The following is a 55,834-nucleotide window of genomic DNA, read 5'->3' as shown; positions in this document are numbered from 1 at the left end:
GATCCTTCGCGAAGATCGAGCACCACCTGCACTTCGCTTTTATTGTCGAAGGGCAGCAGCTTCACAGTAACGGTCTTGGTGGCGAACAGCAGGCAAACGGCCAGCGTCGCCAGCGCCGTGTACAGAAGAAAGCGTTTCGACTTGCCGCGATCATTGACCAGCGGGGTCGCCCAGCGCCGATAGAAGGCCCCCAGCTTTCCCTCGTGATCATGCTGACCCGCCGCGGCTTCGGGCTTGTCCTTGCGGCTTAGGCGCACCAGCAGCCAGGGGGTGACGGTGACGGCGATGAAGAACGAGAACAGCATGGCCGCCGAAGCGTTGGCGGGAATGGGACTCATATAGGGTCCCATCAGGCCGGAAACGAACATCATGGGCAACAGGGCGGCCACGATGGTCAGCGTCGCCACGATGGTCGGGTTGCCTACTTCCGCCACGGCGCGAATGGCGCTGGCGACGGGATTCTTGCCCGGTTCCAGATGGCGGTGGCGCACGATGTTCTCCACCACCACGATGGCGTCGTCGACCAGAATGCCGATGGAAAAAATCAGCGCGAACAAGCTGACCCGGTTGATGGTGTAGCCCATGATCCAGGCGGCGAACAAGGTCAGCAGAATGGTGGTGGGCACCACCATCATCACCACCAGACCGGCCCGCATGCCCAGCGTGAAGGCGATCAGCACCACGATGGACACCGTGGCGATGCCCAGATGCAGCAGAAGTTCATCGGCCTTTTCCGAAGCGGTGTGGCCGTAATTGCGGGTGACGTGCACCTCGATGTCGGGCGGCAGCAACGGGCCTTTCAGCGTTTCAAGGCGCAGCAGAAGATTCTCGGCCACCTTCACGGCGTTAGCGCCTTTGCGCTTGGCCAAGGCCAGGCTGACGGCGGGCCTGGGCTTGTCGTCGCCTTTGCCCAGATGCCAAGTGCGATGTTTGGACGGTTCGGGTCCCACCACGACCTTGGCCACGTCTTTCACATAGACCGGGCGGCCATCCCTGGCCGTGATCAGCAACTGGCCGACATCCGGCACACCCATCAATGTCTGGCCGGTGGCGACGGGATAGCTTTTGTTGGCGGCTTGAACCTGGCCCACCAGAAACGAGCGGTTGGCGTGCGCCACCTTATCGACCAGCTGATTGAGCGTAACGCCCAGGCGCGACAGCGCCTCGGGATCGGGTTCGACGCGGATCTGATCCTTCCTGCCGCCCACCACATAGGTCAGCCCGACGTCCTCTTCCTTGATCATCTCGTGGCGCAATTCCTCGGCCACGCTAAGAAGCTCGTTGTCGTTCCAGCGCTCCTCGGCCCCGCTTTTGGGGGCCAGCGTCAGCACCAGCACGGCGACGTCGTTGATGCCGCGCCCGATGATCAATGGCTCGGGAATGCCGATGGGAATTTCGGCCATATGGGCGCGGATCTGTTCATGGATGCGCAAGGTGGCCACATCCTCGTCGGTGCCCACCTTGAATCTGGCCGTCACCAGCACGCGGTCGTCTTGGGTTTGCGAATAGACATGCTCGACCTCGTCGGTGCCCTTGACGATGTCTTCCAGCGGCTTGGTCACCAGTTCGGCGGCGTCCCCCGCCTTGTAGCCGTCCACCGTCACCAGGATATCGACCATCGGCACGCTGATCTGCGGCTCTTCCTCGCGGGCCAGCGAGGTCAGCGCCACCAGACCGGCGGCCAAGGCGGCCATCAGCAGCAGAGGTGTGAGCTTCGATTCGATGAAGACGCGGGCCAGATGGCCCGACAGGCCCAGGCCGGTCTCTTTTTGCGTCATGGCGTCACCAGAATGTCGCCGGATTTAAGGCCCGACAAAATCTCGACCGTGCCGTCTTGCATCGTTTGGCCGGGCTGAACCACCAATTCGGGTCCGTCCTTCAGCTTGGCATAGGTCAGGCCAAAGCGGCGGAACAGGAAATCGGCGGGCACCAGAAAGCCGTCGCGCACGCCAGTGGAAATGTAAACGCGCGCCCGCTCGCCCACGAAATAGCCGCTTAAGCCATCCACCTTGACATCGGCCACCACGCGGCCATTGTCGATTTGCGGATAGACGTGAACCACTTCGCCTTCGCGCAGGCTGTCGCCGTCCTTCTTGTCGCCGCGCTCGGCGACCCGTACCAGCGTGCCTACGCGCAGGAAGCGGGCATGGCGTTCCGGCAACAAGATGCGCAGCAGATAGTTTTCCAGCGCAATGGTAGCCACCGGCTCGCCCGGCATGACCACACTGCCGTTGGTGACGTTGACCTTCAGCACGCGCCCGTTGGCCGGAGCCAGCACCGCGCCCTCGTTCGAACGCTGCACCACCACGGCGCGCTCGGATTGCAGGGCGGACACCTGACGCTGGGCGATTTCGTATTGGGTGCGGTCGTGGTCGAGCCTGGCTTGCGACACGGCCCCGGTCGCCAGCAATTTCGTGGCGCGATCCATATCCAGCTTGGCCTTGTCGCGCTCGGCGGCGGCGCTGGCGATTCTGGCCTCGTGCGCCTGGGCTTCGATGCCCAGCTTGGCGTCGCCGATCAGGGCGATGCGCTCGCCCGCCTTGACCATGGCCCCCTCATCGACGACCAGTCCGCCGATGGTGCCGCCGATCCTGGCCCGGGCGGGGATCACGTCGGTGCTTTCCACGGTGGCGAAAACCGCCTTCATGTCGTCGATGGCGACCGTTTCCACCTTGTACTCAGCGGCCAGAGCGGGCAGGGCGAAGGCCGAAAACAAGACGATTGGCAGGATTTTGCGCATAATCTCACTCCCTCGGGCGCAGGATGCTTGACATCATATAGGGAAGATCATTATATTAGCAACAGCTAATACGCAATTCCCAGCAGGAGCTTTCCAACCATGTCCATCGACCGTGTCGTTTTCGCCTTCGCCGGAACCATGATTCTGCTCAGCTTGGCGCTGTCGCAGTTGCACAGCCCGATGTGGCTGTGGTTCACCGCCTTCGTGGGCGCCAACATGTTCCAGGCTGCCTTCACGGGTTTCTGCCCGCTGGCCACCATGCTGAAGAAGATGGGGCTGAAGCCGGGTTGTGCCTTTCAGTAAGGCGCTTGGTTTACTTGAACACCGGATGAGCCTCGGCGATACCCGCCGGGTCTTGATGGATGATCACTTCGGCGCTGGGGAAGGCGGCTTGCAGCTTGGCTTCCACGGCGTCGGCGATGGCGTGCGCCTCGAATAAAGGCAGGCGCCCGTCCATTTCCAGATGCAATTGAATGAAACTTTGCAGGCCGGATGAACGCGTGCGCAGATCATGCACATTGCGCACGCCGGGATGGGTTCTGGCGATCTGCTTGATCTTTTCGCGCTCGGCTTCGTCGAACTCGCGGTCCATCAAGTGATCCATCGAGCTTCTGGCGATGCCGTAGGCGTTCCAAAGCAGATAGGCCGCAATGGCGATGGCGAACAGCGGATCGGCAAGGGGGATATCGAACTGACTGGCCAGCAGCAGGGAAACGATCACCGACAGATTGATCAGCACGTCGCCGGTATAGTGAAGGCTGTCGGCATTGACGGCCAACGACTTGGTTTTGCGCACGACGAACTTCTGAAAACTGACCAGCCCCAGCGTCAACCCCATCGAGACCGCCATGACGATGATGCCGACCATGGGCCGTTCGACGGTCTGCGGATCGGCGAAACGTCCCGCCGCCTCGATGATCAGGAACAGGCCGGAACCGGCCACGAAGGCCGCCTGGGCTAGCCCGGCCAGCGGCTCCGCCTTGCCATGGCCGAAGCGGTGGTCGCGGTCGGCGGGTTGCAGGGCTTGGCGCACCGCCAGCAGATTGACCAGCGAGGCGCCGGCATCCAGGATGCTGTCGATCAGGGTGGAAAGCAGCGCCACCGAACCGGTGGCCAGCCAGGCCGCCATCTTGATAACGATCAGAATGCAGGCGGTAGCCATGGCCGCATAGGTGGCCAGTCGCATCAGTCTGCTTTCCGGGGGCGGGGCGGCGTTCATGGGTAAAGCGTTTCGATGTCCCAGCCATCGCCATGGCGGCGATACAAATCGCGCTCATGCAGGCGAAAGGGCTTGTCTTGCCAAAATTCGATGGTTTCAGGAACGATCCTGAAACCCGACCAGAAAGGCGGGCGGGGCACCGCCCCCAATCCGTACTGGGCGGCGAACTGCGCCACCCGCTTTTCCAGCGCGAAGCGGCTTTCCAGGGGCCGGGACTGCTGGCTGGCCCAGGCGCCGATCTGGCTGGCTCTGGCCCGAGACGAGAAATAGGCATCGGCCTCATGGTCTTCAACTGGCAGCACGGATCCTTCAACGCGCACTTGGCGCTTTAGGCTTTTCCAATGAAAACAAAGGGCTGCATGCGGGTTGGCGGCCAGTTGGCGCCCCTTTTGGCTTTCCAGATTGGTGTAGAAGACGAAACCTTGCGCATCGACGCCCTTCAAAAGCACCATGCGCACACTTGGTCTGCCCTCGGGCGAGCAGGTGGCCAGGGCGACGGCGTTGGGATCGTTGGGTTCGCTGGCTTCGGCTTCGGCCAGCCAAGCCGAGAAGCGTTCGAAAGGGGCGTTGAGGGGCTGCATATCCAGACCTGACGAAAAAACAAGATCCGGCCCTGTCTATGCCATATTTTCGCCGCCTTGTCCGTGTTTTATCATAGCCGAGGAGACAGCTTGATTTCCCCTCTTCTCCTGCCGACCTAGGGTCGGTGGGAATTCTCGAAAGGATGACAGAACCATGACCCGCATGCGTATCGCCGCGACGATCCTTCTGACCACCAGCCTGCTGGCGACGGCGGGCTGTGAATCAATGCAGAACAACCCCAAGCAGGCGGGCGGCGCCATTCTGGGCGGCGTTGCCGGCGGCGTGCTTGGCTCGCAGATCGGCGGCGGCATGGGCCGCACGGTCGCCATCATCGGCGGCACGGTGCTGGGCGGATTGTTGGGCAGCGAGATCGGCAAGTCGCTCGACAACGCCGACAAAGCATATATGAAGACCGCCGAGCAGAAGGCCTATACCGCGCCGGTGGGCCAAAGCATCGCTTGGAACAACCCCGATTCCGGCCATTACGGCAGCGTCGTGCCAACCCGTGAAGGGCGCGATACCGTGACCGGCGGCACTTGCCGCGAATTCAAATCGACGGTCAATGTCGATGGCAAGCAGGAAGCCGTGACCGGCACCGCCTGCCAGCAGTCCGACGGCACCTGGAAGGTCGTGAATTGAGTTTGCCCGGCAAGGGGAGAGATTGGAGCGCAGCGACTAGGCCCAAAGGGCCGCGCGCCCGTCCGCTTGGCGGACAGACAAAATGTCGGCCTGCATTGCAGGCGTGGCGCGAAAGCCTAGCTCACCGGAGGTGAGCGCCCGGCGCTTGAGGGCAATAAACACCCCCGGCGCCTGAGGGTCAAAACAATAACGTGCGGGAGAAGGATTAGGCCCCTCGGCTCCCGCACGTTTCCTGGGGCTTCTCGTTCGTCCCAGGCACAGAGGCCGCGATGCGCACGCTCCCCCCGCGCGTCGCGGCCAATCTGTTTATACCCCCTGAATCGAAAGGCGGAAAAGGCAGGATCGGCCTTGACAGGGCTTTCGGCCCGCCCTTATATGAGCGCCCGCCCCGCAGCACCCGCTACGGGGCATGGAAAATATGGACTTTCGGGCGCGTAGCTCAGCGGGAGAGCACTCCCTTCACACGGGAGGGGTCACAGGTTCAATCCCTGTCGCGCCCACCATTTTCCAAAGCCGAAGTAGCTCAGTGGTAGAGCAACTGATTCGTAATCAGTAGGTCGTCAGTTCAATCCTGACCTTCGGCACCATTATATCAATGGGTTAGCGTAAGAAGCCCGATATCACGTCAATTCGACATAAGCCATAAAGCTATAGTCGAATTCCGACGCATCGCTTGCCAGCATGTCCTTGATGGCCGGGGGCAGGGACTGGGGGGCGATCAAGGGCGGCTTGGTTTCATAAGCGCCTTGATACTCCTTGTCCCAGGTGGCGGAACGCGGGGCCAGCGCCACCGGGGGAAATTCGACATAGCTGCGGCAGTTTTGCCAGAACAGGTCCCGGTCTTCCTCGTTGGGCGGCACTAAAAGCTGCTGGCGCGGTCCCGCCACCTTAACAATGTCTTCGAACATGGCGCGCCGCTGGCGCTCGTCCTCGTTGCCCTGGAATTTCTCGCTCATCTGCATGCGCGGATGGCCGAATCCCGCCAGCATATGTTTCAGCGAATAGCAGTCGCCCTCGCCGCAGGGATGATTGTCGTCGAAGACGGCGCGCTTGAAGCCCGCCCAGCGCAGGTCCTTCAAGCGCTGATAAGCGTTCTGGTGGTCGTCGAAGAAGCACAGCGCGTCTTGCTTGGGCAGATCCCGCCACGAGCATTGGGCGAAGTCCTTCTGGATATAGGCGGCGCGTTCCGACTTGTAGAGCAGGCGGCTGAAATCGACGTCCAGGCAGAACAGCTGCGCCCCCGGACAAGTCTGTTCGATCAGCCAAGTGGAATGGCCCTGAAAGACGCCCGATTCGACGATCAGGCTGGGCTGCAACCGATCAAGGATGAACCACAGGGCGAAGGAATGATTATAACGCATGCCGCCCAGATTCCTGCGCAGGGGACGCTGGGCGTAAAGGCTGTGAAAGCGGCTGATCTCATGGTCGATATCGGCCTGGGCCAGCGCGCTTTCGATCATGGGGCGATCAGTGCGACATCAGCAGGGGAAGCGTCATGTGCTTCAGCAGATATTTCGTGCCCGCTCCCTTGCTGGCGAACCAGCGAGCATAGCCGCCGAAGGCGCCGATCACCATCATGTCGGCACCCCGGTCGGTGGCCCGGTTCAGCAGCATGTCCATGGTGCCGATGTCGATGGCGACCAGGATTTCCGGCTGCGCCGCGATGCCGTGACTTTCAAGATGCGTCTTCAGCATGGCGGTGGAGTGCTGAACGGCTTCATGCGAATCGGTGATCGTGACGGCGATGCTTTCCTTGGCGCCCCGAATCAGAGGCAGGGAATCGTTGAGCGCCCGGGCGGCGGCGGCCGAATCGTTCCAGGCGATCATGGGCTTTTCGAATTTGGGCGTGAAATGGCCGTAGGCGGGAATGAACAAAACCGGACGGCCCGAGGACAAGATGGTCTGCTCGGCCAAGTCGTCGGGCGTGAGGCTGTCTTTCTCTTCAGGCTGGCCCAGCACGACCAGATCGAAATGCCTGCCGACCTCGGTGAAATGGCGGATGATCTCGGCGTCGCTGCCGCGGTTGATGTCGATCCACTCGGACTTTTCCAAATCCTTGACGGCAGTTTCGAACTCCGCCTTGCTGTCGTTGGCGGCGGCGACATATTCCTCGGGCGGCCAAACCAGGACCATGCCGATGTGATGGGCGGCGGTTTTCTGGGCGAAGGCCCCGACCAAGCGCGCCTGATGCTTTTTTGCCAATTCAATGGCGAAGGCCAGCCGGTCCGCCGAGCGCGGGCCGCGATTCAAGTGAACCAGAATATTGCGGATCGACATTAAGGCTTCTCCATTCCGGGGGCGTCATCGTTGTTTGCGGCTTAATATAAATCCAAACCGCCAAGACAAGAAGGACGAATCGCGGCCCAGCAAACAAGTTTCACTTTCTTTTACAGTCCGTTAGACGTTGCTTTGGCAATGCGGCGGTCCCAAGCCCGCCCAATTGATGAAGCCCGTTTCCAATCAATTCCTTGCGGCCCATATTGATCAGGGCTTCCTTCAGCAAATGGGCGTTCTCGGGGTCGTGCCAGCGCAAAAAGGCCTTGTGAATGCGCCGCTGGCGTCCGCCCTTGGGAACGTAAACGGGCTTGAGATCGGGCGTCAGCGGGTTGAGGCCGGTATGATACATGGCGGTGGCCAGCGACATGGGCGAGGGCAGGAAGGTTTGCACCTGATCCAGCTTCAACCCATGGCGCTTCAACCACAGGGCCAGTTTCAGCATGTCCTGATCGGTGGTGCCGGGATGGGCGGCGATGAAATAGGGGATCAGGTAAAGCTGCTTGCCCGCCTTGCGGGCGGCGCTTAGGAAGCGGGCCTGGAATTTCTCGTAAACTGAAACGCCCGGTTTCATCATATGGGCCAGCGGCCCCGCTTCGGTATGTTCTGGGGCCACCTTCAGATAGCCGCCGACATGGTGCGCCGCCAACTCGTCGATATAGTCGGGACTTGCAAGCGCCAGGTCGTAGCGCAGGCCGGAAGCGATCAGCACTTTCTTGATGCCGGGACGATTGCGGGCTTGGCGGTATAGGCTTAATAACGGGCCGTGATCGGTGATCAGGTTCTTGCAGATGGTGGGATGAACGCAAGACAGGCGCTTGCAGATGGCCTGGATGCGCTCTTCCTTGCAGCCCAGGCGGTACATGTTGGCGGTGGGACCGCCCAGGTCCGAGATGACGCCGGTAAAGCCCTTCATGCGGGCTTGCATCTGTTCGATCTCGCGCAGCACCGAGCCTTCGGAACGGCTTTGCACGATGCGTCCTTCATGTTCGGTGATCGAGCAGAAGCTGCAGCCGCCAAAACAGCCGCGCAGAATGTTGATGGAAAAGCGGATCATCTCCCAGGCCGGAATGCGCGCATTCCCATAGCTGGGATGAGCCGCCCTGGCGTAGGGCAATTCGTAGATGCGGTCCAGTTCGGGCGTGGACAAGGGCCATGGCGGCGGATTGACCACCACCAGCCTGTCGCCATGCGGCTGAATCAGCGTTTTGGCATTGTGGGGGTTGCTCTCCTGATGCATCAGCCTTGAGGCCAGGGCGTAGCTTTTTGGAGCGGCGACCACCTCTTCATACGAGGGCAGGCGGACGCAGTCGTCGATCTTATCAAGATTGGAGACATAGACCGTGCCGCGGATGTCATGCATCTGCGCGGGCTGTTCGCCCGCCTGGGCGCGTCTGGCGATCTCGACGATGGCGCGCTCGGCATTGCCGTAGACCAGCAGGTCGGCCTTGGCGTCCAACAAGATCGAGCGGCGCACCTTCTCGGACCAGTAATCGAAATGAGCCAGACGCCTGAGCGATGCTTCGATGCCGCCCAGCACGATGGGAACGTCCCTGAAGGCTTCGCGGCAACGCTGGGCGTAGACATTGGCGGCGCGGTCGGGGCGCATGCCCGCCTTGCCGTCCGGCGTATAGGCGTCGTCCGAACGGATGCGCTTTTCCGACGTGTAGCGGTTGACCATGGAATCCATGTTGCCCGCCGTCACGCCGAAAAACAGGTTGGGCCTGCCCAGTTTCTTGAAATCCTCGGCACTGTTCCAATCGGGTTGCGCGATGACGCCGACCTTGAATCCCTCGGCCTCCAGCAAACGGCCGATCAGGGCGCATCCGAAACTGGGATGATCGACATAGGCGTCGCCGGTCACCAGGATGATGTCGGCGGTCTCCCAGCCGAGATGATCCATCTCGGCCTTGGTCATGGGCAGGAAAGGGGCGGTCATAGCGGGCACGCAAACAGTTTTAAGCACACCACGCCTCGCGTGCAAGGCACGCGCGCGAGCCTCCCGGCGAGCGGAAGCCTAGCGCGCACAGCGCGCGCCCGGCGCTTGAGGGCCGATTATATCCTACACATAACCCATGCGAAAGCCGCCCCAGTGCCGCCCCTTGACCATGATGGGGGCCGAGCAATCCTTCATCATCGCCATATTGCCGCCGCCCATGTCGCGCTTGTAGGTTTTCAGCAGAAAGGACTTCTGGTTTTTGGCGGCGGCCAGTCCGGCGGGATCGTTGAACAGGCGCCGGTTGCGGCAGTTGGCGGTGTTCCAAGCGCTGTCGCCCGGCTTCTGGGCCTGGGAATATTTCTTGTTGTGGGTGGGCAGATAGCCGTTGCGATCCACGGCGGCGCAAAAAATGATGCGGTCGCTGGCGGCCAGCAGGGGTTCTTGGATTTCCGGCAGCGCCTGATCGGTGAATTCGGTGAAGCGCGCCATCAGTTGCTGGGGATCGGTGCCGCCGATGGGACGATAATTCTCGTCGAACAGGGCGTCTTGGCCAATCCGTCCCTTATCGATGGCGTCTTCGAACAGGGAACCGATTTTGGCCGCGGCGTCTTGCACCATGCGGATGAAGGGCGAGTCCGGCAGATCGATGCCGACGCTCATCGACACTTCGATCAAGGTTTCCGATTCGGCCATCAGCTTGTCGAGGCGCCCGTTGGCGTCATGCAGACGTTCGCTTTCCTCGCGGATGTCGACATTGATGGCGGCGATGGTTTCGGTCATGCGCAAGCGGTCGGATTCCCCCGACTGGCCCGCATGCACGATTTCTTCGATATGTTCGTGCAGCAGACCGAACAGGGTTTGCGTGTCGTCGACGAAGCCCGACAGATCGTCGGTGGACGACATCACCTTGTCGGCGCAGGTCAGGCTGGTGGCGTTCTCCTGGGTCACTTTGCCGCTTAGATCGTTCAACTCGCGCACGGTGTTGGCGATCAACTGGGTGGCGTCGCTGGTTTGGGCGGCCAGGGCCTTGACCTCGCTGGCCACCACGGCGAAGCCCTTGCCCATCTCGCCCGCCCTGGCGGCTTCGATGGTGGCGTTCAGGGCCAGCATGCGGGTTTGGCGGGCGATGGTTTCGATGCGTTCGGACACGCCTTCGACCCTGGTGAGCGATTCGGTAAGCGCGTTCATGTGGCTTTCCGTGCGCTTCACGCCATCGACCAGGGTCTGGATCGAGCTTCTGGCCAAAGTCAGCGAGTTTTGCGATTCCTGCGTGATGTCGGAAACCGATTCCGAGACCTGTTGGGCCAAGCCTGCCGTCTCGCCCAGTTTGGCGTTGGTGTCGGCCAATCCGCCCGCGACGGAATTCAGCATGTCGACTTGCTTGGCCTGATCCGCGAAATGTTTTGCGATGCTGTCGATATCAAGGGCGACGGCGGCCAGTTGCGTCCAAATGCCGCCAATCGCCTGTCCAATGACGGCGTTCGATCCTGCGTCCCCATCAAGAGCCATGTTGCCTCTCCTTCTTTTGAAGAAAGGCTACAGGCAAAATCACGCGAATAGTACGATAATCTTATATTTCGCAGATGCGAATAACTCTCTTAAATTATTCAAGAAATTACTTTCAAAAATTTCTTTAAGTGATCAATCTCATAGGGGTCATTTCAGACAGATTAAAACCGTGGCGGGCGTAGAAACGCTGCGCCTCGACGTTCAGGCGGTCGGTCAGCAGCGTGATGCGGCCAAAACCTTGCGCGCGGGCATAGCTGACGGCATGCGCCAGCAGCCTGGATCCCAGGCCCTGCCCGCGCTGGTCGGCGCGGACCACCATATCCTCCAGCCAGCAGACCGGCTGACCCATGGCCGTGCTAACGGTAAACAGCAGACTGACCATGCCGGTTACCGCTCCCGTCTCGTCGCGAGCCACGAACAATTGTCCAACTTGCGGGTTGGACAAGATCAGAGACAGGCCGCGTTCTTGCTTCGACCGGTCGGGCGAGAAATCGGCTTCCTGGTCGAACAGCGACAACAACAGGTCGGTCATGCCCTGGAGATCATTTTCGGCGGCGTTGAAAATCATCTTATCCCTTTCCGGCAGCAAAAAGGCCGCACCCTTCGGCGCGGCCTTTGCACGTCAACGCATCTTGGTCTTACAGGGCCGAATCGACCCATTCATACAGCTTGCTCTTGGGCAGGGCGCCGATCTTGGTCGCCGCCACCTGGCCGTTCTTGAAGATCATCAGCGTGGGAATGCCGCGCACGCCGTACTTCGAGGGCGTGGCCGGGTTCTCGTCGATATTGACCTTGGCGACGCTGATCTTGGCGGCATAGTCCTTCGACAGTTCTTCCAGCGCCGGCGCGATCTGGCGGCAAGGCCCGCACCATTCGGCCCAGAAATCGACCAGAACGGGACCAGGGGCCTTCAACACCTCGGCTTCGAAATCGGCGTCAGTAACCTGCTTCATGAGGACTAATCCTTGGCTTGGGTTTGGATGAGGTGCCGTTAAGATAGGAACGGCCAGCGCAAAAATCCAGCCGAGTCTAGAAAGATGTTACCCATACGTCAAGGGACAGAACGACAACTCATTGAATTCGTTGGCTTGACTTAGGCGGCTTGACTGGGGACGCGGCCCAACTAGGATGACGCCGTCCAAATCGACTTCCCCCGGGAGAGACTGGCTGACCCCAGCGCCGAAGGAGCAACCGCCCCTGGAAACTCTCAGGCAAAAGGACCGGGAGAAGAGGACATCTGGAAAGCAGGCCGCCGTTCTTTTTCAATGCGGCGCCTCACCGAAGAAGTAAGCCGGTGCCTGCATCGGTGAATCTTTCAGGTCGCACGGACAGAGGGGGGCGCAAAGTGGACTCTGCCGCTGCCCCGAAAGGATTCCGTCCGTGAGCTTGCCAGACGATCTTAAAACGACGCCGCTCTACCATCTGCACCAGGAATTGGGCGGCAAGTTGGTGCCCTTTGCCGGGTACGCCATGCCGGTCAATTATCCGATGGGCGTGCTGAAGGAGCATCTGCATACCCGCGCCCATGCCGGTTTGTTCGACGTGTCGCATATGGGCGTGGTGTCGCTGATCGGCGATGGGGCTGACAAAGCGCTGGAAAGTTTGGTTCCCGCCGATATCTGCGGACTGGGCGAGGGCCGCCAGCGCTATAGCCAATTCACCAACGCCAGGGGCGGCATCGAAGACGATCTGATGGTGCTGCGCCTGCCTGACCGCTTGTCGCTGGTGGTCAACGCCGCTTGCAAACATCAAGACATCGCGCATCTGGCGCTGCATCTGGAACCCAAGGGCATCAAGGTGGTCGCCCATGCCGACTGGGCGCTGCTGGCCTTGCAAGGACCCGGCGCCGCCCAGGCTTTGGCGCCGCTGTCGCCCGAGGCCGTCAAATTGGTCTTCATGTCGGGCGGCGAGATGGCTGTCGGGGGTGTGCCCTGTCTGGTCACCCGTTCGGGCTATACCGGCGAGGACGGTTACGAAATCGCCATGCCCGCCGACAAGTGCGAAGAGATCGCCAGAAAGCTGCTGGCCCAGCCGGGCGTCGCCCCCATCGGTTTGGGCGCTAGGGATTCGCTGCGCCTGGAAGCCGGGCTGTGTCTGTACGGTTCCGACATCGACCAGACGACCAGCCCCGTCGAGGCGGGCTTGGTCTGGAGCATCGGCAAGCGCAGGCGCGAAGAAGGCGGCTTTGCGGGCGATGGCGTGATCCTGGCGCATTTGAAGAATGGCGCGGCAAGGAAGCGGGTCGGCATCAAGCCAGACGGCAAGGCGCCGGCCAGGGCGCATACGGAAATTCAAGACATGAGCGGCAAGCCCATCGGCGAAATCACTTCGGGCGGTTTTGGCCCTTCGGTCGACGGCCCTGTCGCCATGGGCTATGTCGATAGCGCCCATGCCGCGCCCGGAACGCCGGTTCAACTGATCGTGCGCGACAAGCCCATGTCGGCCCATGTCGTGGCGCTGCCGTTTTTCCCGCATCGTTATTTCAAAGGTTAGAAGGGGACTTCCATGACCGTTTTGCGCTTCACCAACGAACATGAATGGATCAGCTTTGACGAAGGCGTCGCCACCGTCGGCATTACCGATTTCGCCGCCCATCAGTTGGGCGACATCGTTTTCGTCGAACTGCCGGAAATCGGCAAGGCCGTCGCCAAGGCCGGGCAGGCCGCCGTGGTGGAATCGGTGAAAGCCGCCAGCGAAGTTTATTCGCCAGCCAGCGGTACGGTGACCGCCATCAATCAGGCGATCGTCGATCAGCCCGGCCATGTCAACGAATCGCCCGAAGGCGACGGTTGGTTCTACAAGATGACCCTGTCTGCTCCCGGCGAATTGTCGGGCCTGATGGATAAAGCAGCTTACGACGCCTATCTGAAGACGCTCGATCACTGAAGGGTTTCTCAAAATGCGTTTCCTGCCGCTCACCGATGCCGACCGGGCCGACATGCTGAAGGCCGTTGGCGCCAAAAGCGTCGACGACCTGTTTTGCGACGTTCCGGCAACGGCCCGCCAATCGGGCGCTTTGCCTTTGCCCAAGGGCTTAAGCGAATTGGAGGTCGAGCGCAAACTAAGCGCCATGGCGGCCAAGAACATGGCGGCTTCGGACGTGCCTTGTTTCCTGGGGGCGGGGGCTTATCGCCATCATATTCCGGCGGCCATCGATCAGTTGCTGACCAGGGGCGAGTTTCTCACCGCCTACACGCCCTATCAGCCCGAAGTCAGCCAGGGAACGCTGCAATATCTGTTCGAATTCCAGACCCAGGTGGCGCTGATCACCGGCATGGAAGTGGCCAACGCCTCGTTGTATGACGGTGCCACCGCCTGCGCCGAGGCGGCCTTGATGGCGGCCCGCGTGACCAAGCGGGCCAAGGTGCTGATCTCGGGCAATGTGCATCCGCATTACCGCGAAGTGACGGCGACCCAGGCCAAGTTCACCCATCTCGAGGTCGAGGCGCTGGCCCCCGATCCCTTTGGGCTGGAAGATCTGATGGGCCGCGTCGATTCCCAAACCGCCTGCGTGATTGTGCAATTGCCGGGCTTCTTCGGACAATTAAGCGATTTTTCGGCGCTGGCGAAAACCTGTCAGGCCGAAGGGGCGCTGCTGGTGGTGGCGGTGACCGAGCCGGTGGCGCTGGGTGCTGTCATGTCGCCCGGCGAGATGGGGGCCGACATCGTGATCGGCGACGGCGCGTCGCTTGGCGTGGGGCTTAATTTCGGCGGTCCCGGTCTGGGCCTGATGGCGGTGAAGGAAAAATACGTCCGCCAGATGCCGGGCCGATTGATCGGCGAAACGGTGGATGCCGACGGCAAGCGCGGCTGGGTGCTCACACTTTCCACCCGCGAGCAGCATATCCGGCGCGAGAAGGCGACCAGCAACATCTGCACCAATTCCGGCCTGTGCGCGCTGGCCTTCTCGATGCACATGACCTTTTTGGGCGAGGCCGGTTTCACCAAGCTGGCGCAACTGAACCATGCCAGGGCCGTGCAATTGGCCGAGCGCCTCGCCAACGTCAAGGGCGTTAAGCTGTTGAGCAAAACCTTCTTCAACGAATTCGCGGTTCAGCTTTCGAAGCCCGCCGCCCAAGTGGTGGAGGAGCTGGCGGCCAAGCGCATTCTGGCGGGCGTGCCGGTCAGCCGCTTTTATCCAACTTGGCCCGAGATGGAAAATCTGATGCTGATCGCCGTTACCGAAACCGTAGCCGACGAGGACATGGACGCCTTGATTTCAGGCCTGTCGGAGGTGTTGTCATGAGCCTGGAAAGCTATACCGGCAATCGCGGCCTTGTGATCGAAGAACCCTTGATCTTCGAACAGGGCGAGCCGCAACGCTCCGCGGTCGATCTGCCCGACCTTCCCGCCGTGACCGATCGTTTGGGCGGCTTGGCCCGCAAGGGCAATATCGGCTTGCCGGGATTGGCCGAACCCGAATGCGTGCGCCATTACACGCGCCTGTCGCAGAAGAATTTCGGCATCGACACCGGCTTTTATCCGCTGGGGTCTTGCACCATGAAGCACAATCCGCGCCTGAGCGAGAAGGCGGCGCGCTTGAACGGTTTCGCCAACATCCATCCTTTGCAGCCCGAAACCACTGTGCAAGGCGCTTTGGAAGCGGTTTCGCTGTTGGGCCAATGGCTGATGGATTTGACCGGCATGAGCGCGGTGGCGATGAGCCCTGCCGCAGGCGCACATGGTGAATTGTGCGGCTTGATGGCGATCAGGGCCGCGCTGGAAGACAAGGGCGATGCCCGCCAGATCGTGCTGGTGCCGGAATCGGCGCATGGCACCAATCCGGCCACGGCGGCTCTGTGCGGCTATCAGGTGGTGTCGATTCCCGCCAACGAAAAGGGCCGCGTGGATGTGGCGGCGCTGAAGGCCAAGCTGGACAACAAAGTGGCGGCGTTGATGCTGACCAACCCCAACACTTGCGGCCTGTTCGAAAGCGAGATTTTGGAAATCGCTGCAGCCGTGAAGGCGGCGGGCGCTTATTTCTACTGCGATGGCGCCAATTTCAACGCCATCGTTGGGCGCGTGAAGGTGGCCGATCTGGGCATCGACTGCATGCACATCAATCTGCACAAAACCTTTTCCACCCCGCATGGCGGCGGCGGGCCGGGCGCTGGCCCGGTGGTGTTGAGCGAACGTTTGGTCGCCTATGCGCCGGTGCCGTTCGTGCGCAAGGGCAAGAACGGGCTGGAACTGGTGGAACATTGCCTGGGCGAGGCCGAAAAAAGTTTCGGGCGCATGAAGGGCTTCCACGGCCAGTTCGGCGTGATGATTAGGGCACTCGCCTATATCCTGTCGATGGGCGGCAATGGGTTGTGGCAGGCCTCGTCGGATGCCGTACTCAACGCCAATTATCTGCTGGCAAGGTTGAGCGCTGAACTCACACCTTCCTTCCCCGGGCCTTGCATGCATGAAGCGCTGTTCGACGACCGCTTCTTGAAGGATACGGGTGTCACCACGCTTGATTTCGCCAAGGCGATGATCGACGAGGGCTTCCATCCCATGACCATGTATTTCCCGCTGGTCGTGCATGGCGCGTTGCTGATGGAACCCACCGAGTCCGAGAGCAAACAGACGCTGGATATCTATGTCGAAACGCTGCTGTCGCTGGCGAAGAAGGCCAAGGCGGGCAATGCGGCGGAAGATTTCAAGGCCGCTCCGCGCTTAACCCCGCGCCGTCGCTTGGATGAAACTAGGGCGGCGCGCAGTCCGGTGTTGAGGTGGAAACCAGTTTGATTTAGCGCTTTATGGAGATGATCGGGAATGCAGGCTGAAGCCAGGACCTACCTTCTCGACATCTCCAGGGAAACGCTGCTTGGTCTGTTGGACAAGGGCAAGCGCTTCGCCGAAGTCGGCGTCGCCGAGGGCGTGTTCTCCCAGGAAACCTTGAACCGCTGCCAGCCGGAAAACTTGCTGTTGGTCGACCCTTGGATTTGCCAGGAGGGCGACGACTACGCATACGACATCAACAATGTGGATGCCGCCCGGCAAGAGGCCCGCTTCGAAGCCGTCTGCAAGAAATTTGAAGGACGTAATGTCGAGATTCTCAGGATGTCCTCACTGGACGCAGCGGCATTGGTCGCCGACGTCTCGCTCGATTATATCTATATTGACGCCAACCACTCCTTCGAGGCCGTGACTGAAGATATCAATGCTTGGTGGCCCAAGCTGAAGCCTGACGGCGTGCTGATGGGCCACGACTACGCCAATCACTTTGCAGCCATGCAAGCGGGTTTTGGCGTGGTTGAGGCAGTCAACAACTTCGTTTTGGAATCAGGATGCGCCTTTATCGGCATCACCCACGAAACCTATCCCTATCCCACTTTTATTCTGGCCAAATCCTGGCATGCCAAGTCGGGCGAGATTCTTGACCGCTCGCCCATCCTGTGTTCGTTCGACACCGGGCGCATGAATTGGCAAGTGTTGCCGATGCCGGACGGCACGGCGAAGATATTTTTGAAATTCTGAGAGGGCGGCGCGGAGGATTTCAAGGCGGCACCTCGCCTGACGCCGCGCCGTCGCTTGGATGAAACCAGGGCGGCCAGAAACCCGGTGTTGAGGTGGAAGCAGTCCTAATCCTGCTCTAATCCGTCATGCGCGGACTTGATCCGCGCATCTGACCTTCGGCGGGGATTACTTCACAGGGATGATTCGGCAACGTTGATTGTATTTCCATCCCTTGCTTCCGAAACCATCCCCTTCGCTGTCAGGGAGCACGCCAGTAAACTGTTCATTCGTGAAATCTTCCCCAGTGGTTATGTCCTTGGAAACGAAATTACAGACTTCCACCCTGCTGGTTGAGGCGCTTAAGACCGCTAAAGACATCCCCCCGCAGTGCCCAAATTTTACAGTAAGATCATTTATTATAAGCTTGTCATTAATCCAAATGCTTAGGCGCTCACTGGGTTGCACACCACATTTCCCATAGGGAAGCGCCTCTTCGGCTTCCCAAAGCAATCGAAGAGTTGCGCCGTTATGAAGCTTGCAAGTCAGCATATAGCCTTGATTCTGATTCTCTTCTCGGGACACAGTTGAATAAGCCAGTTTGCGCACCCCTAGCCCATCGGCACTACAGAACGCTTCGTATGAGTCATAGAGAGAGGGCAAGGCGGTGCCATTAGGGAGAGCCAGCCACCAGTTGAGATCTGAGATGCGCTCCCTATACACCTGTTCAAGGCAACGGGCGGCGCTCGCGGCATCTAATAGAGCGACATTGCATTCCTTGTTTCGCTTGCCGATCCATTTTATCTGACTGTTTTTCAGATATTGAACCTGAGTTTCTGATCTTCTAGTAAGCGCCCCGCGATAAATCATGTTCATCTTGTTATCGAGGATGGATAACGCCTCGCTTGAACAGATCAGTTTCTCTACGCCGCTTGATGCCTTGGCGCAATCGAAACTGGGTTGAGCGCGAACAGTGGAGGAGGCGCATATGACGGCGACACAGGACAGCGTCATGATGCCTCCCAATCTTGTCCATGCTCGAAAGCCCATGTAACCCCCGTTAATTGAATAACGCGGGGATAGCCTACTTGTCTTTAGATGTAAAATCTACAACCCAACCGAGAACGCCTTGTGAAAGGCGACAGCGCCCATGGGCATGTTTTCGCCTTCGAAAGCCAGGGACAGGAAATATTGCGGCGGAACACCTTCCAGTGTCAGCCGCTCGTCGGCATTGAATCCAAAGCGATCATAAAAAGCGGGATCGCCCGCCAGCACGCAGCCTCGCTTTCCCAGCTTGCGCACGGCATCCAATCCCGCCCGCACCAAAGCCGAGCCGATGCCCTGGCGCTGGCGATCCAGCCTCGCCGCCACCGGCCCCATGCCCACCCAGCCGCAATCTTGGCCCTCGATCAGAACATCGGAAAAGGCGATGTGGCCCACCACCTCGCCGCCATCCTCGGCGACCAGCGAAACCAGCAGCGCGCCTGCCTCGCGCAGCGCATCGACCAGCTTGTGTTCGATCTGGCGGCTGAAAGGGTGCGTGCGGAAAGCCGCCTCGATCAGATCGCTGATGGCCTTTTTGTCCTCGGACCTTTCGGAACGAATATTGATGGTGTCAATCATTGTATTTCAACGGGTTAGCTCCGGGCTGTGCATTGCGAGGCACAGGGTGCCCACTCATTCCCGCCAGCGCAAGCCTTCTTCTTGTCGTTTCAGGGGCTTCAACTTGCTGAAAGCGGCTCAAAAGTGTAAACATCCGGCTTCATTTGCTGGAGATATTCCAAGTGTCCGCCGCCGAACCGCTGGTCATCGCCCTGCCCAAGGGCCGCATTCTGGACGAAGCCATGCCGCTGTTGCTGGGCGTGGGGATCGAACCCGAACCCGCCTTCAACGACCCCAATTCGCGCCTGCTGCGTTTTGCCACCAATCATGCCCATATATCGATCATCAGGGTGCGTTCCTTCGACGTGGCGACCTTCGTCGCCTTCGGGGCCGCCCATCTGGGAATCGCGGGCAATGACGTGCTGATGGAATTCGACTATCCCGAGCTTTACGCGCCGCTCGATCTGGGCATCGGCAAATGCCGCCTGTCGGTGGCCGAGCCTAAGGAAATGGGCGAGGGCGACAATCCGGCGCGCTGGAGCCATGTGACGGTGGCGACCAAATATCCGCATCTGACCAAGCGCCATTTCGCCACCCGTGGCGTGCAGGCCGAATGCATCAAGCTGAACGGGGCGATGGAACTTGCCCCCTCGTTGGGCCTGGCCGGGCGCATCGTCGATCTGGTCAGTTCTGGCGCTACCTTGAAGGCCAACGGGCTGGTCGAGGTCGAGCATATCATCGACATCACGTCGCGCCTGATCGTCAATCGCGCCGCCTTGAAGACAAGGCCCGAGGAGCTGGGCGAATGGATCGAGAAATTTAGAGGCGAGGTGGCCCGTGCCGCGTAATCTGGATGCGAGTTCGCAAGGCTTCGACGCCGAATTCATGGCCCTGATCTCGGCCAAGCGCGAAACCGACCGCGATGTGAATGACACCGTGGCCGCCATCATCGCCGATGTGCGGGCCAGGGGCGACGCGGCGCTGGTCGATTACACCGCCAAGTTCGACCGTTTGAAACTGACGGCGGATGGATTGCGCTTTACGCCTGCCGAAATCAAGGCGGCGCGTGCCGCCTGTTCTGCGGAAACGCTGGCGGCGCTGGAACTGGCGGCTTCGCGCATCCAGTCCTTTCATGCGCGTCAATTGCAGGCCGACATCGATTATGTCGATGCCCAGGGCGTGCGCCTCGCCATGAAATGGCGGGCCGTGCAGGCGGCGGGGCTGTACGTGCCGGGCGGCACGGCGGCCTATCCGTCTTCGGTGCTGATGAACGCCATTCCAGCCAAGGTGGCGGGGGTTCAGCGCCTCGTCATGGTGGTGCCGACGCCGGACGGCGCGGTCAATCCCCTGGTGCTGGCGGCGGCTGAACTGTCGGGCATCGATGAGATTTGGCGCGTCGGCGGCGCGCAGGCGGTGGCCGCATTGGCCTATGGCACCGAACGCATCAAGCCGGTTGATAAAATCGTGGGGCCGGGCAACGCCTATGTAGCGGCGGCCAAGCGCCAGGTTTTTGGCCAGGTCGGCATCGATATGATCGCTGGCCCGTCCGAGATTCTGGTGGTGGCCGACAATGCCAACGATCCCGCTTGGCTGGCCGCCGATTTGTTAAGCCAAGCAGAACATGACACAGCGGCGCAATCGATCCTGATCACCGACGACAGGGCCTTTGGCGCTCGCGTGACCGAAGCGGTGGAGCATCATCTGAAAACCCTGCCTAGGGCCGAAATTGCCAGGGCCAGTTGGGAAGCCCATGGCGCGGTGGTGGTGGTGAAACATTTGGACGACGCGATTGCGTTGATCGACCGCATAGCACCCGAGCATCTGGAACTGGCCATCGAAAATCCCGAAGCCATGGCCGAGAAGGTGACGAATGCGGGCGCCATCTTCCTGGGCCGCTATACGCCCGAAGCGGTGGGCGATTATGTGGGCGGCCCCAATCATGTGCTGCCGACGGCGCGCTCGGCCCGCTTCTCATCAGGCCTGGGCGTGCAAGACTTCATGAAGCGCACCACCTGGCTGGGTTGCGATGCCGACAGCTTGGCCGCCATCGGCCCGGCGGCGGTGACGCTGACCAAGGCCGAGGGATTGGATGCGCATGGCCTGTCCGTGCGCCTGCGTCTGAACAGATAGCGCCATGCCCAACAAGCATCGCAACCGGCTGGTTCATGTGGTGCTTGACGAAAAGACCTTGGTGCGCCGCCGTCCCGAGGTCGAGCATGAACGCCAAGTCGCCCTTTACGACCTGATCGAGGAAAACAGTTTCCAGCCGGTGGGCGATTGGCAAGGCCCCTTCACGCTGCATTTGTCGATGGATGACGGCCGCATGAGCTTCGACATCCGTTCCGAAGATGGTTTTCCGCTGACAATGGTGCGTTTCGAGGTCAGGTCCTTCTACAGCTTGGTGCGCGACTATTTCATGGTTTGCGACACCTATTTCTCCTCGATCAAGTCCGCCCCCCCGTCGAAGATCGAAGCCGCCGACATGGCCAGACGAAGCCTGCACAATGAAGGAGCCAAGCTGTTGATTGAGCGCCTGAAGGACAAGATCGAGATCGATTTCGATACGGCGCGCCGCCTGTTCACCTTGCTGTGCGTGCTGCATATCCGGGGATGATTTTCGGTGCCTGACCTTCCTTCCGCCATTCTTTTCGCCTGCACCTACAACGCCGTGCGCTCGCCGATGGCCGAGGGGCTGATGAAGCGCCTGTTCGGCACGCGGATCTTCGTCGATTCCGCGGGCGTCAAGGCAGGCGAGCCGGATGGGTTCATGATCGCCGTGATGGAAGAGGAAGGCATCGACATGAGCCGCCACAAGGCCAAGACCTTCGATCATCTGGAAGACACGTCCTACGATCTGGTGATCTCGCTCAGTCCCGAGGCGCAGCACAAGGCGGTGGAACTGACCCGCAACATGGCCTGCGAAGTGGAATACTGGCCCACCTTCGACTGCACGGCCATCGACGGCGACCGCGAAACCAGGCTTGAGGCCTATCGCAAAGTGCGCGACGATTTGAAGCAAAGACTGATCAAGAAATTCATGTCCCAACGGATGGCCGATCTATGAAACCAGAAACCGACGCGCTGTTGCAGATGGGCTTGGCGGCGCACCGGGCTGGTCAGCGCGGCCAGGCCGAGGCGCGCTACCGCCAGGCCTTGAAGGCGGAACCAAGGAACGCCAGCGCCAACAATCTGCTGGGCGCGCTTTTGATGGAGATGGACAGGAATGTCGAGGCCTTGCCCTTTTTGCGCAAGGCGGCCATGAACGCGCCCGCCTATGAAGCGGCGCAAGCCAATTATGGCTCGCTTCTATATGTCTTGTCGAAAAAGGGCGAGGCGAGGCAGGCCCTGTCCGAGGCCAAGACATGGGCCAAGAAACAGCCGCAGAACAAGGTGGCCCGCCATTGGGCGGCGGCCCTGGGGGCGGGCGGGAATGTGCAGGCGGCGATGCCGGAATCCCTGGTGCGCAACACTTTCGATGGCTTCGCCAAAGATTTCGACGCCAAGCTGGCCAAACTGGGCTACCGTGCGCCCGACGCGATTGCCGACGCGTTGGAACATGTCGTGAAACCGCCCCTGGACATTCTGGATGCCGGTTGCGGCACCGGTCTGATGGGCTTGCATTTGAAGCCCTGGGCGCGCTGGCTTGCGGGCGTCGATCTGTCGCCTGCCATGATCGAGCAGGCGCGTTCCCGGAAACTGTATGACGCGTTGGAAGCGGGCGAACTGGTGGCCTATCTGAAGGCGCATGCGGACGGCTTCGATCTGATCGCGGCTGCCGATGTGTTCTGCTATCTGGGTGATTTGGCGCCGGTGCTGGCCTCGGCCAGGGCGGCGCTGCGCAAGGGCGGGCTGCTGGCCTTTACGGTCGAGGCGGCGGATGCGGGACAATTCACGCTGGGCCAAAGCGGGCGCTATGCGCATGGCGAAGACTATGTGCGCCAAGCGCTGGCGTCGGCGGGATTTTCCATTGTGTCATTGGCCCGCGACGTGGCCAGACACGAAGACGGCCAGCCGGTGCCCTGCTTCGTCGTGGTGGCGGCCAGAGATTGACGCCCATGCGACAATGCCTTATAGTTCTGTCATGAGGGTCGTCGCCACCACGGGCTATGACCGCAGGGCGCGCAAGCTGATGACGGCGCTTGAACGCCAAGCGGCGGAATTGGAAATCGCCCTAGCGCCCGAAGCATGGCCAGTCATCCCTGGAACCGGAGGCGCGCGCAAGGCCCGAGTCTCCCGTGGCGGCAAAGGCAAAAGTGGCGGAGCGCGCATTATCTATTACGTTTGGCTGGGCGAGGATGCGCTGTACCTCCTCGACATCTACGCCAAGAACGAAAAGGAAAACCTGACTCATGCCGAGAAAAACGCCATCCGAAAGTTCCTTGAAAACCTCGGCTAAGCAAGCGAAACGCACGGCCCTGGGTCGGCGTTTGATGGCGGGCCTGAGGGAAATGGCTCAACATCGCATGGGCGAAATCGACCTGCCCAGCTATGAGGTTGCCGTGCCGGATGATATTGACGTGGCGGCGCTGCGCAGGCGTTTGGGCCTCAGCCAGTCGGCTTTTGCCCACAGCTTCGGCCTGGACGTAACGGCCATCCATGCCTGGGAGCAAGGACGGCGCAAGCCTGACCGCGCCGCTCGCGTGTTGCTGGCCGTCATCGCCAAAGAACCAGAAGCCGTTCGAAGAGCGCTCGCGGCGTGAGGTAAACAGATTGCCTACGATCTGGCGACGGTTGAAGCGGCCAATGGCACTTTGATTCAATCGCGCGTTAGGCCCTTTGCGGCGTAGGAGAGTTCATGCGATATGTAATTATGGCTTCAATCGGAGTAGTCCTTTGTGCTTGTGCTACAAAAAATGTAGTTGATCTAGGGGATAAGAGATTTAGGTTGGAGTATTCAGAACCGTTGGCTGCGCCGCATAGTGCTGCAAGCATTTTTGACTGGGAGTTGCGAGACCTTTGTCCGGCAGGATACACAAAAATTAGAGAAGATGTTGAGGTTAGGGCTGGAGATAGGTTCTTCATTTGGGAAGTGCGTTGCAAATAGCTTCATCCCCCAATTCTATTTATCCCAATATGAAAAATCTCTTTGCATCACCCTGTGGTAAAAAGCTGCGTCCAACCCCATACTTGATCGCATGACAAACGACAACCAAGCCATGAAGCGCCTATGGATCATCCTGATCTGCGGCGCCCTCATCCTCACCCTCACCACCGGCCTGCGCCAGGCGCTGGGTCTGTTCTTGAAACCCATGACCATGGATCTGGGCGTCGGGCGCGAAGTGTTCGGCTTTGGCATCGCGCTGCAAAATCTGCTTTGGGGGCTGGGGTCGCCCTTTGCGGGCGCCATCGCCGACCGTTTCGGCGTGGTCAAGGTCTCGGCCCTGGGCGGGCTGATCTATGCGCTGGGGCTGGCCGCCATGGCTTTCAGCACCGGCGGCACATCGCTGGTGCTGGGCACGCTGATCATCGGCATCGGTTTGGCGGGTGCTGGATTCTCGACCGTGCTGGGCGCGGTGGGCCGCGCAGCACCACCAGAGAAACGCAGCATGGCCTTGGGCATCGCCACGGCGGGCGGCTCGTTCGGCCAGTTCGCGGTGGTGCCTTTGGGCCATGTCGTGCTGGAGGGCTTCGGCTGGCAGATGGCGTTGATCATTCTGGCCGGGGTGGCGATGGCCATGTTGCCCTTGTCGTTGGGTCTGGCGGAAGGGCCGCGCCATGTGGCGACGCAGACGCAAAGTTTCAAACAGGCGCTGGGCGAGGCTTTCCGCCATCCAAGCTATTGGTATCTGGTGGCGGGATTTTTCGTTTGCGGCTTTCACGTCGCCTTCGTGGTGACGCATCTGCCCGCCTATCTGGCCGACCGCGCCATGCCGGAATGGCTGGGGGCTTGGTCGCTGGCGCTGGTGGGGCTGTTCAACATCATCGGCAGCTGGGGCTGCGGAGCCTTGGGCGGCAAATACAGCAAGAAGAATTTGCTGTCTTACCTGTATTTCGGGCGCGCCCTGGTCTTCATCATATTTATCTTCATGCCGCTGTCGCCCTTCTCTGTGTTGCTGTTCGCAGGCTCGCTGGGATTGTTATGGCTGGGCACGGTGCCGCTAACCAGCGGGCTGGTGGCCCAGATGTTCGGGCCTGCCTATATGTCGATGCTGTATGGCGTCGTCTTCCTGTCGCATCAGGTTGGCAGTTTCTTTGGCGCATGGCTGGGCGGCAAGGCCTTCGACCTGACCGGCTCATACGATCTGATGTGGTGGCTGTCGGTGGCGCTGGGCGTGTTTTCGGGCTTGGTCAATCTGCCGATCAAGGAAGCGCCGGTCGCCAGACTTGCCGCCAAGAGCGCCGAATGAATCCGAAATTGAAATTCGCCCTGATCATGCTGGGCGTTTTCGCGCTGGGGCTGATCACCGGCCTGTGGATTCTGCGCGGCACCGCCATCTTGATGGATTACAGTTTCGTGGGATGTATATAGGGGGGAGTTGATATTTTCTTGCCCCTCAGTCGCCGGGCGCTCACTCCGTTTGCTTGGCTCTCGCGCCATTAGGCGCGCGGCCCTTTGGGCCTAGTCGCTTCGCTCCGTTCTACAAACCTCTTTGCATCAGCACGCTGTCGTGCCAGCGGTCGAACTTGAACCCCACCTTGGGCAGCAGGCCCACGCGCACGAAGCCGTGCTTTTCATGCAGGCGGATCGACCCCGAATTGTCCGATCCGCCGATCACCGCCACCATCTGCTTGAAACCCCTGGCCCCGGCGTCAACGATCAGCGCTTCCAGCAGCGCATGGCCCAGCCCGCGTTGGTGGCAGGCCGGATCGACATAGACCGAATCCTCGCAAGTGAAGCGATAGGCCTCTCGCGTGCGATACAGGTTGGCATAGGCGTAGCCGGCGACGCGCCCATCGGATTCAGCGACCAGAAAGGGCAGGTTGCGTTCTTGCGCTTCGGCCAGTCGTCGGCGCATTTCAGCCAGGTTTGGCGGCTCGATTTCAAAAGAACCCGTGCCGTTCATCACATGATGCGCGTAGATGGCCTGAACCTGGACCATGTCTTCTGGCGTCGCGGGGCGGATGGCGTGTTTCGTCATGGTCGGGAAGATTATCGCAAGCCCATGGACAGCGCCACCCCGGCTTGCGCCAGATGCGTGGGGAAGAGATCGCCAGCCAGATAGGCCCGCTCGGCCTCGCGCGGCGCATGTACGGGATCGGGGCCGTCGATCAGGGCCGCATCGACATAGGCCGGATGGCACATGATCAGCAAATTCGGCTTCGCCCCGGCCAGGAAACGGGGGAACAGGATTTCGGGGGGCTGGTGCGGCCCCAGCAGATCGTAGGCGCCGCGAAAACCCTGGTTCGTCGCAATGCCCAGTCCCCTGGCCTGGCTGTGCAAGGAAAAGCCCAGCCCGTTCAGAGCCAGGGATTTGACGGGGTTGGGAGCGTTGCGAAACAGGCTGGGCAGCGGCTCCCACACGTCGCGCAGCCAGGCCCCTTTCAGGCGCGAAGTCATCACCTTCAAGACGGCGTCGCGGATGGTGGGCAGGACATGCACATGCTGATGTCCGTCCAGATAATCGGGCAAGCGGCCCAATCCTTGCTCGAAAGCGTCGATCTGGCGGTTGATCTCGGCCTCGATGTCGGCTTGCTTCAGGCGGCCAAGATAAGCCTGTTTGGCAAGCGCACCCAAAGTGGGATGGGGCGGCAAGGTGGTCAGGGTCAGATGCAGGCCGATCATCGCCTGGCCCGCCAGGGGCTTTAGCAAGGAAGCCGTCTCCAGCCAATAGGGCGCATGGGTCATACAGGAGGCAGCACTCAGGCGGTTTTGCGCCAGCAACTCGGCGATGGCGCGCCCGACGCCGGGGGAAAGCCCGAAATCGTCGGCGCATAGATGGATGGGAATAGTCATAAGCCGATGTTCGGCAAGGAATTACCCGAAGTCAAGGAAGCTGGTGGGTGCGCAGGGCTAGTTTGCCCCTCATGATGGCGCACATGAACGAAGAATTGGCGACGAACAAGGTATGGCAGGCCCAAGATGGCTGGCATATCGACGTGCGCGGGCTTCAGCCCCCCGAACCCATGGTTGCCATCATCGGCCTGATCGAAAGGCCCGACGTGGGTTCATGCGTCGTGGTTCATCATGATCGCGAGCCGTTCTTTCTTTATCCCGAACTGGCCGAGCGCGGCTGGCGCTGGCGATTGGCGCCCGCTCCGGCGGGCGAGGTGCGCTTGGAATTGCAGCGCGAAGGTTCGGACCAATGATGATCATCGATCCATCGCAGAACGCCGCCGGACGCTTGCTGCCGCCCGACATTCCCTTCCGCTTCTTTGGCACCGCCATCTTCTTTCATATTCTGGCCTGGGCCGTTTTGGCGCTGAATGCCGCCAGCGCCGATGGATTAAGCTGGCCGGTGCTGGCCGCCCTGCACCTGATCACGCTGGGCGTGCTGGCGATGGTGGCGGCTGGGGCCTCGTTCCAGCTTCTGCCCGTGGCCACCAAACGGGCGGTGCGCGCACCCGTTCTATGCCGCGTTACTTACTGGCTGTTGACGGGCGGCGTCGCCTTGTTCGCGGCGGGCTTGGTTTTCGGACTCTCGGTTCTGGTGGCGGTGGGCGGCGGAGTGGCGGCCCTGGGGCTGCTGGTGATGGCCATCTTGCTGGTCGACAATCTGATGGGCGTCGAGGACATGCCGATCGTGACCGGCCATGCCTGGATCGCCGCCCTGTCCCTGGTGGCCGTGGAAGTGCTGGGCGGCTTGCTGGCCATCAATCTGTCCCTGGGCTTTCTTGACAATCGCTCTTCTCTGATGCTGGCGCATGGCATTCTGGCCGCTTTCGGATTCATGGGCATGCTGGCCCAGGGTTTTTCCACCATTCTGTTGCCCATGTTCGCCTTGTCCTTTGCCCCTTCTCAACGTTTGGGCAAGGGAGCGCTGTTGTGCAACGGACTGGGGCTGTTGTTCGCCGTGACCGGCGCTTTGATCGAGGAGCCGTCGCTGCTGGCGCTGGGCGGCGTTCTGGGCATTTGCGGCATGGGGATTCTGGCTTGGTCGCTGGCGGCGACCTATAGAAAGCGCATGCGCAAGCGCACTGGATTTTTCTTCCTGCCCATCTGGATGGGTGTTGCGGCCGGGCCGTTGGCTATTTTATGCGGCCTTGCCGCCCTGTTCGACCTGTTTGCCAATGCCGGAGCCTTGTTCGTCTGGATGGCAGTGGCCGGCTGGTTACTGACTTTTCTGATGGGCGTTCTGCAAAGAATCATGCCCTTCCTGGCCAGCATGCATTCGGCGACGGCGAAGGGCCGGACACCTCTCTTGTCGCAATTGATGAGCGAAGGCTGGGCCAAGGCGCATTTCGCGCTGCATCTGACGGCGGTTCTGTGCGTTGCTGCTGGATTTCTTTTCGAATATGTCCCGCTTGTGCAGGCGGGCGCGCTTTTTGGCCTTGCCGGGGCGCTGTCCTTCGCGGGCTATGGGGTCGAGTTGTTCAAGCGTGTGCGCCGTTTCAGGCTTGAGAATGCCTGACGGAACCAACAGGAAAGGTTGAAGACCATGTTTACGATATCGTCGAAGATCGGCCAATTGCTGCATCAAGATCATGTGCAGGCGATCGCGCTTTTGCAAAAGCTCGAACAATTCCTGGTCGCCCAAACTTCGAAGCGCCCGCCCGACTGTGCCAATGATGTCGTGAAGGCGCTGTTGAAAGACGTGGCCTACATCATCGATGACGAAATCACCCGCCATTTCGGCTTCGAGGAGGGACATCTGTTTCCCGCCCTGGCCGAAGCGGGCGAGACTGGGATGACGACCTTCTTGGCCCACGAACACGGCATGATCCGCCCGGTGGCGCAGGAATTGGGCGTCCTGGCCCGCGCCGCCATGCAAGACGGCTTCACGCCCGAAAGCTGGAAACAGTTCCACAGCCTGGGCCTCGAGATGGTCGAGCGCGAGGTGTTCCACATCCAGAAAGAGGAAATGGGCCTTCTGTCGGCCATCTCAGCGCTGCTCGATCCGATGACCGATGCCGAATTGGCGATGAAATTCTCGGAAAGCTAAGCGGCCTTCGCCTTCGCCGCCTGGGCCAGTTTGGCCTCTTCCTTCGAATAGGCCTTGCCCGACCACAGCATGCTGTAGGCGATTTCCTCGTTGCCGTTCTCGCACAATTCCAGCACCTGCTTGAACAAGGGCTGGAAGGTGGGCGAGCGGTGCGATTGCTCGTGCTCTTCGAAGCTGTTCCAGAAGGTGACGATCAGGGCCTCTCGGCCCTTGACGTCGCTTTCCACCGGCTGGCCGATGGTCGAGCCTTCATTCGAAATGCGCCCCGAATTCAGGCAGACGAAGCCGCCCACGAAGCCGGTTTCGGAATGATAGGTTTTCACATTTTCGCAAAGAACGGCCACCCGTTCTTCCAGATCGTCCACCGTAAAGGCCGGTTTCAGGATCACCCGGTTGACGGTGACGATGCCCGAACTGTCGAAACCGTCGATTAAGCCGCTCATGAACGCCTCCTTAGAATTTGGGATATAAGAGCATTTGCATTTACTCATGTAATAGGCGGTTGCTGGCCTTCAAGCCCCCCCGCCTGCGCTGCCCGCTAGTGGGGGGGCGGGGTGGGGCATCAGGGGTGGGGAAATGCTTATAAAATACGGGTATTTTCCTCTTCCTTCCTTGCCGGACAGGGTGCTCGCAAATATAGTACCGGCGGCAAGGGAATGGCGTCTGGTTCCGCTTTGGCGTTCCAGAGGTCACGAACGTCGATGGGTAACCTGAACAAGGCGAGACAACAAATGCCCCTCATCATAGGAATTCCAAGAGAGACATTTCCCGGCGAAAAGCGCGTGGCGACGGTTCCTGACGTCGTCGAGAAGCTGATCAAGCTGGGCTTTGAAGTTTGCGTTGAAAGCAAGGCTGGCGACGGAGCCAACTTCTTCGACGACGCCTATGTGGCGGCTGGCGCCAAAATCGCGGCGACGGCAAGCGACCTGTGGGCGGGCAGCGACATCGTCTTCAAGGTGCGCGCCCCCAGCGCCGATGAAATCAAGCTGATGAAGGAAGGTCAAACGCTGATCAGCTTCATCTGGCCCGCGCAGAACGAAGACCTGATGAAGCAACTGGCCGCCCGCAAGGTGACCGTGCTGGCCATGGACTCGTTGCCGCGCCAACTTTCCCGCGCCCAGAAGATGGACGCGCTGACGTCGATGGCGGGCATCGTTGGCTACCGCGCCGTCGTCGAGGCGGCCAATCACTTCGGCCGCTTCTTTACCGGCCAGATCACCGCTGCGGGCAAGGTGCCGCCCGCCAAGGTGTTCGTGGCGGGTGCGGGCGTCGCCGGTCTGGCGGCGCTGGGCACCGCCGTCGGCCTGGGCGCCATCGTGCGCGCCAACGACACGCGCCCCGAAGTGGCCGATCAGGTCAAGTCGATGGGCGGCGAGTTCGTGAAGGTGGACTATGAGGAAGAAGGCTCGGGCGGCGGCGGTTACGCCAAGGTGATGAGCGAGGGATTCCAGGCCGCCCAGCGCGAGATGTACGCCCAGCAAGCCAGGGAAGTGGACATCATCATCACCACCGCCCTGATCCCCGGCAAACCGGCGCCCAGGCTGATCACCGCCGAGATGGTGAAAAGCATGAAGCCCGGCAGCGTCATCGTCGATTTGGCCGCCGAACAGGGCGGCAATTGCGAACTGACCGAACCGGGCCAGGTGGTGGTGAAGCACGGCGTCACCATCGTCGGCTATACCGACTTTCCTTCGCGCTTGGCCAAGCAGTCCTCGACGCTGTACGCCACCAACCTCTTCCGACTGGCCGAGGAACTGTGCAAGACCAAGGACGGCAACATCGACGTCAACATGCAAGACGACGCCATCCGCGGCCTGACCGTCATCAAGGCGGGCGAGATCACTTGGCCGCCGCCGCCCTTGAATCTGCCCGCTCCGCCCGCCGCCAAGCCTGCTGCGGCGGTCAAGGCGCCCGAGAAGAAGTCGGGGCACGGCGCTTCCAGCGATCCGATGCCGCTCAAGAATCTGGCCATCGTCTTCGGCGTGGGCGCCCTGTTGTTCTGGCTGGTGGGATCTTATGCGCCCGCCAACTTCCTTAGCCACTTCACGGTCTTCGTGCTGGCCTGCTTCGTGGGCTATATGGTGGTGTGGAACGTAACACCCGCCTTGCACACGCCGCTCATGAGCGTCACCAACGCGATCTCCAGCATCATCGCCATCGGTGCCCTGGTGCAGATCGCGCCGCCGTTGGCCGAGGGGGTGGACCGACCGAATTTCTGGATCGGGGTGCTGGCCTTCATCGGCATCGCTTTGACGGCAGTCAACATGTTCGGCGGCTTCGCGGTGACGCGACGCATGCTGGCGATGTTCCGCAAGTAAGGGGAGACGGGAAATGTCTGCAAGTTTGGCCACTGTCTCCTATATCGGAGCCACCATTCTGTTCATCTTAAGCCTGGGCGGTTTGTCCAATCCGGAAACGTCGCGTCGCGGCAACTGGTACGGCATCATCGGCATGACAATCGCCGTGCTGGCCACCATTTTCGGGCCGCGCGTGTCGTCGGGCGGCATCGCCTGGATCATCATCGCCATGACGCTGGGCGGCGCGGTCGGCCTGTACGCCGCCAAGAAGGTCAAGATGACCCAGATGCCCGAACTGGTGGCGCTGATGCACAGCCTGGTGGGCTTCGCCGCCTGCACCGTGGGCTATGCCAGCTACATCGACACCTCGGTCGTGTTCACCGGCGCCGAAAAAGCCATCCACGAGATGGAGATCTATGTCGGCATCCTGATCGGAGCCGTCACTTTCTCAGGCTCGGTGATCGCGTTCGGCAAGCTGTCGGGCAAGATCGACGGCAAGCCCTTGCTGCTGCCCGCCCGCCATTTCATCAATCTGGCCGGTTTGCTGGTCGTGATCTGGATGGGCAACGTCTTCATCAACGCCGAATCGGCGTTGGGCGGCGTTTTCCCGCTGATCCTGATGACCGCCATCGCGCTGGCCTTCGGCGTCCATATGGTGATGGCCATCGGCGGGGCCGACATGCCGGTCGTGGTCTCGATGCTGAACAGCTATTCGGGATGGGCGGCTGCGGCCACCGGCTTCATGCTCTCGAACGATCTTCTGATCGTGACGGGCGCTTTGGTCGGTTCCTCGGGCGCCATCCTGTCCTACATCATGTGCCGGGCGATGAACCGCCATTTCATCAGCGTGATCGCGGGCGGCTTCGGCACCGGCGACGGCGGAGCGGCCAAGAAGGGCGACGCCGCCCAGCAGCCCGCTGGCGAGGTGGTTCCCGTTTCGGCCGCCGACACCGCCGAGTTGTTGCTGGAAGCCAAGAACGTCATCATCGTTCCCGGCTATGGCATGGCGGTCGCCCAGGCCCAGCATACGGTGTACGAGATCACCAAGATCCTGCGAGAGAAGGGCATCAATGTTCGTTTCGGCATCCATCCGGTGGCGGGGCGCATGCCCGGCCACATGAATGTGCTGCTGGCCGAAGCCAAGGTGCCCTATGACATCGTGCTGGAAATGGACGAGTTGAACGACGATTTCCCGACCACCGACGTGGCCATGGTGATCGGCGCCAACGACATCGTCAATCCGGGCGCCCAGGACGATCCCGACAGCCCCATCGCAGGCATGCCGGTGCTGGAAGTCTGGAAGGCCAAGACATCGATCGTCATGAAGCGCTCGATGGCGTCGGGCTATGCGGGCGTCGACAATCCGCTGTTCTACAAGGAGAACAATCGGATGCTGTTCGGCGACGCCAAGAAGATGCTGGACGAGGTGCTGGCTGTCATCAAAGGCTGACCCCGCCAGTTTCATGGCTTGAACGGATCGGTCGCCAGCTACCCTGCTGGCGGCCGATTTCGTTGTAATGGGCCGCGATTTCTGGGACCATGGCGCGCTGAAACGAAAGGGGCGTCATGGATCCGCAAACGCTTGCCGAACAGGCCAAGGCATTGGCCGATCAGACCCAATCACTGGCGGCCCTGGCGGCCGATCTGGCCCAACAGGCCCAGATGCTGGGGGCCAAGGGCGCCATGGGCCAGCCGCCCTTGATCATGCTGTTCGCCGCCTTCGTGCTGGCCTGTTTCGTGGGCTTCCTGGCGGTGCAGGGATTGGCGGCGGCAAACCGCGACAAAGTAAAGGGCGCTCTTGGCGTCGTTGCCTCGTCGCTGGTCGTGGTGGCGATTTTGGCGGCCAGCCCTGGCGGCATGTCCTTGTCAAAAATTCTGGGCCTTCTCGCCCTGTGCCTTGCCAGCGAGGTTCTTTTCGGCTGCGTCGTCGCCAGCCAAAGATGGCTGGCCAGCCCAAAGGACCAGCACAAGACAGGAGAAGAGGCATGACTGGCGACGTCGCCTCGCTCGTCTATCTGGGCGCGATCGCGCTTTTTATCTTGGCGATTCGTGACATGGCGTCGGCGCAGGGCGGGACGCGGGGACTTGTTTATCTCGTGGTTGGCATGGCGGGCGCCATCCTGGCCGCCCTGATGCTGCCCAACGTGATCGCCTACACGTCCATCGCGGCAAGCATCGCCATCGGCGCGGCTGCGGGAACCGTGGCCGTCAAGCGGCTGAAGCCGGAACTGCTGGCGCAGGCGGTCGCCGTCATGCAGGGCTTGATCGGCTTGGCCGCCGTTCTGATCGCTGTTGCCGCCTTGCTGACGCCCGCCGTCTTCGGGATCGGCGTGTCGGGCCAGCTTCCCATCGGCCTGCTGGGCTTTTTATGGTTGGGGGCTGGTTTTGGCCTGGCTGGTTTTGCGGGATCGCTGCCCGCCTATGCCAGTAGGAAGGTGTCGCTGGACAATGGGGAAAAGCCCCTGTCTTTGCGCCTGTTGCTTGCTTCGTCCACGGGTTGGGCCATGGCCAGCCTGGGCTTTGCGCTGGCCAATCTGCTGTTGGTCGTGGCGGGCGGTCTGGTCGGAGCCGCCAGCATCGCCCTTGCCTTGCCGGAAGGTCGTGAAGCGGCGTCAGGCGATTAGAACGATCTTGCCGGTATGCGTCCCCGTTTCCATCAGCCGGTGCGCCTCGGCGGCATGCGCCAGGGGGAAGGTGGCGTGGATGACGGGTTCGATCCGCCCTGCCTCGATCCAAGGCCAGACGGTTTCCAAAATACCCCGCGCCATGCGGGTTTTGTCGGCCAAGGATTGAATGCGCAGCGTCGAGCCGGTCAAGGTCAGGCGCTTTAGCATCACGGGCATGAAATTGATCTCTGCGGTCGATCCCGCCTGATAGGCGATGTTGACCAGCCGCCCTTCGACAGCCAGGCATTTGATGTTGCGGGCAATGTAATCCCCGCCCACCATGTCCAAGATGACGTTCACCCCCTTCTTGGCGGTGATGCGCGCCACCTCCGATACAAAATCCTGGCAAGAAGAATCGATGGCGTGGTCGGCCCCCAATTTCAGGCAGGCAGCGGTCTTTTCCGCCCCCCTGGCGGTGGCGATGACGGTCGAGCCATAGGCCTTGGCGAATTGGATGGCGGTGGTGCCGATGCCGCTGGTGCCGCCATGGACGAGCAGCGTGTGGCTTGTCTCAAGCCTGCCTCGCTCATAGACATTGTGCCAGACCGTGAACAGGGTTTCGGGCAGGGCGGCCGCCTGGACAGCCGTCAACCCTTTGGGAATCGGCAGGCATAGTGAGGCGTCCGCCAAGCAGTGGTCGGCATAACCGCCACCGGTGACCAGGGCGCAGACGCTTTGGCCCAGCATGGATGGGGCGACGTCGCCCCCCAGGGCCACCACCTCGCCCGCCACTTCAAGCCCAGGAATGTCGCTAGCGCCCGGCGGGGCAGGATACAATCCCTGGCGCTGAAGAATATCGGGCCGGTTGACGCCCGCCGCCGCCACCTTGATCAGAACCTGACCCGAACCGGGTGCGGGCATGGGGCGGCTGGCGGGCCGCAGAACCTCTGGCCCACCCGGTTGGCTGATCTCAATGGCAGTCATGGTTTGCGTCATCGCTTGCGCCTGCTAAAGTCCAGGAAAGGGCATATCTTAGCATCGGGAAGCTCGCCATGAACATCGACGAACTGGAACCCAGGAAACCCATCGTGAAGCCTTCGGACCTCGGCGCCCTTTCGGTCGAGGAATTGAAGACCTATATCCAGGACCTCGAAGGCGAGATCGGGCGGGCCAAGTCCGCCATCGAAGCGAAAACCAAGCATAGGGCGGGCGCCGACGCCCTGTTCAAGAGGTAAGAAGCGCATGCGCATGTTCATTCTGTTGGCGGCAATGCTGTTCGCCTTTCCCGCGATGGCCCAAACGGTGCCGCAAAGCCGCGAACAGATACGCTTGACCTTCGCGCCGCTGGTCAAGGCCACCGCGCCCGCCGTGGTCAATGTCTATACCCGCAAAGTGGTGCAGGCCAGAGCGCCGTCGCCCCTGTTCAACGACCCCTTCTTTCGCCAATTCTTCGGCGAGCAATTCGGCATGGGCGTTCCGCAAGAACGCATCCAGCGATCTTTGGGTTCGGGCGTGATCGTCAGCGCCGAGGGCGTGGTGATGACCAACCATCACGTGATCAAGGATTCCGACGAAGTCACGGTGGTTCTGTCCGACAAGCGCGAATTCGAAGCCAAGATCGTAGGCGCCGATCCCAGAACCGATCTGGCCGTGCTGAAGATCGAGGTCAAGGGCGAGAAGCTGCCCTTCTTGCAGATGGGCGATTCGGACGCGCTGGAAGTGGGCGACATGGTGATGGCGGTCGGCAATCCGTTCGGCGTCGGGCAGACGGTCACCACCGGCATCGTCTCGGCCCTGGCCCGCACCTCGGTCGGCATCACGGATTTTCAATTCTTCATCCAGACCGACGCCGCCATCAATCCCGGCAATTCGGGCGGCGCCCTGGTCGGCATGGACGGCAAGCTGGCGGGCATCAACACGGCCATCTATTCCAAGGATGGCGGCTCGAACGGTATCGGCTTCGCCATTCCCTCCAGCATGGTCAAGGCGACGCTGGCGGGCATTCTGTCCACCGGCCATGCGGTGCGCCCCTGGTTGGGGGCATCGGGCCAGGAGGTGACCAGCGAGATCGCCCAGAACCTGAAATTGCCCCGGCCTTCGGGCGTGCTGATCACCTCGGTGGTGGCGCAAGGCCCCGCCGACAAGGCGGGGTTGCGGCGCGGCGACGTCATTCTCAGCATCAATGGCCATGACGTTTCCGACACCCAGGCGCTGCGCTTTCGCATCGCCACCTTGGGGGTTGGCGAAACCGCCGCCGTGAAAGGGCTGCGTCAGGGCCAAGACATCAGCTTGGCCATGCCCCTGATCGCGCCGCCCGAGAAACCAGCGCGCGATTTGACCGAGATTTCCGGGCGCAATCCCCTCTCGGGGGCGACGGTGGCCAATCTCAATCCGGCGTTGACCGAAGAGATGGGGATCGACGGCGCGCCCATGGGCGTGATGATTCTGTCCTTCAAGCGCGGCTCGCCCGCCCATCAGGTGGGGCTGCGCCCCGGCGATATCGTGGAAAAGGTGAATGGCGTGGCCATCGCGCTGGTTTCCGATCTGAAGAAACCCCTGGCAGGCCCCGCCAAGGCCTGGGCCATCCAGGTCAAGCGGGAAGGCAGACCGATCACCATTCAGGTGGGCGGCGGGTGAGCACGCTTTTCGAACGCCAAGTCCAGCGCCCGCTGGCCGACCGCTTGCGCCCGATGAATCTGGGCGAGGTGGTGGGCCAGGACCATCTGTTGGCCAAGGAAGGGCCGTTGGGCCGCATGGTGGCGCAGCGTCGGCTGACCTCGATCATCTTGTGGGGGCCGCCCGGCTGCGGCAAGACCACCATCGCCCGCTTGCTGGCCGAGCATACGTCGCTGATCTTCGAACCTTTGTCGGCGGTCTTCTCGGGCGTCGCCGACCTGCGCAAAGTGTTCGAAAGCGCCAAGGGGCGGCGTCAGATGGGTCAGGGCACCTTGTTGTTCATCGACGAAATCCATCGTTTCAACCGCGCCCAGCAAGACGGCTTCCTGCCCTATGTGGAAGACGGCACGGTGATTTTGGTGGGCGCCACCACCGAGAATCCCAGTTTCGAACTGAACGCCGCCCTTTTGTCGCGCTGTCAGGTGCTGGTGCTCAAACGCCTGGACGACGACGCCCTGGAAAAGTTGTTGGTCCGGGCCGAGACGGAAGAAGGCCGTCCCCTTCCCCTGACGCAAGATGGCCGCAGCGCGCTGCGCGCCATGGCGGACGGCGATGGCCGCTACATCCTGAACATGACCGAGGAAGTGTTCCGTCTGCCGCCCGAATCGAAATTGGATGTGGCCGGTTTGGCGGGAGCGGTGCAAAAGCGCCTGCCCTTGTACGACAAGGCGCAGGAGGGTCATTACAATCTGATCAGCGCGCTGCATAAAAGCCTGCGCGGTTCCGACACCGATGCCGCCCTTTACTGGTTCGCCCGCATGCTGGCCGGCGGCGAAGACCCTAAATTCATCGCCAGACGCCTGACGCGTTTCGCGGTCGAGGATGTGGGGCTGGCCGACCCCAACGCGCTTCCCCAAGCCATCGCCGCCTGGGAAGCTTATGAGCGTCTGGGATCGCCCGAAGGGGAACTGGCCCTGACCCAATTGGTGATCTATCTGGGTACGGCCCCTAAATCGAACGCCGCCTACAAGGCGGAAGGTGCTGCCAAGCGTGCCGCCCGCGAGACCGGCTCGCTGACGCCCCCCATGCATATCCTGAACGCGCCGACGCGCATGATGAAGGATCTGGGCTATGGCGACGGCTATGCCTATGACCATGACGCTCCCGACGGCTTTTCCGGGCAGAATTACTTTCCCGACGGCATGCGCCGTCAGCGCTTCTACAACCCCGCCGAGCGCGGCTTTGAGCGCGAAATCAGGAAACGCCTGGACTATTGGGACCGCCTGCGCGACAAACGGGGCCAGGAAAAACAGAATCAAAGTGGAAGCAAGGAAGAGCCATGACCCCCAACCTGATCTTTGCCGTCGCAGCCGGAGGGGCGCTGGGTTCAGTGGCCCGCTATCTGTCGATGATCGCGGCAGGCGCTTGGCTGGGCGCGGCCTTTCCCTGGGGAACGCTGATCGTGAATGCGCTGGGTTCCGCCGTCTTGGGCCTGATCATCGAAGGTTCGGCGCTGCGCTGGAACATCGGCGAGGAATGGCGCGCCTTTCTGACCGTCGGCGTGCTGGGCGGCTTTACCACCTTCTCCACCTTTTCGCTGGACGTGGCGGTGCTGATCGAACGCCACGAGATGATGAATGCGGCCCTGTACATCGCCGCCTCGGTTTTTGCCAGCGTGGGCGCCTTGTTCGCTGCCATGATCTTAGTTCGTCAGGTGATGGCATGAGCGTCGAATTCGTCACCGTCGAAGCTGCCGAATCCGACCTGCGCCTGGATCGCTGGCTGTCGCGCCATTATCCCGGTCTGACCCATGGCCGGATCGAAAAGTTGCTGCGCACCGGGCAATTGCGCATCGATGGCGGCAGGGCCAAGGCCAATCAGCGCTTGAATGCGGGACAGGTGGTGCGCGTCCCCCCCCTGGGCGATCTGGCAGCCCTTCAATCAGCGCCCAAGCCAGCACCCCGCATGAAGGAAAGCGACGCCCTGGATTTGCGCAGCCGCGTTCTTTACATGGACGACGACATCATCGCCATCAACAAGCCCGCCGGTCTGGCCGTGCAGGGCGGCACGGGAACGACGCACCACCTGGACGCCATGCTGGACGCGCTAAAATACGATTATGAGGAACGTCCGCGTCTGGTGCATCGCCTGGACAAGGACACATCGGGCGTTCTGGTGCTGGGCCGGACCGCTCAGGCGGCGTCGCGCTTGGCCAATGCCTTCAAGCACCGCAGCGCCCGCAAGACCTACTGGGCCTTGGTGGTCGGTTGTCCGCTGCCGCATGAGGGCGAAGTTGACGCTCCCTTGTCCAAACGGCCGGGCCGCCTGGGCGAGAAGATGGACATCGACGAGGAAGAAGGGCAAGAGGCGGTCACGCTGTATCGGGTGCTTGACCATGCGCACAACAAGGCATCCTGGCTGGAGCTGAAGCCCTTGACCGGGCGCACCCATCAATTGCGCGTGCATTGTTTGGCGCTGGGCTGCCCCATTCTGGGCGACGGCAAATATGGCGGCCCCGAGGCCTTTCTTCACGGCTCGGGCATCAGCCGCAAATTGCATCTGCATGCAAGGTCGCTGGAACTGCCCGCCCATGGCGGCAAAAGCCTGATCATCGAGGCCCCGATCCCCGAACATTTCGCCCAAAGCATGGCCTTTTTCGAGTTCGAAGCCTCTGTGGCGAAGCCCAGAAGAAAAGGCTAGAATTGCGCCATGAGCAAGAAGCGCCTTGTCACGCTGGCGCTGGGCGACAAGCACCGGCAGGTTTTCGCGCGCGTGCGCCCTGGCTGGGAAGCCTATGCCGCCCAACACGGCTATGAGCTGATCGTTTTTGAACGGCCCCTAGACGACGCCGATGGTCGGTCTCCCGCTTGGCAGAAATTGCTGATCCTCGACCAGCCGGAAACAAAGGATGCCGAGCGCGTGGTGTGGCTTGACTGCGACATCGCGATCAATCCCCTGAAGGCCCCCGACATCGCGCTGGGTGTGCCCATCGAAAAAGTGGGGGCGGTGGGGCGCGCCAACTCCTGGCCGCCCGCTTGGGACAAGGTTCTGGCCGAGGGCGTCGCCGATATGAGCCAGGCCCTGGCCTGGAAAGAGGGACGGGCTGAACCCGCCTTGCAAAGTTCCGGCGATTATTACGCCGCCTATGGGCTATCGGACGTGGGCGAGATGGTCAATACCGGTGCTTTGGTCCTGTCGCCCGCCCATCACCGCCCGCTGTTTGCCGAGTTGTACAAGCTGCCGGGCGCGCCAGACCCTTTGAACCAGTACGAACAGCCGCATTTGTCGCATGCGTTGGTGTCGCAGGGACTGCTGCATCCCCTGGATCGGCGCTTCAACCGCCTGTGGTTCGACGAGATGTGCGCGCTTTATCCCTTCTTGCTCTATCAAGACCCCAAGGATCCGGGCTGGGAATCCCTGGTGCATCTGTGCGTCCAGGCGGCTTATACCAACAGCTACGCCCTGCATTTCGCGGGCTGCGTGCAGTTTCTGGGCTATTGGCGCAGCGATGTGCAAGATTGGCGCGATTTCGCAAAGCTGTTCCAAGGAAATCCCCATGCTTGAACGCGTCAATCCCGATCCCCGCTTCGTGCAGGAGATCGCGAAGGAAGGTCTTCTGGCCGCTTCCCCGCTGGTGGTGGTGGATGTCGGCGCATCGGGCGGCTTCTGGCCTTTCTGGTCCCATTTTGGAACCCATCGGCGCATGATCGGCTTCGAACCCGACGCCAAGGAATGCGCCCGCTTGCGCGAAAGCAAGGGGATGGAAGTCTATCCGGTGGCACTGGGGGCCAAGCCGGAACAGGCGGTTTTTCACCAGTTGCGCAATCCTTGCTGTTCGTCCTTCCTTGAGGTCAATCGCGAATACTGGGCGCGCTTTCCCTTGGGCGACACACATCTGGAAGTCGGAAAATCGGTGGTCGATATCGCCGATCTGGATGGCGTGGCCGCCGACAACGGCCTGGAAACCGTCGACTTCATCAAGCTCGACACCGAAGGCACCGAACTTGACGTTCTGAAAGGGGCGGCGGGTTTGCTGGAGAATGAGATGCTGGGCGTCCAGGTCGAGGTGGCTTTCCAGCCGATCCATCACGGACGCCCGCTGTTCGGCGAGGTCGACGCCTATCTGCGTGACAAGGGGTTCGCCCTTTTCGATCTATCCCCCTGGCGCCATGCCAGAAAGACCCTGCCGCCCATCGACGGCTACGCCGCGGCCCCTTCGGCCTATGGCCAGGTCGTGTGGGGAGAGGCGCTATATTTCAAAGACTTGGCGGCGGAAATCGGCAAGGGCCAGCGGCCTTTGGCCTCGAAGATCGTCAAGACGGTGGCGATGTTCGATCTGTTCATGCTGCCCGATTGCGCCATCGAATTATTGGAAGCGGCGATGGAAGCCGGACTGCTCGAACCCAGCTATCAGGCCAGGAAGGAACTGCTTGTGCCAACGTTGCTGGGGCGACGCCTGCCGCTGGATTCCTGGCGAGTGCTGTTCAACGCGCTCCCGCAGATTTAGCGCCAAAAATCAGGTAGTTGACGTCCAGGTCGCGGGTGGGCGACCAGCGGTCGAACAAGGGATTGTAGGACAGTCCTTGCAGGTTCGTGACCGCAATGCCCGCCTGGCGCAGGAAGCCCGTGAATTCCGAGGGTTTCAGGAACTTGTTCCAGTCATGCGTGCCGATGGGCAGCCAGCGCAAGATGACTTCGGCACCCACGATGCCCATCAGATAGGATTTGGTGGTCCGGCTGACCGTGGCTCCGGCAAAGGCCCCGCCGGAGGCCAGCAATTGTCCGGCTTCCAACAGCAACAGGCCCGGATCGGGCACATGCTCCACGATCTCCATCGCCAGCACGACATCGAACCGCTTGGATTCTTTCAACAATTCATCTGTGGTGGCGGCCCGGTAGGTGATCGACAGCCCCGCTTCCTCGGCATGGGCTTGGGCGGCGGCAATGCTTTCCGCCGCGGCGTCGATGCCCGTGACCTCGAAGCCCAGCCTAGCCAGGGGTTCGGCGATCAAGCCGCCGCCGGTGCCGACATCCAGAAGCGTTAGGCCGCTGAAAGGGTTGGGCGATTCTGGGTCGCGGTCGAAATGCCCAGCCAGTTGCGCCTTCAGAAAGGCCAGCCGGGCGGGGTTCATTTTATGCAACGGCTTTAAGGGGCCTTCGGGGTCCCACCAGCGTTGGGCCAGCTTGGCGAAGCGGGCCACTTCATCGGGGGCGACGGTGGGGGCGTCTAGGGTGCCGCGCATGGAAAAACCTTTGATTCTAGCCTTGGCCGGGCTTGCCACCCGCACCTTCTGGGGGTATGTATAGCCGCCTTTCGGCAAGCCGCAAAACCTAAGATTTTTGCTCTCCGGACTGACGGTCGGGGAGGGACAGCAGGGAACTATTGCTCATGGCGCGTATCGTTATGAAATTCGGCGGCACATCGGTGGCCGATGTGGAGAAAATCCGCAATGTGGCCAAGCGCGTCAAGCGCGAGTCCGAGGCTGGCAACGAAGTGGCGGTGGTGGTGTCGGCCATGTCGGGCGTCACCAACCAGTTGGTGGCCTATGTGAATGAAGCGGCCAAGTTGCACGATGCCAAGGAATATGACGCGGTGGTGGCCACCGGCGAACAGGTGACGATCGGCCTGCTGGCCATCTGCCTGCAGGAAATGGGCGTCAAGGCCAGATCATGGACCGGCTGGCAGATTCCCTTCCATACCGACGGCATGCACGGCAAGGCCCGCATCATGTCGATCGACACCAAGGAGATCGAGGCCCGCATGAAGACCGGCGAAGTCGCCGTGGTGGCGGGCTTCCAGGGTCTTGGCCCGGACAATCGCATCAGCACCCTGGGCCGCGGCGGCTCGGACACGTCGGCCGTGGCGCTGGCCGCCGCGCTGAAGGCGGATCGTTGCGACATCTATACCGATGTGGACGGCGTCTACACCACCGATCCCAGGATCGTGAAGACCGCCAAGAAGCTCGACAAGATCACCTATGAAGAAATGCTGGAACTGGCTTCGGTGGGCGCCAAGGTTTTGCAGACCCGCTCGGTCGAAATGGCCATGAAGCACCATGTGCGGGTTCAGGTGCTGACCAGCTTTGCGGACATACCCGGAACACTCGTTTGCGATGAGGATGAGATCGTGGAAAAGGCACTGGTAAGCGGCATCGCCTATAGCCGCGACGAAGCGAAAATCACTCTGATCGGCGTGGCCGACAAGCCGGGCGTCGCCGCGGGCATTTTCGGCCCGCTGGCGGATACCGCCATCAATGTCGACATGATCGTGCAGAACGTCTCGCACGACGGCAAGACGACCGACCTGACCTTCACGGTGGGCAAGGCCGATCTTGAGAAGACCAAGAAGGTGATCGAGGAGGCCAAGGCCAAGTTCGGCTACAAGGAACTGGTGGCCGACGGCAACGTGGTCAAGGTGTCGGTGATCGGCGTGGGCATGCGCAGCCACGCTGGCGTGGCGCTCACCATGTTCCGCACCCTGGCCGAGAAGGGCATCAACATCCAGGTCATCTCGACTTCCGAGATCAAGGTCAGCGTACTGATCGCCGAGGAATATACCGAACTGGCGCTGCGCGCGCTGCACACCGCCTTCGATCTCGACGCGGCGTGATGGACATGGAGATGTCGCCCATGCCTCGCCAGATCCTCGACCGTCTATGGGAGAAGGGGCGCGCCTTTCTGGGCACGGAGATGGCCATTCTGGGCGGCGCCATGTCGTGGATTTCCGAACGCAATCTTGTGGCGGCGATTTCCAATGGCGGCGGTTTTGGCGTGATCGCCTGCGGCTCGATGGGACCGGACCTGTTGGCCGCCGAGATCGCGGCGACCAAGACGCTGACCGACAAGCCCTTCGGCGTCAACCTGATCACCATGCACCCCCAACTGGACGAACTGATCGATGTCTGCGGGGCGGCCCAGGTCAGCCACATCGTGCTGGCGGGCGGCCTGCCCAGTTCGGCGGCCATCAAGCGGGCCAAGGATCATGGCGCCAAGGTGGTCTGTTTCGCGCCTGCCTTGGTGCTGGCCAAGAAGCTGATCCGCTCGGGCGCCGACGCGCTGGTGGTCGAGGGCGCGGAAGCGGGCGGCCATATCGGTCCGGTTTCCACCAGCGTTCTGGCCCAGGAAATCCTGCCCGAAATCAGGGACGTGCCGATTTTCGTGGCGGGCGGCATCGGCAGGGGCGAGGCCATCTTGTCCTATCTTGAAATGGGCGCGGCGGGCTGTCAGTTGGGCACGCGTTTCGTTTGCGCCACCGAATGCGTGGCGCATGCCAACTTCAAGAAATCCTTCATCCGGGCGAGCGCTCGCGAAGCCCAACCCAGCGTGCAGATCGACGCCGATTTTCCGGTCATTCCGGTCAGGGCGTTGGCCAACAACGCCACCAAGCGTTTCATGGATTTCCAGCAGCAAGTGATCGGTCGCTTCAAGAACGGCGAATTGGCCAAGGACGCGGCGCAGCTCGAGATCGAACATTTCTGGGCGGGAGCGCTTAAGCGTGCCGTCATCGATGGCGACGTCGAGAACGGATCGCTGATGGCGGGCCAAAGTGTCGGCATGGTCACGCGTGAACAGCCCGCCGCCGAGATTCTGGCCGAATTGGTTTCTCAGGTCGAGGCGGCGTTGGCTGCCCGTCACGGCCTTATCCAGAAAGCGTCTTAGCATGCCTTCCGTCGGGACCGGCGTGTCCCGGCGGCTTTTGGGCCGCCTTCGGGACGTCATGGCGGGATCGGGTTCGGCGGAAGAGCGTCTGAACCGCACGGTCGGCCTGATCGCGGAAGGTTTGAAGGCGGATGTGTGCTCCTGCTACGTCCAGCGCGCCGGCGAAGTGCTGGAACTGTTCGCCACCAAAGGCCTGTTGGCCAGCGCCGTGCACGCCACGCGCCTGCGGGTTGGCGAGGGCCTGGTCGGCCTGATCGCGGCGCAGGCCAGTCCGATGGCCTTCGCGGACGCCCAAAACCATCCCGCCTTCGCCTATCGCCCCGAAACCGGCGAGGAAATCTACCGCTCCTTGATGGGCGTTCCCATCTTGCGCGGCGGGCGCGTCATCGGCGTTCTGGTGGTGCAGAACAAGACGCAGCGCAATTATTCGGAAGAAGAAATCGAGACGCTGGAAACCGTGGCCATGGTGCAGGCCGAGTTGGTGGCTGGCGGCTTGGTGCCCAAGGAAGAGCAGATCGCCATCGACGGCAACGCACTGTTGCCGTTGCGCATCGAAGGCGTTCGCCTGAATGCGGGCATCGCCATCGGCGCAGCCGTCATCCATCGCAGCCAGATCAGCGTTCAGCGTTTGGTGGCCGAAGATTCCGAGACCGAGTTGAATCGGTTCAAAGGCGCTCTGACAGCCATGCACAATCAGCTGGATGCGCTGCTGAATTCCGCCGACATGGAGGCGGGCGGCGAACATCGCGACGTCATCGAAACCTATCGCATGTTCGCCCAGGATGCGGGCTGGATTGGGCGGATCGCCGAAGCCATTCAAGGCGGCCTGACCGCCGAGGCCGCCGTTCAGAAGGTGCATGACGACACCAGGGCGCGCATGAGCCAAGTCAGCGATCCCTACATCCGGGAACGCCTGCTCGATTTCGAGGACCTGGCCAACCGCCTGACCCAGCATTTGGCGGGCAAGGCGGGCGTGACCCAGGAATTGCCCGACGAGGCCATTCTGATCGCCCGAACGCTGGGACCCGCCGAACTGCTGGATTACGACCGCAAGAAGCTGAAGGGGCTGGTGCTGGAGGAAGGCTCGCCCACCATGCATGTGGCGATCATCGCGCGTGCGCTGGACATTCCGGTCATCGGGCGCGCCGAGGGCGTTCTGACCCGCATCGAACCCATGGATCTGGTGATCGTCGATGGCGATTCCAATCAGGTTTTCGTGCGCCCAGGCGAGGACATCGTGGCCGCCTTCAGGGCCAATGCCGTGCTCAGGGCTGAGCGTGTCGCCGCCTATGCCGCGGAGCGGGACGATCCGGTCGTCACCATCGATGGAACGCAGATAGGCCTGCACATCAACGCCGGTCTGCTGGCCGACCTGCATTTCATGGAATCCAGCGGCGCCTTGGGCATCGGATTGTACCGTACGGAAATACCCTTCATGGCGCGCCATGAATTGCCCGATGTCGAGGCGCAAACCCAGATTTACGGCAAGATCTACGAAATGGCCAAGGGCAAGCCCATCGTCTTTCGAACGCTGGATGTCGGCGGCGACAAGGTCTTGCCCTATTGGAATGGCGCGCCCGAGGAGAACCCAGCCATGGGCTGGCGTTCGATCCGCATCACGTTGGATCGCCCGGCGGTGCTGCGCCAGCAATTGCGCGCCTTGATACGCGCCGCCCAGGGCCGCCCGCTGTCGGTCATGTTCCCCATGATTTCCGAAGTCTCCGAACTGGACAAGGCCCGCGACCTGTTGGACCGCGAACTGGCCCGCGAGATTGCCAGGGGCACGCCCCGGCCTGAACGGCTGCGCGTCGGCACCATGCTGGAAGTTCCTGCCCTGGCCTTCCAGACGGACGCCCTTTTGAAGCGCGTCGACTTCATTTCGGTGGGCAGCAACGATCTGGTGCAGTTTCTGTTTGCCTCGGATCGCGGCAATCCGCGCCTGAGCGAGCGCTACGACACTTTGGCGCCTTCGGTCCTGGCCTTTCTGAAACGTCTGGTCGATGCCTGCCGGTCCAAGAACGTTCCCATAAGCCTGTGCGGCGAAATGGGCGGCCAGCCGGTGGACGCCATGGCCCTGATTGGCATCGGTTTTCGCAGCCTTTCGATGCATGTGCCCTCGATCGGCCCGATCAGGCGCATGGTCCGTTCGCTGGAACTGGCGCCCTTCCAATCCTATCTAGATGAGATTCTCGAGCGCCCCGACCGCTCGCTGAGGCTGATGCTGAAAGCCTATGCGAGGGACCATGGGGTGGATATCGGCTGAAATTCTTGCTAAACAAGAATAGGCAAGTGGCGAAAGGTGCATGGCCGTGAGCGATACCGAAGAACAGACAGCCGAACAGCAGGCAAGACAGGCGCCGTCCTCCAGCGTGGGCGCTCTCTTGAAGGCCACGCGCACGCGCATGGGCCAAGACCTGAAGCAAGTGTCGCAGGCCCTCAGAATCCGCCAGCTGTTCTTGCAGGCGATCGAGGATGGCCGTTACGAGGATTTGCCCGGCCCCACCTATGCCCTAGGCTTCGTGCGCAGTTATGCCGATTTTCTGGGCCTCGATTCCGAAGAGGTGGTGCGCCGCTACCGCGCCGAAACCTCGGGCGCCGCTACGTCCAAGAAAGAACTGGTGTTTCCATCGCCGGCCAGCGAAAGACGCCTGCCCAGCGGCGCATTGGCGGCGGCGGCTTTGGCCTTGGGCGTTCTGGTCTATGGCGGCTGGTACGCCTTCTCTTCGGCCAACCGTCCGGTGGCCGAATCCGTTCCCGAAGTCCCCGATCAGTTGGCCAAGTCGGATGACGCCGCCAAGAAGGACGAACGCGCCGAAGAGGCGTCAAGCCCCAGCCCGGCCTCGCCGCCGCCTGCCGTGACCGAGGCCGCGAAGCCGGTCGAAAAGCCCGCGGAAAAGGCCGAGGCGAAACCGGTCGAGCCCGCGATGCCCAAGGTTGAACCGGTCCCGGAGAAGAAGGCGGAACCGGCGCTTGCCAAGCCCGAGGCGGTCGAAGCCGCAGCGCCCAAGAAGCCCGAGCCGCCGCGCATCGAGCCGGGCAAGCCGGGCGCCTTGACGCCCGGACAGACGCCGATGCCCTTGCCGTCCAGCCAGGGCATGGGCGGATTGGCGATTTCCGCCCAGCCTAGAACGGCGATGCAAAGCGAAATGAAAACGCCTGCTTCTCCGGCGTCAACCGGACCGGCGGCCGCCCAACCCGCTCCGGCCCCGGCGCCTGCGGGCGAGGCCAATGCGCCAAGCGACGAGGCATCGCGCTCGCCAAAGGTCTATGGGCAGACAGAAGGCGAAGTGCGCGTGGTCTTGAAGGCCAACTCGGACAGTTGGATTCAGGTGCGCGACGAAAAGGGCAATCTGGTGGCGACCCGCCTCATGAAAAAGGGCGACACCTATCGCGTTCCCACCGGCATGGGCAAACTGTCGTTGACCACCGGCGATGCCGGGGCGCTTTCGGCCAGCGTTGACGGCGCATTGTCCACGCCCAGCCTTGGCCCTTCGGGGTCGGTCAGGCGCGACATAGCGCTCGATCCCGAACGCATCAAGGCAGGCAATCCCTAAACGCTAAAAGGCGCAGGCGTCTGCGTCCGGAGCTTCTGACGTCATGAGTCTTCGTCCCTACCGCTTCATTCAACGCCGTGCAAGTCGGCGCATTCAGGTTGGCCCCGTCGCGGTCGGCGCGGGCGCTCCGATCAGCGTGCAATCCATGACCAACACGCTGACCTCGAACGCCAAGGCCACCATCGACCAGATTCGGCGCATGGAAGAGGCGGGCGTGGACATCGTTCGCGTTTCCTGCCCCGACGAGGAATCGACAGCCGCGCTGGCCGACATCGTGAAGGCGGCCAATGTGCCCATCGTGGCCGACATTCATTTTCACTATAAGCGCGCCATCGAGGCGGCGAAGGCCGGGGCGGCCTGCCTGCGCATCAATCCCGGCAATATCGGCGGCCAGGACAAGGTGCGCGAAGTGGTGAAGGCGGCCAGGGATCACGGCTGCTCGATCCGCATCGGCGTCAATGCAGGCTCGCTGGAAAAGCATCTGCTTGAGAAGTTCGGCGAGCCGACGCCCGCCGCCCTGGTGGAAAGCGCCTTGGAACACGCCCAGTATCTTGAAGACGAGGATTTCCACGACATCAAGATCAGCGTGAAAGCGTCTGACGTCTTCCTGGCAGTGGCCGCTTACCGCGGCCTGGCCAAGGCCTGTGACTATCCTTTGCATTTAGGCATCACCGAAGCGGGGGGCTTGCGTGCAGGCACCGTGAAATCGGCGATCGGCATCGGTGCTTTGCTGTGGGAAGGCATTGGCGACACATTGCGCGTTTCCCTGTCCGCTGACCCGGTGGAAGAGGTCAAGGTCGGTTTCGACATTTTGAAAACACTCGATCTGCGCCATCGCGGCGTGCGCATCGTTTCCTGTCCCACCTGCGCTCGTCAGGGTTTCGACGTGATCAAGACCGTTGAAGTGTTGGAAAATCGCTTGGCCCACATCGCCGAGCCGGTGTCGCTGTCGGTCATCGGCTGCGTGGTCAACGGCCCCGGCGAGGCCAGGGAGACCGACATCGGCGTCACCGGCGGCGGGGCCGAGGCGCACAAGGTGTATATCGGCGGCAAGCCCGATCACAATATTGATGAAGAACATTTGGTCGATCATCTGGTCGAATTGGTCGAAGCCAAGGCGGCGCAATTGCGCGCTGAAAAGAAAGGAGCAGCCTGATGGCGGCGCTACAGCCCGTTCGCGGCACCCACGATCTGTTGCCCGACGAAGCTAGGCGTCACCGTCATGTCGAGGAACGCGCCTTCGCCATCACCTCTCTCTACGGCTTTGGCGAGATCGTGACGCCCATCTTCGAGTTCACCGACGTTTTCGCCCGTACGCTGGGCGACACGTCCGACATCGTGACCAAGGAGATGTACACCTTCACCGACAAGGGCGGCGATTCGCTGACCCTTCGTCCCGAGGGAACGGCAGGCGTGTGCCGCGCCTTCATTTCGGGCGGACTGGCCCAGCATCTGCCGTTGAAACTGTTCTATCGCGGTCCGATGTTTCGCCACGAACGTCCGCAAAAGGGGCGCCTGCGCCAGTTCCATCAGGTGGGGGTCGAGCTTCTGGGGGTCGAAAAGCCCGATGCCGATGTCGAGGTGATCGCCATGGCGCGCCACCTGCTCGACGATCTGGGCATCGGAAGCCACACCACGCTTGAAATGAACACGCTGGGCGATCTTGAAAGCCGCGAAGCCTATCGCAAGGAACTGGTCGCCTATCTGTCGGACCATCTTGGGGGACTGAGCGAGGACAGCCGCAATCGGCTTGCCAAGAATCCCTTGCGCATTCTTGATTCGAAGGACGAAGGCGACCGCAAGATCGTGGCCAACGCACCGCTTTTGTCGCAACATCTGAACGACGCGTCGCGCGACTTTTTCGCCAAGGTGCAAGAAGGACTGAACGCGCTGGACGTACCCTACGTCGTGAACGAACGATTGGTGCGAGGGCTGGATTATTACGGCCATACCGCTTTCGAATTCACCACCACCGCTCTGGGCAGTCAGGGCACGGTGCTGGCGGGTGGGCGTTACGACACGTTGATTTCCACCATGGGCGGGCCGCAAACGCCGGGCATCGGCTGGGCGGCTGGCGTCGAGCGCTTGTCGATGCTGTCGGCGGAACTGGGCCAGCAAATGGAACCTGCGCCCCGCCCCGTGGCCCTGCTGCCGATGGGCGAGGCGGCGCAACGACATGCGCTTAAATTGTCGGGCCAATTGCGCAGGCTGGGCATCGCCGTCGAGATGGGCTATTCGGGAAATCTGGGCAAGCGGATGAAGCGCGCCGACAAGGCGCGCGCCAGCACGGCGGTCATTCTGGGCGACGATGAATTGGCCAAGGGTGTGGCCACTGTTCGCGATCTTGACAGCGGCAGTCAGGAAGAAGTGGCCCTCGAGGCGCTGGTTTCACGCCTTCGCGGCAAGTAGGCGGACGTGGGCGAGGGACCTTCCCAAGACGCATTCGTTCTCGTCGGCGCCAATCACCGCTCGGCGCCGCTCAGTTTGCGCGACGCGCTCTTTGCGGAAGACGCCGACATACCGGCCATTCTCAATGACCTTGGCCTTGATCAGGCGATGTATCTGGCCACCTGCGATCGGGTGGAAATTATAAGCTACGGCGATCTTGAGACGCTGGCGCCGCGCATGCTTTCCTTTCTGGCCGACCGGGCGGGGATCGAGGCTGCGGCGCTTGAGCCGCAAACCTATGTGAAAAGCGGCGAATCCCTGGTCCGCCACTTGTTCGCCGTCGCCTCGGGCCTGGATAGTCTGGTCATCGGAGAGCCGCAGGTGCTGGGTCAGGTGAAGGCCGCCCATCGCATCGCCCGCGAGACCGGCAAGATCGGCCAGGAATTGGACGGCTTGCTGCAAGCCACCTTCGCTGCCGCCAAGCGCGTGCGCGGCGAAACCAAGATCGGCGAGCGTCCGGTTTCGCTGGCGGCGGCGGCGGTTGCCGTGGGGCGCGACATGTTCGGCGACTTCAAGAACAATACCGCCGTGCTGCTGGGCGATGGCGACATGGGCCAATTGGTGGCCGAAAGTTTCATCAAGGCGGGCGTTGGCCATCTTCTGGTGTCGGCGCCGCGCCCGGCCAGAGCCTTGGCGCTGGCCCGTCAGTTCGACGTTCCCAGCGCGCCCTATGACGATCTGATCTGGCTGTTGTCGCAGGCCGACGTGGCGCTCATCGCCCTGTCCGCGCCGCTGCCCGCCATCGATGCGCCCCGCGTGCAGGCGGCGCTGAAAAAGCGCAAGCGCAAGCCGATGCTGATTCTCGATCTGTCGATTCCCGGCGACGTCGATGCGGCGGTGGAGCGGGTTGACGACGCCTTTCTCTACGATCTCGACGATCTTGAGCGCGTGGCCGAGGAAGGCATTTCGCATCGCGTGCGCGAATCCCAGGCCGCCTGGACGTTGATCGATGAAGAAGTGGCCGCCTATCTGAAAGACCAGGCGGGCCGCGCGGCGGCACCCTTGATCGTGCGGCTGCGCAGCCATTTCGAGGCCGAGCGCGAACGCGCCCTGATCGAAGCCGGTGGCGACGCCGCCAGGGCGACCCAACTGATGATGAACCGCTTGCTGCACGCGCCCAGCGAGGCTTTGCGCGGCCAAGAGGCGCTGACGGCGGCCGAACGCCTGCTTGAGGAAATCTTCGGCCTTAAGGACGAGGAGAAGAACGGGTGAATCTGGATGCCAATCTCGACCGCGTGCTGATGCGCCATGATGAACTGGAGGCATCCTTGTCCTCCGGCCAGGTCGATGCCCAGACTTTTGGAAAAGTGTCGAAGGAACTGGCCGATCTGGTGCCGGTGGTCGAAGCGGTGAAGGCCTTTCGCAAGGCCAGGGCCGACATGGCCGACGCGGAAGCCATGATGAAAAGCGACGATGCGGGCATGCGCGAACTGGCCGGCGAGGAATATTACGCGCTCAAGGAATCATTGCCCGGACTTGAGCATCAGATGCGCCTGATGCTGCTGCCCAAGGACGAGGCCGACGAGCGCAACGCCATCTTGGAAGTGCGCGCGGGCACGGGCGGCGAGGAAGCCGCTTTGTTCGCGGGCGAACTGTTTCGCATGTATCAGCGATACGCCCAATTGCATGGCTGGCGGTTCGAGATTCTGGAAGTCAGCGATACCGGGATCGGCGGCATGAAGGAAGGTTCGGCAGAGATTTCAGGCCAGGGCGTGTTCGCCAGGCTTAAGTTCGAATCGGGCGTCCATCGCGTCCAGCGCGTTCCGGCCACCGAGGCAGGCGGGCGCATCCATACATCGGCGGCAACGGTGGCCGTATTGCCCGAAGCCGAGGAAGTGGACATCAAGATCGAAGACAAGGACCTGCGCGTCGATGTGTATCGAAGCCAGGGCGCTGGCGGCCAGCACGTCAACACCACGGATTCGGCGGTGCGCGTCACCCATCTTCCCACCGGCCTTGCCGTGGCTTGCCAGGAAGAGAAAAGCCAGCACAAGAACAAGGCCAAGGCGATGAAGTTGCTGCGGGCCAGGCTGTACGACATCGAGCGCGAAAAGGTCGATTCCGAGCGGGCCGCCAACCGCAAGACTCAGGTTGGATCGGGCGACCGCTCCGAACGCATCCGCACCTACAACTTCCCGCAAGGCCGGGTGACCGACCACCGCATCAACCTGACGCTTTACAAGATCGACCGCGTGATGATGGGCGAGCTTGAGGAAATCATCGACGCCCTGATTTCCGCGCATCAGGCATCGCGTCTGGCCGAGATGGAATGAACTGCTCGCAAGATATCCTGAAGGCGGCCAGTCGGCGCCTGGCGGCGGCGGGCGTTGAGGCGGCGCAGCTTGACGCCCGCTATCTTCTGGCTTTTGCGCTGGGCCTGCGCTTGGGCGAGTTGGGCCTGTCGTCGCGTCTTGACGTCGGGCCTGAGCAACAAGCCATTTTCGAAACGCTGCTTGGGCGCAGATGCCAGCGCGAACCCTTGCAGCGGCTGATCGGTCATTGGGACTTCTGGTCGCTGGATCTGATGATGGGCGAAGCCGGATTGATACCCCGCCCCGACAGCGAAACGCTGATCGAAGCGGTGATCGCCCATTGGCCCGAGCGCAGCCTGCCTTTGCAGGTCCTTGATCTGGGAACCGGCACGGGATGCCTTTTGCTGGCGCTCATCGCCGAATATCCGAATGCGACGGGGCTTGGCGTCGATAAGAATCCCGATGCCGTCCAATTGGCGGCGGCGAACGCGGCCAGGCTGGGTTTCGACGCCAGAACCCGCTTTCAAATAGGCGATTGGGGGCAGGGTCTGGACGGTTCCTTCGATCTGATCGTCTCGAATCCCCCCTATATTCCCAGCCGACAGATCGACGGACTTGAACCCGAAGTGGCGCTATATGAGCCACGCCTAGCGTTGGACGGCGGCGGCGACGGTCTGGCCGCCTATCGACGGATCGCTGTGGATTTGAAGCGGCTATTGGCCCCCAAGGGCATCGCCGTGCTGGAACTGGGGGCCGGTCAGGCCGCGGAGGTTTCCACTCTGCTGGGCGCTGCGGGCCTTGACCTTCTGGGGTTGCATGCAGACCTTGGCGGGGTGGAACGGGCGATTCTGGTCGAAAACCGAGGATAAGGCGAAAAAAACGGTTGGAAAACCGATTGCTTGGCGCTAGGTTGGGTTCATCAAGGCACGCGGCGTTGAGCCAGCTCCGGATGCGTGCAAGTGACCTCCAGCACCGCGGTTCGCTTTTCCAGCGCGACTGGCTTGCCGTTACGACCATTTCGGTCAAGGTGCGCGATAATTAGGGAAACCAAAGACTTGAACGGCCAACCGATGAACAATAAACGCTCTCGTGGACGCGGCCACGGGGGTCATGGGCACAATAATAACGGCAAGAAGCATATGCCGATGCGCCCGCAGACATTCGACAGCAACGGCCCCGACATAAGGGTTCGCGGCAATGCCCATCAGGTGCTGGAAAAGTATCTGCAACTGGCCAGGGATGCCCAGGCGGCGGGCGACCGCATCGCCGCTGAAAACTTCTATCAGCATGCCGAACATTACTACCGGGTCATCAACAGCATGAATCAGCAGGCGGGTCAGCAACAGCGCCGCCCCATGATGTCGACTCCAGCCGACGACCAGCCGCATATCGGCGATGAGAATGACGGCGAGGGCGAGGGCGAACAGGGCGTCGAGGCTCAGGGCGAAGCGACGGTCGAACCCATCGGCCGCAACCAGCCCGTCGAGCCAGTTTCCGTCGATTGATCGGTCGGGAAGAGGCGCCCCTTGAAGGTTCTCTTTCATTTCGAACCCGGCCCCGGCTTGGCGTCCAAGATCGCGCGTTTGGCGCATGAATCGATCGAGGTCGCCTTTTGCGCCGAAAGCGACGAGCAACGCTTTTCCCGCCTGTTGCCGGAAGCCGAAGTGCTGTGGCATGTGCTAAAGCCGGTGACGGCTCAAACCCTGGCCAATGCGCCCAAGTTGCGCTTGGTTCAAAAAATCGGCACTGGCCTTAACACCATCGATATCGAAGCTGCCCGCGAACGCGGCGTCGCGGTCGCCAACATGCCGGGAATCAACGCGCCTGCGGTTGCCGAAATGACCCTGGGCTTGATGCTGGCGGGTTTGCGCAGGCTGGCGGCGACCGATCGTTTGCTGCGCGAAGACGGGCGCTGGCAGATACCAGCCTCGGAACTTGAACATTTGTGCGAAGTGGGTGGGCGCACCGTAGGTCTTGTGGGATTTGGCGCCGTGCCCAGGCGCTTGGCGCCGATTCTGAAAATGATGGGCGCCAGGCTGCTTTATTGGACCCGTTTGCCCAAACCCGAGAACGAAGGCATCGCCGAGTGGCGACAGCTCGACTCCTTGATGGAAGAAAGCGACATCGTATCCTTGCATTTGCCGCTTAGCGACGGCACGCGCCATATCTTGAACCGTCGCCGACTTGAATGCATGCGCCAAGGCGCGCTGCTGGTCAATACGGCCAGGGGCGGCCTAATCGACGAAACGGCGCTGATCGATTTGTTGACGGCGGGCCGATTAAACGCCGCCCTTGACGTGTTCGAAGACGAACCCTTGCGCAAGAACCACCCGTTACTTGACCTTCCCAACGTCACGCTATCGCCGCATGCTGCTTGGTTGACGTCGGAAACCCTGGCCCGCTCGGTGACGGTGGCGGCCGAAAACTGCCGCCGCCTGTTGGCGGGCGAGCCGCTGCTCTATCAGATCGTCTGACGGTGCGGTCTTCTTTCCCGTGAGGGCTTCATTCCACCGCCCAAATGGCGATGGCGAGCAGGCTGAACAGGATGTTGCGGATAGACGCGCATATCCGCCTCTTTCATAAACTCCCTCTGCCGCTTTTCGAACTCGGCCTTGTAGGCCTCGGCGCTGCGCCAATAGCTTTTCTCGAAGTCCGGATCGCTGAAACGATTGGATTTCGCTTCACCCAACAGGCCAGCATTCTCCACCGGCTCGTCCATCCTGCGGGCTTGAATGATCTCGCCGCCCAGCGCCGTTGCAAGCTCGCGCTGGAAGAAGCGGGCGTGATCGGGATTGCTTTGCGAAACGCGCCCGATCATGTCGGCCACGTCGGCCCGACCGGTTTCTCCATTCGTCTCGATATGGCGTTTGAAGGTGGGAATGATGCCGCCGAAATCCTGCGTGCTGTTGATGAGGCGCGCCCAGTTGTCGTGCATGGCGCGTTTTTCGCTGTCGATGCGGCGAGCCGTCCATAACTTGCGCAGTTTTGGCAGGTCGCCCAACTCTGAGAAAGGGTCGGGCGGCTTTACGGGCCGTTGTAGTTGGCTCGGCTCGCCCAACAAGCCGCCCTGCAGACGCACAGGATTTTTGGGATGTTCCTTGGTCAGCGTCGAGACGATGGGATTGAGTTTGCGATCATCCTCGCCCATGTCGCCAAGCAAGCCGTTTCCGAGGGCTGATGTGGGTTTCTGGGCGGGAGTTTCCGCTTCCTGCATCTGCTGCGTCAGGGCGTTCGAGGGCGACAAATCCTGGCCGCTCCAGTTGCCGCCTTTGCCCGTCTCGGGCAGGACGAAGCTGTCATCGTTGTTGGCCGCCTTGCCCAGCGGCACGCCGGACGGGTTGTACGGTTCCCGGAGGGCAGCGCCTCCGTGACTGAATTGAATCCGCCCATGGCGGTCCTCCTTTGCGTTGGTGTGAG

At 61.6% G+C, this 55,834-nt stretch carries 58 protein-coding genes, 2 tRNA genes and 1 riboswitch (1 of these 61 running past the window's edge); of the genes, 42 read left to right on the top strand and 18 right to left on the bottom strand.

The window, feature by feature from the left end; all coding sequences use genetic code 11:
• Together HQL44_11650 and HQL44_11645 are read right to left on the bottom strand one after the other, a co-directional pair.
• Nucleotides 1-1,778 carry the 5' portion of an efflux RND transporter permease subunit gene (locus HQL44_11650; GenBank protein MBF0269234.1) on the bottom strand. It extends 1,414 nt beyond the left edge of the window, so 1,778 of the gene's 3,192 nt are visible here — the first part of the coding sequence; the start codon lies at nucleotides 1,776-1,778; the stop codon falls past the left edge of the window.
• Nucleotides 1,775-2,740 carry an efflux RND transporter periplasmic adaptor subunit gene (locus HQL44_11645; protein ID MBF0269233.1) on the bottom strand — a complete coding sequence of 322 codons (966 nt, stop codon included), beginning with the start codon at nucleotides 2,738-2,740 and terminating at the stop codon, nucleotides 1,775-1,777. The genes HQL44_11650 and HQL44_11645 overlap by 4 nt, the downstream gene beginning before the upstream one ends.
• A 99-nt stretch (nucleotides 2,741-2,839) precedes the next feature.
• On the opposite strand from HQL44_11645, the gene HQL44_11640 reads away from it, so the two are divergent.
• Nucleotides 2,840-3,043 (top strand): DUF2892 domain-containing protein, encoded by a 204-nt coding sequence (locus HQL44_11640; GenBank protein MBF0269232.1) that lies wholly within the window; start codon nucleotides 2,840-2,842, stop codon nucleotides 3,041-3,043.
• Nucleotides 3,044-3,053: 10 nt separating this feature from the next.
• Here HQL44_11640 and HQL44_11635 read toward each other — a convergent pair whose 3' ends face one another.
• Together HQL44_11635 and pdxH are read right to left on the bottom strand one after the other, a co-directional pair.
• Complete coding sequence (locus HQL44_11635) at nucleotides 3,054-3,959, bottom strand: cation diffusion facilitator family transporter (protein MBF0269231.1); 906 nt, start codon at nucleotides 3,957-3,959, stop codon at nucleotides 3,054-3,056.
• Nucleotides 3,956-4,540: a pyridoxamine 5'-phosphate oxidase gene (pdxH, locus tag HQL44_11630; protein ID MBF0269230.1), complete on the bottom strand. Its 585-nt coding sequence runs from the start codon at nucleotides 4,538-4,540 to the stop codon at nucleotides 3,956-3,958. The genes HQL44_11635 and pdxH overlap by 4 nt, the downstream gene beginning before the upstream one ends.
• Nucleotides 4,541-4,694: 154 nt before the next feature.
• Here pdxH and HQL44_11625 point away from each other — a divergent pair, with 154 nt between their 5' ends.
• The 3 genes from HQL44_11625 to HQL44_11615 all read left to right on the top strand — a co-directional run bounded on the left by HQL44_11625 (nucleotide 4,695) and on the right by HQL44_11615 (nucleotide 5,767).
• On the top strand, nucleotides 4,695-5,180 hold the full coding sequence (locus HQL44_11625) for a glycine zipper 2TM domain-containing protein (protein ID MBF0269229.1): 486 nt from the start codon (nucleotides 4,695-4,697) through the stop codon (nucleotides 5,178-5,180).
• Between the two features lie 428 nt (nucleotides 5,181-5,608).
• Nucleotides 5,609-5,683, top strand: a tRNA-Val gene (locus HQL44_11620).
• 9 nt (nucleotides 5,684-5,692) lie between these two features.
• Nucleotides 5,693-5,767: transfer RNA gene (locus tag HQL44_11615), tRNA-Thr, on the top strand.
• Between the two features lie 33 nt (nucleotides 5,768-5,800).
• Here HQL44_11615 and HQL44_11610 read toward each other — a convergent pair.
• The 6 genes from HQL44_11610 to trxA form a co-directional block, all read right to left on the bottom strand.
• The gene (locus HQL44_11610) at nucleotides 5,801-6,640 is read right to left on the bottom strand and encodes a hypothetical protein (GenBank protein ID MBF0269228.1); all 840 of its coding nucleotides are present in this window, start codon (nucleotides 6,638-6,640) and stop codon (nucleotides 5,801-5,803) included.
• Nucleotides 6,641-6,647: 7 nt separating this feature from the next.
• A complete protein-coding gene (locus HQL44_11605) occupies nucleotides 6,648-7,457 on the bottom strand; it encodes a universal stress protein (protein MBF0269227.1) in 810 nt (269 codons plus the stop codon).
• A gap of 100 nt (nucleotides 7,458-7,557) precedes the next feature.
• Complete coding sequence (locus HQL44_11600) at nucleotides 7,558-9,393, bottom strand: YgiQ family radical SAM protein (protein ID MBF0269226.1); 1,836 nt, start codon at nucleotides 9,391-9,393, stop codon at nucleotides 7,558-7,560.
• 123 nt (nucleotides 9,394-9,516) lie between these two features.
• Nucleotides 9,517-10,902, bottom strand: a complete 1,386-nt coding sequence (locus HQL44_11595; protein MBF0269225.1) for a methyl-accepting chemotaxis protein — start codon at nucleotides 10,900-10,902, stop codon at nucleotides 9,517-9,519.
• 124 nt (nucleotides 10,903-11,026) lie between these two features.
• Nucleotides 11,027-11,470: a GNAT family N-acetyltransferase gene (locus HQL44_11590; protein ID MBF0269224.1), complete on the bottom strand. Its 444-nt coding sequence runs from the start codon at nucleotides 11,468-11,470 to the stop codon at nucleotides 11,027-11,029.
• 70 nt (nucleotides 11,471-11,540) lie between these two features.
• Nucleotides 11,541-11,855, bottom strand: a complete 315-nt coding sequence (gene trxA, locus HQL44_11585) for a thioredoxin TrxA (protein ID MBF0269223.1) — start codon at nucleotides 11,853-11,855, stop codon at nucleotides 11,541-11,543.
• 191 nt (nucleotides 11,856-12,046) lie between these two features.
• A riboswitch (glycine riboswitch) is annotated at nucleotides 12,047-12,135 on the top strand.
• A 147-nt stretch (nucleotides 12,136-12,282) separates the two neighbouring features.
• On the opposite strand from trxA, the gene gcvT reads away from it, so the two are divergent.
• From gcvT to HQL44_11560, 5 genes are read left to right on the top strand one after another with little or no spacing between them, the layout of a single operon-like run.
• Nucleotides 12,283-13,395, top strand: coding sequence for a glycine cleavage system aminomethyltransferase GcvT (gene gcvT, locus HQL44_11580; protein MBF0269222.1), 1,113 nt, complete (start codon nucleotides 12,283-12,285; stop codon nucleotides 13,393-13,395).
• 12 nt (nucleotides 13,396-13,407) lie between these two features.
• A complete protein-coding gene (gene gcvH, locus HQL44_11575; protein ID MBF0269221.1) occupies nucleotides 13,408-13,788 on the top strand; it encodes a glycine cleavage system protein GcvH in 381 nt (126 codons plus the stop codon).
• 13 nt (nucleotides 13,789-13,801) lie between these two features.
• A complete protein-coding gene (gene gcvPA / locus HQL44_11570) occupies nucleotides 13,802-15,148 on the top strand; it encodes an aminomethyl-transferring glycine dehydrogenase subunit GcvPA (GenBank protein ID MBF0269220.1) in 1,347 nt (448 codons plus the stop codon).
• Nucleotides 15,145-16,635 carry an aminomethyl-transferring glycine dehydrogenase subunit GcvPB gene (gene gcvPB / locus HQL44_11565; GenBank protein MBF0269219.1) on the top strand — a complete coding sequence of 497 codons (1,491 nt, stop codon included), beginning with the start codon at nucleotides 15,145-15,147 and terminating at the stop codon, nucleotides 16,633-16,635. The genes gcvPA and gcvPB overlap by 4 nt, the downstream gene beginning before the upstream one ends.
• Before the next feature lie 27 nt (nucleotides 16,636-16,662).
• Entirely contained in the window at nucleotides 16,663-17,367 is a 705-nt protein-coding gene (locus tag HQL44_11560; protein ID MBF0269218.1) for a class I SAM-dependent methyltransferase, read from the top strand.
• 165 nt (nucleotides 17,368-17,532) lie between these two features.
• Here HQL44_11560 and HQL44_11555 read toward each other — a convergent pair whose 3' ends face one another.
• Both HQL44_11555 and HQL44_11550 read right to left on the bottom strand, forming a co-directional pair.
• A complete protein-coding gene (locus tag HQL44_11555) occupies nucleotides 17,533-18,357 on the bottom strand; it encodes a DUF1311 domain-containing protein (protein ID MBF0269217.1) in 825 nt (274 codons plus the stop codon).
• A 93-nt stretch (nucleotides 18,358-18,450) separates the two neighbouring features.
• Nucleotides 18,451-18,954 carry an N-acetyltransferase gene (locus tag HQL44_11550; GenBank protein ID MBF0269216.1) on the bottom strand — a complete coding sequence of 168 codons (504 nt, stop codon included), beginning with the start codon at nucleotides 18,952-18,954 and terminating at the stop codon, nucleotides 18,451-18,453.
• 173 nt (nucleotides 18,955-19,127) lie between these two features.
• On the opposite strand from HQL44_11550, the gene HQL44_11545 reads away from it, so the two are divergent.
• From HQL44_11545 to HQL44_11510, 8 genes are all read left to right on the top strand, one after another.
• A complete protein-coding gene (locus HQL44_11545; protein MBF0269215.1) occupies nucleotides 19,128-19,793 on the top strand; it encodes an ATP phosphoribosyltransferase in 666 nt (221 codons plus the stop codon).
• Nucleotides 19,783-21,075, top strand: coding sequence for a histidinol dehydrogenase (gene hisD, locus HQL44_11540; GenBank protein ID MBF0269214.1), 1,293 nt, complete (start codon nucleotides 19,783-19,785; stop codon nucleotides 21,073-21,075). Before HQL44_11545 ends, hisD begins: the two co-directional genes overlap by 11 nt.
• A gap of 4 nt (nucleotides 21,076-21,079) precedes the next feature.
• Nucleotides 21,080-21,559, top strand: coding sequence for a UPF0262 family protein (locus HQL44_11535; protein MBF0269213.1), 480 nt, complete (start codon nucleotides 21,080-21,082; stop codon nucleotides 21,557-21,559).
• 6 nt (nucleotides 21,560-21,565) lie between these two features.
• Nucleotides 21,566-22,009: an arsenate reductase ArsC gene (locus HQL44_11530; GenBank protein MBF0269212.1), complete on the top strand. Its 444-nt coding sequence runs from the start codon at nucleotides 21,566-21,568 to the stop codon at nucleotides 22,007-22,009.
• The gene (locus tag HQL44_11525; protein ID MBF0269211.1) at nucleotides 22,006-22,995 is read left to right on the top strand and encodes a methyltransferase domain-containing protein; all 990 of its coding nucleotides are present in this window, start codon (nucleotides 22,006-22,008) and stop codon (nucleotides 22,993-22,995) included. Before HQL44_11530 ends, HQL44_11525 begins: the two co-directional genes overlap by 4 nt.
• Before the next feature lie 31 nt (nucleotides 22,996-23,026).
• Nucleotides 23,027-23,341, top strand: a complete 315-nt coding sequence (locus tag HQL44_11520) for a type II toxin-antitoxin system RelE/ParE family toxin (protein ID MBF0269210.1) — start codon at nucleotides 23,027-23,029, stop codon at nucleotides 23,339-23,341.
• A gap of 34 nt (nucleotides 23,342-23,375) precedes the next feature.
• A complete protein-coding gene (locus tag HQL44_11515; protein ID MBF0269209.1) occupies nucleotides 23,376-23,645 on the top strand; it encodes a helix-turn-helix domain-containing protein in 270 nt (89 codons plus the stop codon).
• A 435-nt stretch (nucleotides 23,646-24,080) separates the two neighbouring features.
• Nucleotides 24,081-25,292 (top strand): MFS transporter, encoded by a 1,212-nt coding sequence (locus HQL44_11510; GenBank protein MBF0269208.1) that lies wholly within the window; start codon nucleotides 24,081-24,083, stop codon nucleotides 25,290-25,292.
• Nucleotides 25,293-25,523: 231 nt separating this feature from the next.
• Here HQL44_11510 and HQL44_11505 read toward each other — a convergent pair whose 3' ends face one another.
• Nucleotides 25,524-26,024, bottom strand: coding sequence for an N-acetyltransferase (locus HQL44_11505; GenBank protein MBF0269207.1), 501 nt, complete (start codon nucleotides 26,022-26,024; stop codon nucleotides 25,524-25,526).
• Between the two features lie 11 nt (nucleotides 26,025-26,035).
• On the bottom strand, nucleotides 26,036-26,839 hold the full coding sequence (locus tag HQL44_11500) for a ChbG/HpnK family deacetylase (protein MBF0269206.1): 804 nt from the start codon (nucleotides 26,837-26,839) through the stop codon (nucleotides 26,036-26,038).
• 74 nt (nucleotides 26,840-26,913) lie between these two features.
• Here HQL44_11500 and HQL44_11495 point away from each other — a divergent pair, with 74 nt between their 5' ends.
• From HQL44_11495 to HQL44_11485, 3 genes are read left to right on the top strand one after another with little or no spacing between them, the layout of a single operon-like run.
• Entirely contained in the window at nucleotides 26,914-27,192 is a 279-nt protein-coding gene (locus HQL44_11495) for a DUF2249 domain-containing protein (protein ID MBF0269205.1), read from the top strand.
• Entirely contained in the window at nucleotides 27,189-28,454 is a 1,266-nt protein-coding gene (locus HQL44_11490) for a hypothetical protein (protein MBF0269204.1), read from the top strand. The genes HQL44_11495 and HQL44_11490 overlap by 4 nt, the downstream gene beginning before the upstream one ends.
• 36 nt (nucleotides 28,455-28,490) lie before the next feature.
• Nucleotides 28,491-28,985, top strand: coding sequence for a hemerythrin domain-containing protein (locus HQL44_11485; protein MBF0269203.1), 495 nt, complete (start codon nucleotides 28,491-28,493; stop codon nucleotides 28,983-28,985).
• On the opposite strand, the gene HQL44_11480 is transcribed toward HQL44_11485, so the two are convergent.
• Complete coding sequence (locus HQL44_11480) at nucleotides 28,982-29,428, bottom strand: ligand-binding protein SH3 (protein ID MBF0269202.1); 447 nt, start codon at nucleotides 29,426-29,428, stop codon at nucleotides 28,982-28,984. The two genes, HQL44_11485 and HQL44_11480, sit on opposite strands and share 4 nt — an antisense overlap.
• A gap of 288 nt (nucleotides 29,429-29,716) precedes the next feature.
• On the opposite strand from HQL44_11480, the gene HQL44_11475 reads away from it, so the two are divergent.
• From HQL44_11475 to HQL44_11460, 4 genes are all read left to right on the top strand, one after another.
• Nucleotides 29,717-31,303, top strand: coding sequence for a Re/Si-specific NAD(P)(+) transhydrogenase subunit alpha (locus tag HQL44_11475; GenBank protein MBF0269201.1), 1,587 nt, complete (start codon nucleotides 29,717-29,719; stop codon nucleotides 31,301-31,303).
• 13 nt (nucleotides 31,304-31,316) lie between these two features.
• Nucleotides 31,317-32,732, top strand: coding sequence for a Re/Si-specific NAD(P)(+) transhydrogenase subunit beta (pntB, locus tag HQL44_11470; GenBank protein ID MBF0269200.1), 1,416 nt, complete (start codon nucleotides 31,317-31,319; stop codon nucleotides 32,730-32,732).
• 116 nt (nucleotides 32,733-32,848) lie between these two features.
• Nucleotides 32,849-33,271, top strand: coding sequence for a hypothetical protein (locus tag HQL44_11465; GenBank protein ID MBF0269199.1), 423 nt, complete (start codon nucleotides 32,849-32,851; stop codon nucleotides 33,269-33,271).
• Nucleotides 33,268-33,906, top strand: coding sequence for an NAD(P)(+) transhydrogenase (Re/Si-specific) subunit beta (locus HQL44_11460; protein ID MBF0269198.1), 639 nt, complete (start codon nucleotides 33,268-33,270; stop codon nucleotides 33,904-33,906). The genes HQL44_11465 and HQL44_11460 overlap by 4 nt, the downstream gene beginning before the upstream one ends.
• Here HQL44_11460 and HQL44_11455 read toward each other — a convergent pair.
• A complete protein-coding gene (locus HQL44_11455; protein MBF0269197.1) occupies nucleotides 33,895-34,872 on the bottom strand; it encodes an NAD(P)H-quinone oxidoreductase in 978 nt (325 codons plus the stop codon). The two genes, HQL44_11460 and HQL44_11455, sit on opposite strands and share 12 nt — an antisense overlap.
• Before the next feature lie 68 nt (nucleotides 34,873-34,940).
• Between HQL44_11455 and HQL44_11450 the strand changes: the two genes are divergently transcribed.
• From HQL44_11450 to HQL44_11420, 7 genes are read left to right on the top strand one after another with little or no spacing between them, the layout of a single operon-like run.
• On the top strand, nucleotides 34,941-35,123 hold the full coding sequence (locus HQL44_11450; protein MBF0269196.1) for a DUF1192 domain-containing protein: 183 nt from the start codon (nucleotides 34,941-34,943) through the stop codon (nucleotides 35,121-35,123).
• A gap of 7 nt (nucleotides 35,124-35,130) precedes the next feature.
• Nucleotides 35,131-36,525, top strand: a complete 1,395-nt coding sequence (locus HQL44_11445) for a DegQ family serine endoprotease (GenBank protein MBF0269195.1) — start codon at nucleotides 35,131-35,133, stop codon at nucleotides 36,523-36,525.
• A 53-nt stretch (nucleotides 36,526-36,578) separates the two neighbouring features.
• Complete coding sequence (locus HQL44_11440; protein ID MBF0269194.1) at nucleotides 36,579-37,847, top strand: replication-associated recombination protein A; 1,269 nt, start codon at nucleotides 36,579-36,581, stop codon at nucleotides 37,845-37,847.
• Nucleotides 37,844-38,230, top strand: coding sequence for a fluoride efflux transporter CrcB (gene crcB, locus HQL44_11435; protein MBF0269193.1), 387 nt, complete (start codon nucleotides 37,844-37,846; stop codon nucleotides 38,228-38,230). The genes HQL44_11440 and crcB overlap by 4 nt, the downstream gene beginning before the upstream one ends.
• Nucleotides 38,227-39,204 carry an RluA family pseudouridine synthase gene (locus HQL44_11430; protein MBF0269192.1) on the top strand — a complete coding sequence of 326 codons (978 nt, stop codon included), beginning with the start codon at nucleotides 38,227-38,229 and terminating at the stop codon, nucleotides 39,202-39,204. The genes crcB and HQL44_11430 overlap by 4 nt, the downstream gene beginning before the upstream one ends.
• A 9-nt stretch (nucleotides 39,205-39,213) precedes the next feature.
• A complete protein-coding gene (locus tag HQL44_11425) occupies nucleotides 39,214-40,068 on the top strand; it encodes a hypothetical protein (protein MBF0269191.1) in 855 nt (284 codons plus the stop codon).
• A complete protein-coding gene (locus HQL44_11420; GenBank protein MBF0269190.1) occupies nucleotides 40,061-41,011 on the top strand; it encodes an FkbM family methyltransferase in 951 nt (316 codons plus the stop codon). The genes HQL44_11425 and HQL44_11420 overlap by 8 nt, the downstream gene beginning before the upstream one ends.
• On the opposite strand, the gene ubiG is transcribed toward HQL44_11420, so the two are convergent.
• Entirely contained in the window at nucleotides 40,989-41,747 is a 759-nt protein-coding gene (ubiG, locus tag HQL44_11415) for a bifunctional 2-polyprenyl-6-hydroxyphenol methylase/3-demethylubiquinol 3-O-methyltransferase UbiG (GenBank protein MBF0269189.1), read from the bottom strand. The two genes, HQL44_11420 and ubiG, sit on opposite strands and share 23 nt — an antisense overlap.
• A gap of 146 nt (nucleotides 41,748-41,893) precedes the next feature.
• On the opposite strand from ubiG, the gene HQL44_11410 reads away from it, so the two are divergent.
• The 11 genes from HQL44_11410 to HQL44_11360 all read left to right on the top strand — a co-directional run bounded on the left by HQL44_11410 (nucleotide 41,894) and on the right by HQL44_11360 (nucleotide 54,891).
• Entirely contained in the window at nucleotides 41,894-43,114 is a 1,221-nt protein-coding gene (locus tag HQL44_11410) for an aspartate kinase (GenBank protein MBF0269188.1), read from the top strand.
• Complete coding sequence (locus tag HQL44_11405) at nucleotides 43,114-44,163, top strand: nitronate monooxygenase (protein ID MBF0269187.1); 1,050 nt, start codon at nucleotides 43,114-43,116, stop codon at nucleotides 44,161-44,163. Before HQL44_11410 ends, HQL44_11405 begins: the two co-directional genes overlap by 1 nt.
• Nucleotide 44,164: 1 nt before the next feature.
• Complete coding sequence (ptsP, locus tag HQL44_11400; protein ID MBF0269186.1) at nucleotides 44,165-46,426, top strand: phosphoenolpyruvate--protein phosphotransferase; 2,262 nt, start codon at nucleotides 44,165-44,167, stop codon at nucleotides 46,424-46,426.
• 46 nt (nucleotides 46,427-46,472) lie between these two features.
• The gene (locus HQL44_11395) at nucleotides 46,473-47,717 is read left to right on the top strand and encodes a DUF4115 domain-containing protein (protein ID MBF0269185.1); all 1,245 of its coding nucleotides are present in this window, start codon (nucleotides 46,473-46,475) and stop codon (nucleotides 47,715-47,717) included.
• Between the two features lie 43 nt (nucleotides 47,718-47,760).
• Entirely contained in the window at nucleotides 47,761-48,873 is a 1,113-nt protein-coding gene (gene ispG / locus HQL44_11390; protein MBF0269184.1) for a flavodoxin-dependent (E)-4-hydroxy-3-methylbut-2-enyl-diphosphate synthase, read from the top strand.
• Nucleotides 48,873-50,126, top strand: coding sequence for a histidine--tRNA ligase (locus HQL44_11385; GenBank protein ID MBF0269183.1), 1,254 nt, complete (start codon nucleotides 48,873-48,875; stop codon nucleotides 50,124-50,126). Before ispG ends, HQL44_11385 begins: the two co-directional genes overlap by 1 nt.
• 6 nt (nucleotides 50,127-50,132) lie before the next feature.
• On the top strand, nucleotides 50,133-51,377 hold the full coding sequence (locus tag HQL44_11380) for a glutamyl-tRNA reductase (protein ID MBF0269182.1): 1,245 nt from the start codon (nucleotides 50,133-50,135) through the stop codon (nucleotides 51,375-51,377).
• Nucleotides 51,374-52,438, top strand: coding sequence for a peptide chain release factor 1 (gene prfA, locus HQL44_11375; protein ID MBF0269181.1), 1,065 nt, complete (start codon nucleotides 51,374-51,376; stop codon nucleotides 52,436-52,438). Before HQL44_11380 ends, prfA begins: the two co-directional genes overlap by 4 nt.
• Nucleotides 52,435-53,286, top strand: a complete 852-nt coding sequence (prmC, locus tag HQL44_11370; protein ID MBF0269180.1) for a peptide chain release factor N(5)-glutamine methyltransferase — start codon at nucleotides 52,435-52,437, stop codon at nucleotides 53,284-53,286. Before prfA ends, prmC begins: the two co-directional genes overlap by 4 nt.
• Before the next feature lie 201 nt (nucleotides 53,287-53,487).
• On the top strand, nucleotides 53,488-53,922 hold the full coding sequence (locus HQL44_11365) for a DUF4167 domain-containing protein (protein ID MBF0269179.1): 435 nt from the start codon (nucleotides 53,488-53,490) through the stop codon (nucleotides 53,920-53,922).
• Nucleotides 53,923-53,943: 21 nt separating this feature from the next.
• A complete protein-coding gene (locus HQL44_11360; protein MBF0269178.1) occupies nucleotides 53,944-54,891 on the top strand; it encodes a hydroxyacid dehydrogenase in 948 nt (315 codons plus the stop codon).
• On the opposite strand, the gene HQL44_11355 is transcribed toward HQL44_11360, so the two are convergent.
• Entirely contained in the window at nucleotides 54,879-55,745 is an 867-nt protein-coding gene (locus HQL44_11355) for a hypothetical protein (protein MBF0269177.1), read from the bottom strand. The two genes, HQL44_11360 and HQL44_11355, sit on opposite strands and share 13 nt — an antisense overlap.
• Nucleotides 55,746-55,834: the final 89 nt, after the last annotated feature.

The sequence above is a fragment of the Alphaproteobacteria bacterium genome, assembly GCA_015231795.1.
Lineage (GTDB): Bacteria > Pseudomonadota > Alphaproteobacteria > Rhodospirillales > WMHbin7 > WMHbin7.
This window is presented reverse-complemented; position numbering and strand designations above follow the sequence as displayed.

Coding starts and splice junctions, on each gene's coding strand:
- HQL44_11645 (MBF0269233.1), bottom strand. CDS start 2,740: ATGCGCAAAATCCTGCCAATCGTCTTGTTTTCGGCCTTCGCCCTGCCC.
- HQL44_11640 (MBF0269232.1), top strand. CDS start 2,840: ATGTCCATCGACCGTGTCGTTTTCGCCTTCGCCGGAACCATGATTCTG.
- HQL44_11635 (MBF0269231.1), bottom strand. CDS start 3,959: ATGAACGCCGCCCCGCCCCCGGAAAGCAGACTGATGCGACTGGCCACC.
- pdxH (MBF0269230.1), bottom strand. CDS start 4,540: ATGCAGCCCCTCAACGCCCCTTTCGAACGCTTCTCGGCTTGGCTGGCC.
- HQL44_11625 (MBF0269229.1), top strand. CDS start 4,695: ATGACCCGCATGCGTATCGCCGCGACGATCCTTCTGACCACCAGCCTG.
- HQL44_11610 (MBF0269228.1), bottom strand. CDS start 6,640: ATGATCGAAAGCGCGCTGGCCCAGGCCGATATCGACCATGAGATCAGC.
- HQL44_11605 (MBF0269227.1), bottom strand. CDS start 7,457: ATGTCGATCCGCAATATTCTGGTTCACTTGAATCGCGGCCCGCGCTCG.
- HQL44_11600 (MBF0269226.1), bottom strand. CDS start 9,393: ATGACCGCCCCTTTCCTGCCCATGACCAAGGCCGAGATGGATCATCTC.
- HQL44_11595 (MBF0269225.1), bottom strand. CDS start 10,902: ATGGCTCTTGATGGGGACGCAGGATCGAACGCCGTCATTGGACAGGCG.
- HQL44_11590 (MBF0269224.1), bottom strand. CDS start 11,470: ATGATTTTCAACGCCGCCGAAAATGATCTCCAGGGCATGACCGACCTG.
- trxA (MBF0269223.1), bottom strand. CDS start 11,855: ATGAAGCAGGTTACTGACGCCGATTTCGAAGCCGAGGTGTTGAAGGCC.
- gcvH (MBF0269221.1), top strand. CDS start 13,408: ATGACCGTTTTGCGCTTCACCAACGAACATGAATGGATCAGCTTTGAC.
- gcvPA (MBF0269220.1), top strand. CDS start 13,802: ATGCGTTTCCTGCCGCTCACCGATGCCGACCGGGCCGACATGCTGAAG.
- gcvPB (MBF0269219.1), top strand. CDS start 15,145: ATGAGCCTGGAAAGCTATACCGGCAATCGCGGCCTTGTGATCGAAGAA.
- HQL44_11560 (MBF0269218.1), top strand. CDS start 16,663: ATGCAGGCTGAAGCCAGGACCTACCTTCTCGACATCTCCAGGGAAACG.
- HQL44_11555 (MBF0269217.1), bottom strand. CDS start 18,357: ATGACGCTGTCCTGTGTCGCCGTCATATGCGCCTCCTCCACTGTTCGC.
- HQL44_11535 (MBF0269213.1), top strand. CDS start 21,080: ATGCCCAACAAGCATCGCAACCGGCTGGTTCATGTGGTGCTTGACGAA.
- HQL44_11525 (MBF0269211.1), top strand. CDS start 22,006: ATGAAACCAGAAACCGACGCGCTGTTGCAGATGGGCTTGGCGGCGCAC.
- HQL44_11520 (MBF0269210.1), top strand. CDS start 23,027: ATGAGGGTCGTCGCCACCACGGGCTATGACCGCAGGGCGCGCAAGCTG.
- HQL44_11515 (MBF0269209.1), top strand. CDS start 23,376: ATGGCGGGCCTGAGGGAAATGGCTCAACATCGCATGGGCGAAATCGAC.
- HQL44_11510 (MBF0269208.1), top strand. CDS start 24,081: ATGACAAACGACAACCAAGCCATGAAGCGCCTATGGATCATCCTGATC.
- HQL44_11505 (MBF0269207.1), bottom strand. CDS start 26,024: ATGACGAAACACGCCATCCGCCCCGCGACGCCAGAAGACATGGTCCAG.
- HQL44_11500 (MBF0269206.1), bottom strand. CDS start 26,839: ATGACTATTCCCATCCATCTATGCGCCGACGATTTCGGGCTTTCCCCC.
- HQL44_11495 (MBF0269205.1), top strand. CDS start 26,914: ATGGCGCACATGAACGAAGAATTGGCGACGAACAAGGTATGGCAGGCC.
- HQL44_11490 (MBF0269204.1), top strand. CDS start 27,189: ATGATGATCATCGATCCATCGCAGAACGCCGCCGGACGCTTGCTGCCG.
- HQL44_11480 (MBF0269202.1), bottom strand. CDS start 29,428: ATGAGCGGCTTAATCGACGGTTTCGACAGTTCGGGCATCGTCACCGTC.
- HQL44_11475 (MBF0269201.1), top strand. CDS start 29,717: ATGCCCCTCATCATAGGAATTCCAAGAGAGACATTTCCCGGCGAAAAG.
- pntB (MBF0269200.1), top strand. CDS start 31,317: ATGTCTGCAAGTTTGGCCACTGTCTCCTATATCGGAGCCACCATTCTG.
- HQL44_11465 (MBF0269199.1), top strand. CDS start 32,849: ATGGATCCGCAAACGCTTGCCGAACAGGCCAAGGCATTGGCCGATCAG.
- HQL44_11460 (MBF0269198.1), top strand. CDS start 33,268: ATGACTGGCGACGTCGCCTCGCTCGTCTATCTGGGCGCGATCGCGCTT.
- HQL44_11455 (MBF0269197.1), bottom strand. CDS start 34,872: ATGACTGCCATTGAGATCAGCCAACCGGGTGGGCCAGAGGTTCTGCGG.
- HQL44_11450 (MBF0269196.1), top strand. CDS start 34,941: ATGAACATCGACGAACTGGAACCCAGGAAACCCATCGTGAAGCCTTCG.
- HQL44_11445 (MBF0269195.1), top strand. CDS start 35,131: ATGCGCATGTTCATTCTGTTGGCGGCAATGCTGTTCGCCTTTCCCGCG.
- HQL44_11440 (MBF0269194.1), top strand. CDS start 36,579: ATGAATCTGGGCGAGGTGGTGGGCCAGGACCATCTGTTGGCCAAGGAA.
- crcB (MBF0269193.1), top strand. CDS start 37,844: ATGACCCCCAACCTGATCTTTGCCGTCGCAGCCGGAGGGGCGCTGGGT.
- HQL44_11430 (MBF0269192.1), top strand. CDS start 38,227: ATGAGCGTCGAATTCGTCACCGTCGAAGCTGCCGAATCCGACCTGCGC.
- HQL44_11425 (MBF0269191.1), top strand. CDS start 39,214: ATGAGCAAGAAGCGCCTTGTCACGCTGGCGCTGGGCGACAAGCACCGG.
- HQL44_11420 (MBF0269190.1), top strand. CDS start 40,061: ATGCTTGAACGCGTCAATCCCGATCCCCGCTTCGTGCAGGAGATCGCG.
- ubiG (MBF0269189.1), bottom strand. CDS start 41,747: ATGCGCGGCACCCTAGACGCCCCCACCGTCGCCCCCGATGAAGTGGCC.
- HQL44_11410 (MBF0269188.1), top strand. CDS start 41,894: ATGGCGCGTATCGTTATGAAATTCGGCGGCACATCGGTGGCCGATGTG.
- HQL44_11405 (MBF0269187.1), top strand. CDS start 43,114: ATGGACATGGAGATGTCGCCCATGCCTCGCCAGATCCTCGACCGTCTA.
- ptsP (MBF0269186.1), top strand. CDS start 44,165: ATGCCTTCCGTCGGGACCGGCGTGTCCCGGCGGCTTTTGGGCCGCCTT.
- ispG (MBF0269184.1), top strand. CDS start 47,761: ATGAGTCTTCGTCCCTACCGCTTCATTCAACGCCGTGCAAGTCGGCGC.
- HQL44_11385 (MBF0269183.1), top strand. CDS start 48,873: ATGGCGGCGCTACAGCCCGTTCGCGGCACCCACGATCTGTTGCCCGAC.
- prmC (MBF0269180.1), top strand. CDS start 52,435: ATGAACTGCTCGCAAGATATCCTGAAGGCGGCCAGTCGGCGCCTGGCG.
- HQL44_11365 (MBF0269179.1), top strand. CDS start 53,488: ATGAACAATAAACGCTCTCGTGGACGCGGCCACGGGGGTCATGGGCAC.